Origin of the sequence: Paracoccus zhouxuedongae (assembly GCF_041927815.1) — a bacterium.
Classification (GTDB): Bacteria; Pseudomonadota; Alphaproteobacteria; order Rhodobacterales; family Rhodobacteraceae; genus Paracoccus.
Genome location: NZ_JBHFHM010000006.1, coordinates 168,117 through 222,611, shown reverse-complemented (window position 1 = coordinate 222,611; position 54,495 = coordinate 168,117). Strand labels below are relative to the sequence as shown.

At 67.8% G+C, this 54,495-nt stretch carries 55 protein-coding genes and 1 tRNA gene (2 of these 56 running past the window's edge); 29 read left to right on the top strand and 27 right to left on the bottom strand.

Translation table 11 applies throughout. The features are described from left to right. The 3 genes in view from ACEYYA_RS09525 to ACEYYA_RS09515 are tightly spaced (each overlapping or abutting the next) and all read right to left on the bottom strand, a layout consistent with a single transcriptional unit that may run on beyond the window. Positions 1 to 1,256, bottom strand: partial view of an MATE family efflux transporter gene (locus ACEYYA_RS09525; RefSeq protein ID WP_374799988.1) — the 5' portion only. 85 nt of this gene lie to the left of the window's left edge; the window shows 1,256 of its 1,341 coding nt (coding positions 1–1,256); its start codon is at positions 1,254 to 1,256; the stop codon falls past the left edge of the window. Beyond that, positions 1,240 to 1,770 (bottom strand): PaaI family thioesterase, encoded by a 531-nt coding sequence (locus ACEYYA_RS09520; RefSeq protein ID WP_374799986.1) that lies wholly within the window; start codon positions 1,768 to 1,770, stop codon positions 1,240 to 1,242. The genes ACEYYA_RS09525 and ACEYYA_RS09520 overlap by 17 nt, the downstream gene beginning before the upstream one ends. Further along, positions 1,767 to 2,240, bottom strand: coding sequence for a PaaI family thioesterase (locus tag ACEYYA_RS09515; protein WP_374799984.1), 474 nt, complete (start codon positions 2,238 to 2,240; stop codon positions 1,767 to 1,769). The genes ACEYYA_RS09520 and ACEYYA_RS09515 overlap by 4 nt, the downstream gene beginning before the upstream one ends. Before the next feature lie 131 nt (positions 2,241 to 2,371). Between ACEYYA_RS09515 and ACEYYA_RS09510 the strand changes: the two genes are divergently transcribed. The 5 genes from ACEYYA_RS09510 to ACEYYA_RS09490 all read left to right on the top strand — a co-directional run bounded on the left by ACEYYA_RS09510 (position 2,372) and on the right by ACEYYA_RS09490 (position 8,788). Continuing rightward, positions 2,372 to 2,746, top strand: a complete 375-nt coding sequence (locus tag ACEYYA_RS09510; RefSeq protein ID WP_374799982.1) for a MerR family transcriptional regulator — start codon at positions 2,372 to 2,374, stop codon at positions 2,744 to 2,746. A 127-nt stretch (positions 2,747 to 2,873) separates the two neighbouring features. Further along, positions 2,874 to 3,257 carry a MerR family transcriptional regulator gene (locus tag ACEYYA_RS09505; protein WP_374799980.1) on the top strand — a complete coding sequence of 128 codons (384 nt, stop codon included), beginning with the start codon at positions 2,874 to 2,876 and terminating at the stop codon, positions 3,255 to 3,257. Positions 3,258 to 3,289: 32 nt separating this feature from the next. Next, positions 3,290 to 5,068 (top strand): acyl-CoA dehydrogenase C-terminal domain-containing protein, encoded by a 1,779-nt coding sequence (locus ACEYYA_RS09500; RefSeq protein WP_374799978.1) that lies wholly within the window; start codon positions 3,290 to 3,292, stop codon positions 5,066 to 5,068. A 312-nt stretch (positions 5,069 to 5,380) separates the two neighbouring features. Next, the gene (locus ACEYYA_RS09495) at positions 5,381 to 6,592 is read left to right on the top strand and encodes an acetyl-CoA C-acetyltransferase (protein WP_374799976.1); all 1,212 of its coding nucleotides are present in this window, start codon (positions 5,381 to 5,383) and stop codon (positions 6,590 to 6,592) included. 12 nt (positions 6,593 to 6,604) lie between these two features. Further along, positions 6,605 to 8,788 (top strand): 3-hydroxyacyl-CoA dehydrogenase NAD-binding domain-containing protein, encoded by a 2,184-nt coding sequence (locus ACEYYA_RS09490; RefSeq protein ID WP_374799974.1) that lies wholly within the window; start codon positions 6,605 to 6,607, stop codon positions 8,786 to 8,788. 130 nt (positions 8,789 to 8,918) lie between these two features. Here ACEYYA_RS09490 and ACEYYA_RS09485 read toward each other — a convergent pair whose 3' ends face one another. Next, positions 8,919 to 9,842 (bottom strand): DMT family transporter, encoded by a 924-nt coding sequence (locus ACEYYA_RS09485; RefSeq protein WP_374799972.1) that lies wholly within the window; start codon positions 9,840 to 9,842, stop codon positions 8,919 to 8,921. Positions 9,843 to 9,959: 117 nt separating this feature from the next. Here ACEYYA_RS09485 and ACEYYA_RS09480 point away from each other — a divergent pair, with 117 nt between their 5' ends. Beyond that, positions 9,960 to 10,976 carry a hypothetical protein gene (locus ACEYYA_RS09480; protein WP_374799970.1) on the top strand — a complete coding sequence of 339 codons (1,017 nt, stop codon included), beginning with the start codon at positions 9,960 to 9,962 and terminating at the stop codon, positions 10,974 to 10,976. On the opposite strand, the gene ACEYYA_RS09475 is transcribed toward ACEYYA_RS09480, so the two are convergent. The 5 genes from ACEYYA_RS09475 to ACEYYA_RS09455 form a co-directional block, all read right to left on the bottom strand. Next, on the bottom strand, positions 10,973 to 11,854 hold the full coding sequence (locus ACEYYA_RS09475; RefSeq protein ID WP_374799968.1) for an SPOR domain-containing protein: 882 nt from the start codon (positions 11,852 to 11,854) through the stop codon (positions 10,973 to 10,975). The two genes, ACEYYA_RS09480 and ACEYYA_RS09475, sit on opposite strands and share 4 nt — an antisense overlap. Further along, positions 11,851 to 12,483, bottom strand: a complete 633-nt coding sequence (upp, locus tag ACEYYA_RS09470; protein WP_374799966.1) for a uracil phosphoribosyltransferase — start codon at positions 12,481 to 12,483, stop codon at positions 11,851 to 11,853. Before upp ends, ACEYYA_RS09475 begins: the two co-directional genes overlap by 4 nt. A 101-nt stretch (positions 12,484 to 12,584) precedes the next feature. Then, entirely contained in the window at positions 12,585 to 13,805 is a 1,221-nt protein-coding gene (locus ACEYYA_RS09465; RefSeq protein ID WP_374799964.1) for a phosphopentomutase, read from the bottom strand. A gap of 9 nt (positions 13,806 to 13,814) precedes the next feature. Beyond that, a complete protein-coding gene (locus tag ACEYYA_RS09460; protein ID WP_374799962.1) occupies positions 13,815 to 15,119 on the bottom strand; it encodes a thymidine phosphorylase in 1,305 nt (434 codons plus the stop codon). A gap of 2 nt (positions 15,120 to 15,121) precedes the next feature. Then, complete coding sequence (locus tag ACEYYA_RS09455; protein ID WP_374799960.1) at positions 15,122 to 15,511, bottom strand: cytidine deaminase; 390 nt, start codon at positions 15,509 to 15,511, stop codon at positions 15,122 to 15,124. Between the two features lie 132 nt (positions 15,512 to 15,643). On the opposite strand from ACEYYA_RS09455, the gene ACEYYA_RS09450 reads away from it, so the two are divergent. Further along, the gene (locus tag ACEYYA_RS09450) at positions 15,644 to 17,923 is read left to right on the top strand and encodes an NADP-dependent malic enzyme (protein WP_374799958.1); all 2,280 of its coding nucleotides are present in this window, start codon (positions 15,644 to 15,646) and stop codon (positions 17,921 to 17,923) included. Positions 17,924 to 18,098: 175 nt separating this feature from the next. Next, positions 18,099 to 19,994 (top strand): propionyl-CoA synthetase, encoded by a 1,896-nt coding sequence (locus tag ACEYYA_RS09445; RefSeq protein WP_374799956.1) that lies wholly within the window; start codon positions 18,099 to 18,101, stop codon positions 19,992 to 19,994. A gap of 11 nt (positions 19,995 to 20,005) precedes the next feature. On the opposite strand, the gene ACEYYA_RS09440 is transcribed toward ACEYYA_RS09445, so the two are convergent. Further along, positions 20,006 to 20,473 (bottom strand): YbaK/EbsC family protein, encoded by a 468-nt coding sequence (locus tag ACEYYA_RS09440; RefSeq protein ID WP_374799954.1) that lies wholly within the window; start codon positions 20,471 to 20,473, stop codon positions 20,006 to 20,008. Positions 20,474 to 20,608: 135 nt separating this feature from the next. Here ACEYYA_RS09440 and ACEYYA_RS09435 point away from each other — a divergent pair, with 135 nt between their 5' ends. Both ACEYYA_RS09435 and ACEYYA_RS09430 read left to right on the top strand, forming a co-directional pair. Next, on the top strand, positions 20,609 to 23,404 hold the full coding sequence (locus tag ACEYYA_RS09435) for a [protein-PII] uridylyltransferase family protein (protein WP_374799952.1): 2,796 nt from the start codon (positions 20,609 to 20,611) through the stop codon (positions 23,402 to 23,404). Beyond that, positions 23,388 to 23,672 carry a hypothetical protein gene (locus tag ACEYYA_RS09430; RefSeq protein WP_374799950.1) on the top strand — a complete coding sequence of 95 codons (285 nt, stop codon included), beginning with the start codon at positions 23,388 to 23,390 and terminating at the stop codon, positions 23,670 to 23,672. Before ACEYYA_RS09435 ends, ACEYYA_RS09430 begins: the two co-directional genes overlap by 17 nt. Here the strand turns inward: ACEYYA_RS09430 and ACEYYA_RS09425 are convergent. The 4 genes from ACEYYA_RS09425 to ACEYYA_RS09410 all read right to left on the bottom strand — a co-directional run bounded on the left by ACEYYA_RS09425 (position 23,669) and on the right by ACEYYA_RS09410 (position 26,318). Then, positions 23,669 to 24,079 (bottom strand): hypothetical protein, encoded by a 411-nt coding sequence (locus tag ACEYYA_RS09425; RefSeq protein ID WP_374799948.1) that lies wholly within the window; start codon positions 24,077 to 24,079, stop codon positions 23,669 to 23,671. The two genes, ACEYYA_RS09430 and ACEYYA_RS09425, sit on opposite strands and share 4 nt — an antisense overlap. A gap of 126 nt (positions 24,080 to 24,205) precedes the next feature. Next, positions 24,206 to 24,844 (bottom strand): bifunctional 4-hydroxy-2-oxoglutarate aldolase/2-dehydro-3-deoxy-phosphogluconate aldolase, encoded by a 639-nt coding sequence (gene eda / locus ACEYYA_RS09420; protein ID WP_374799946.1) that lies wholly within the window; start codon positions 24,842 to 24,844, stop codon positions 24,206 to 24,208. A 22-nt stretch (positions 24,845 to 24,866) separates the two neighbouring features. After that, entirely contained in the window at positions 24,867 to 25,883 is a 1,017-nt protein-coding gene (bmt, locus tag ACEYYA_RS09415; RefSeq protein ID WP_374799944.1) for a betaine--homocysteine S-methyltransferase, read from the bottom strand. A 120-nt stretch (positions 25,884 to 26,003) separates the two neighbouring features. Beyond that, positions 26,004 to 26,318 carry a DUF1476 domain-containing protein gene (locus ACEYYA_RS09410; RefSeq protein WP_374799942.1) on the bottom strand — a complete coding sequence of 105 codons (315 nt, stop codon included), beginning with the start codon at positions 26,316 to 26,318 and terminating at the stop codon, positions 26,004 to 26,006. Between the two features lie 241 nt (positions 26,319 to 26,559). Here ACEYYA_RS09410 and purC point away from each other — a divergent pair, with 241 nt between their 5' ends. Both purC and purS read left to right on the top strand, forming a co-directional pair. Continuing rightward, complete coding sequence (gene purC, locus ACEYYA_RS09405; protein WP_374799940.1) at positions 26,560 to 27,321, top strand: phosphoribosylaminoimidazolesuccinocarboxamide synthase; 762 nt, start codon at positions 26,560 to 26,562, stop codon at positions 27,319 to 27,321. A gap of 11 nt (positions 27,322 to 27,332) precedes the next feature. After that, a complete protein-coding gene (gene purS, locus ACEYYA_RS09400) occupies positions 27,333 to 27,572 on the top strand; it encodes a phosphoribosylformylglycinamidine synthase subunit PurS (protein WP_374799938.1) in 240 nt (79 codons plus the stop codon). 56 nt (positions 27,573 to 27,628) lie between these two features. On the opposite strand, the gene ACEYYA_RS09395 is transcribed toward purS, so the two are convergent. Continuing rightward, entirely contained in the window at positions 27,629 to 28,594 is a 966-nt protein-coding gene (locus ACEYYA_RS09395; RefSeq protein ID WP_374799936.1) for an alpha/beta fold hydrolase, read from the bottom strand. A 5-nt stretch (positions 28,595 to 28,599) separates the two neighbouring features. After that, complete coding sequence (locus ACEYYA_RS09390; RefSeq protein ID WP_374799934.1) at positions 28,600 to 28,887, bottom strand: SCP2 sterol-binding domain-containing protein; 288 nt, start codon at positions 28,885 to 28,887, stop codon at positions 28,600 to 28,602. Positions 28,888 to 29,003: 116 nt separating this feature from the next. Here ACEYYA_RS09390 and ACEYYA_RS09385 point away from each other — a divergent pair, with 116 nt between their 5' ends. From ACEYYA_RS09385 to ACEYYA_RS09365, 5 genes are all read left to right on the top strand, one after another. Next, complete coding sequence (locus tag ACEYYA_RS09385; RefSeq protein ID WP_374799932.1) at positions 29,004 to 29,513, top strand: tetratricopeptide repeat protein; 510 nt, start codon at positions 29,004 to 29,006, stop codon at positions 29,511 to 29,513. A gap of 12 nt (positions 29,514 to 29,525) precedes the next feature. After that, complete coding sequence (locus tag ACEYYA_RS09380) at positions 29,526 to 32,480, top strand: helicase-related protein (RefSeq protein WP_374799930.1); 2,955 nt, start codon at positions 29,526 to 29,528, stop codon at positions 32,478 to 32,480. A 4-nt stretch (positions 32,481 to 32,484) separates the two neighbouring features. Continuing rightward, complete coding sequence (locus ACEYYA_RS09375) at positions 32,485 to 32,769, top strand: RNA-binding S4 domain-containing protein (protein ID WP_374799928.1); 285 nt, start codon at positions 32,485 to 32,487, stop codon at positions 32,767 to 32,769. A gap of 55 nt (positions 32,770 to 32,824) precedes the next feature. Then, positions 32,825 to 33,163, top strand: coding sequence for a ferredoxin FdxA (fdxA, locus tag ACEYYA_RS09370; RefSeq protein ID WP_374799926.1), 339 nt, complete (start codon positions 32,825 to 32,827; stop codon positions 33,161 to 33,163). 297 nt (positions 33,164 to 33,460) lie between these two features. Further along, entirely contained in the window at positions 33,461 to 33,970 is a 510-nt protein-coding gene (locus ACEYYA_RS09365; RefSeq protein ID WP_374799924.1) for a CarD family transcriptional regulator, read from the top strand. 48 nt (positions 33,971 to 34,018) lie between these two features. Here ACEYYA_RS09365 and ACEYYA_RS09360 read toward each other — a convergent pair whose 3' ends face one another. Beyond that, positions 34,019 to 36,577 carry a hypothetical protein gene (locus ACEYYA_RS09360; RefSeq protein ID WP_374799922.1) on the bottom strand — a complete coding sequence of 853 codons (2,559 nt, stop codon included), beginning with the start codon at positions 36,575 to 36,577 and terminating at the stop codon, positions 34,019 to 34,021. A gap of 205 nt (positions 36,578 to 36,782) precedes the next feature. Between ACEYYA_RS09360 and ACEYYA_RS09355 the strand changes: the two genes are divergently transcribed. Further along, complete coding sequence (locus ACEYYA_RS09355) at positions 36,783 to 37,532, top strand: SIMPL domain-containing protein (protein WP_374799920.1); 750 nt, start codon at positions 36,783 to 36,785, stop codon at positions 37,530 to 37,532. 36 nt (positions 37,533 to 37,568) lie between these two features. Here the strand turns inward: ACEYYA_RS09355 and ACEYYA_RS09350 are convergent, their stop codons facing one another. The 3 genes from ACEYYA_RS09350 to ACEYYA_RS09340 form a co-directional block, all read right to left on the bottom strand. Further along, on the bottom strand, positions 37,569 to 38,852 hold the full coding sequence (locus tag ACEYYA_RS09350) for an O-acetylhomoserine aminocarboxypropyltransferase/cysteine synthase family protein (protein ID WP_374799918.1): 1,284 nt from the start codon (positions 38,850 to 38,852) through the stop codon (positions 37,569 to 37,571). A 68-nt stretch (positions 38,853 to 38,920) separates the two neighbouring features. Continuing rightward, the gene (locus ACEYYA_RS09345) at positions 38,921 to 39,979 is read right to left on the bottom strand and encodes a hypothetical protein (protein ID WP_374799916.1); all 1,059 of its coding nucleotides are present in this window, start codon (positions 39,977 to 39,979) and stop codon (positions 38,921 to 38,923) included. A gap of 73 nt (positions 39,980 to 40,052) precedes the next feature. Then, a tRNA-Tyr gene (locus ACEYYA_RS09340) sits at positions 40,053 to 40,136 on the bottom strand. 172 nt (positions 40,137 to 40,308) lie between these two features. Here ACEYYA_RS09340 and rlmB point away from each other — a divergent pair. The 3 genes from rlmB (at position 40,309) to ACEYYA_RS09325 (ending at position 42,430) form a co-directional block, all read left to right on the top strand. Next, a complete protein-coding gene (rlmB, locus tag ACEYYA_RS09335) occupies positions 40,309 to 41,187 on the top strand; it encodes a 23S rRNA (guanosine(2251)-2'-O)-methyltransferase RlmB (RefSeq protein ID WP_374799914.1) in 879 nt (292 codons plus the stop codon). A gap of 253 nt (positions 41,188 to 41,440) precedes the next feature. Beyond that, entirely contained in the window at positions 41,441 to 41,824 is a 384-nt protein-coding gene (locus ACEYYA_RS09330; protein ID WP_374800025.1) for a YHS domain-containing (seleno)protein, read from the top strand. 177 nt (positions 41,825 to 42,001) lie between these two features. Next, positions 42,002 to 42,430, top strand: a complete 429-nt coding sequence (locus ACEYYA_RS09325) for a CoA-binding protein (protein ID WP_374799912.1) — start codon at positions 42,002 to 42,004, stop codon at positions 42,428 to 42,430. Between the two features lie 68 nt (positions 42,431 to 42,498). Here ACEYYA_RS09325 and ACEYYA_RS09320 read toward each other — a convergent pair whose 3' ends face one another. The 6 genes from ACEYYA_RS09320 to ACEYYA_RS09295 all read right to left on the bottom strand — a co-directional run bounded on the left by ACEYYA_RS09320 (position 42,499) and on the right by ACEYYA_RS09295 (position 47,887). After that, positions 42,499 to 43,809, bottom strand: a complete 1,311-nt coding sequence (locus tag ACEYYA_RS09320) for an NAD(P)/FAD-dependent oxidoreductase (RefSeq protein WP_374799910.1) — start codon at positions 43,807 to 43,809, stop codon at positions 42,499 to 42,501. After that, complete coding sequence (locus ACEYYA_RS09315; RefSeq protein WP_374799908.1) at positions 43,809 to 45,176, bottom strand: glutamine synthetase family protein; 1,368 nt, start codon at positions 45,174 to 45,176, stop codon at positions 43,809 to 43,811. Before ACEYYA_RS09315 ends, ACEYYA_RS09320 begins: the two co-directional genes overlap by 1 nt. Positions 45,177 to 45,213: 37 nt before the next feature. Further along, positions 45,214 to 45,837 (bottom strand): FMN-binding negative transcriptional regulator, encoded by a 624-nt coding sequence (locus tag ACEYYA_RS09310; RefSeq protein ID WP_374799906.1) that lies wholly within the window; start codon positions 45,835 to 45,837, stop codon positions 45,214 to 45,216. After that, positions 45,837 to 46,520: a type 1 glutamine amidotransferase gene (locus ACEYYA_RS09305; protein WP_374799904.1), complete on the bottom strand. Its 684-nt coding sequence runs from the start codon at positions 46,518 to 46,520 to the stop codon at positions 45,837 to 45,839. The genes ACEYYA_RS09310 and ACEYYA_RS09305 overlap by 1 nt, the downstream gene beginning before the upstream one ends. A 70-nt stretch (positions 46,521 to 46,590) precedes the next feature. Continuing rightward, the gene (locus ACEYYA_RS09300; RefSeq protein WP_374799902.1) at positions 46,591 to 47,169 is read right to left on the bottom strand and encodes a retropepsin-like aspartic protease family protein; all 579 of its coding nucleotides are present in this window, start codon (positions 47,167 to 47,169) and stop codon (positions 46,591 to 46,593) included. A 97-nt stretch (positions 47,170 to 47,266) separates the two neighbouring features. Next, positions 47,267 to 47,887, bottom strand: coding sequence for a MarC family protein (locus ACEYYA_RS09295; protein WP_374799900.1), 621 nt, complete (start codon positions 47,885 to 47,887; stop codon positions 47,267 to 47,269). A gap of 183 nt (positions 47,888 to 48,070) precedes the next feature. On the opposite strand from ACEYYA_RS09295, the gene ACEYYA_RS09290 reads away from it, so the two are divergent. The 5 genes from ACEYYA_RS09290 (at position 48,071) to ACEYYA_RS09270 (ending at position 51,183) form a co-directional block, all read left to right on the top strand. Next, positions 48,071 to 48,325: a twin-arginine translocase TatA/TatE family subunit gene (locus ACEYYA_RS09290; protein WP_374799898.1), complete on the top strand. Its 255-nt coding sequence runs from the start codon at positions 48,071 to 48,073 to the stop codon at positions 48,323 to 48,325. Between the two features lie 15 nt (positions 48,326 to 48,340). After that, entirely contained in the window at positions 48,341 to 48,883 is a 543-nt protein-coding gene (gene tatB, locus ACEYYA_RS09285; RefSeq protein WP_374799896.1) for a Sec-independent protein translocase protein TatB, read from the top strand. Beyond that, a complete protein-coding gene (tatC, locus tag ACEYYA_RS09280) occupies positions 48,880 to 49,776 on the top strand; it encodes a twin-arginine translocase subunit TatC (protein ID WP_374799894.1) in 897 nt (298 codons plus the stop codon). Before tatB ends, tatC begins: the two co-directional genes overlap by 4 nt. Next, entirely contained in the window at positions 49,773 to 50,627 is an 855-nt protein-coding gene (locus tag ACEYYA_RS09275; RefSeq protein ID WP_374799892.1) for an ATP-binding protein, read from the top strand. Before tatC ends, ACEYYA_RS09275 begins: the two co-directional genes overlap by 4 nt. Positions 50,628 to 50,982: 355 nt before the next feature. Beyond that, positions 50,983 to 51,183, top strand: a complete 201-nt coding sequence (locus tag ACEYYA_RS09270) for a hypothetical protein (RefSeq protein WP_374799890.1) — start codon at positions 50,983 to 50,985, stop codon at positions 51,181 to 51,183. Positions 51,184 to 51,256: 73 nt separating this feature from the next. Here ACEYYA_RS09270 and ACEYYA_RS09265 read toward each other — a convergent pair whose 3' ends face one another. Next, complete coding sequence (locus ACEYYA_RS09265; protein WP_374799888.1) at positions 51,257 to 52,318, bottom strand: dipeptidase; 1,062 nt, start codon at positions 52,316 to 52,318, stop codon at positions 51,257 to 51,259. Between the two features lie 170 nt (positions 52,319 to 52,488). On the opposite strand from ACEYYA_RS09265, the gene ACEYYA_RS09260 reads away from it, so the two are divergent. The 3 genes in view from ACEYYA_RS09260 to ACEYYA_RS09250 are tightly spaced (each overlapping or abutting the next) and all read left to right on the top strand, a layout consistent with a single transcriptional unit that may run on beyond the window. After that, positions 52,489 to 53,541 (top strand): TRAP transporter substrate-binding protein, encoded by a 1,053-nt coding sequence (locus ACEYYA_RS09260; protein WP_374799886.1) that lies wholly within the window; start codon positions 52,489 to 52,491, stop codon positions 53,539 to 53,541. Beyond that, positions 53,541 to 54,032, top strand: a complete 492-nt coding sequence (locus ACEYYA_RS09255) for a TRAP transporter small permease (protein WP_374799884.1) — start codon at positions 53,541 to 53,543, stop codon at positions 54,030 to 54,032. The genes ACEYYA_RS09260 and ACEYYA_RS09255 overlap by 1 nt, the downstream gene beginning before the upstream one ends. Next, positions 54,029 to 54,495, top strand: partial view of a TRAP transporter large permease gene (locus tag ACEYYA_RS09250; protein ID WP_374799882.1) — the 5' portion only. 844 nt of this gene lie beyond the right edge of the window; only the first 467 of its 1,311 coding nucleotides appear in the window; the start codon lies at positions 54,029 to 54,031; its stop codon lies beyond the right edge, outside the window. The genes ACEYYA_RS09255 and ACEYYA_RS09250 overlap by 4 nt, the downstream gene beginning before the upstream one ends.

Here is a 54,495-nt window from a genome sequence, read left to right as displayed (position 1 = left end):
ATCAGCGCCGCCCACAGCCCGGCATTGCCCAGCGTGGGCAGCAGCACCGCCAGGGCGATCAGATAGACCGCGACCGAAGCCAGCATGGCGTTGCGCATCTCGCGCGTCAGGGTGGCGCCGATGAAGATGCCGTCCAGCATCCAGGCGGCAATGCCGATCACCGGCGCGACTGCGACAAAAGGCAGCAGCGCGCCCGCGGCGGCGCGCACCTGCGGCTCGGTCGTCATCACCGCGATCAGCGACGGGCCAAGGATCAGGAAGGCGAGGCCCAGCACCGCCGCGCCCCCCGCACCCCATTGCCCGGTCAGGATCGCGGCGCGGCGCAGCCGGTCGGGGCGGCGCGCGCCGACGGCCTGGCCGACCAGCGTCTCGGCGGCAAAGGCAAAGCCATCCAGCGCATAGGCGGTGATTTCCAGAAATTGCAGCAGCACCTGATTGGCGGCCAGTTGCACATCGCCATGCCCCGCGCCCAGGAACAGAAAGGTGGTGAAGCTGGCCTGCAACAGCACCGACCGGATCATGATGTCGCTGTTGACCGACCAGATCTCGCGCAGGCGGTCACGGTCGAACAGCCGCGCTGCATGGCGCAGGGCGGGCTGCATCAGCACGCCGCGCGCCAGCCACAGGCCAAGCGCCAGCCCCGCGATCTCGGCGATCAGGGTGGCGGTGGCGACGCCCTTGACGCCCCAGCCCAGACCCAGAACGAACCACAGATCCAGCGCCACATTCAGCCCGTTCATCAGCAGTTGCAGGGCCAGCACGGCGCGGGCGCGCTCGGTCGCGATCAGCCAGCCGGTCAGCGCATAAAGGGCGATGGTCGCGGGCGCACCCCAGATGCGGATCGCCAGATAGTCGCGCACAAGCCCGGTGACCTGATCGCTGGCGGGCGCGAGGGCAAAGGCCGCGGCAAACAGCGGGCCTTGCAGCGCGATCAGGGCCAGCCCCGCCGCGCCTGCGATCATCAGCGCGCGCGCCAGATGGGCGCCGACCTCGGCCTGATCGCCCGCGCCATGGGCCTGCGCGACCAGCCCCGATGTGCCCATGCGCAGAAAGCCGAACACCCAATAGATCGTCGCCAGAATGACCGCGCCAATGCCGACCGCACCGATCGGCGCGGCCTGACCCATCTGCCCGACCACGGCGGTATCGACCGCCCCCAGGATCGGCACGGTGACATTGGCGATGACAATGGGCAGCGCGATCGCCAGCACGCGCCGGTGGCTCAGCGGGCGGCTGTCGTCAACTGCGGGGGGCATCGGACTGAGGCATCACGAAATGCCCCGTCGCCTGGGCGAACAGGCGGGTGCGGTTGTCCTGCCAGGCCTCGACATGAACGCTGGCATAGCGCCGACCCGACCGGTTCACCCGCGCCCGCGCATAGGCATCGCGCGGCAGACCGGAACGCAGGTAATCGACGGTGAAATCAATCGTCTTGGGCAGGCGCGGCAGATGCAGCGGGTCCAGCCCACCGGCATCGACACGGCCGGCCTCGACATCCTCCCACAGCATCGACCAGGACAATTCGATGATCGCCGTGGTTTCCAGAAACGCCGCCGTCACTCCGCCATGGATCGCGGGCAGCAAGGGGTTGCCGATCAGCTTGTCGTCAAAGGGCAGGATCGCTGTCAGCTCATCGCCGCGGCGGTCGAACTGGATGCCCAGGAACTGAATATAGGGCACGCCCGACACAAGCGCACGCAGCGCGGCATCGCGGCGCTGCTTGATCTGATGCAGGGGTTCGTTGCGGCTGCCTTGGCTGGTGTCGGTCATGCTGTTGCCTTGGGCTTGCGGCTGCGTTCGATGGTGAAGGCGCCGGTGGCCATGGCGACCGGCGTTTCGGTGTCGGTGTCGTCATGGGCGGTGGCGCGCACGAAGGCGACCGACCGGGTGACGTGATAGCATTCGGCCCGCGCGGTGATCGCCGATCCGGGCCGCGCGGCGCGCATGTAGTCAATGCGCAGATCAATGGTCGCCGTCGCCGCCGGGCTTTCGGGATGGCTCAGCACCGCCGCGCCGCAGCAGGTATCCATCAGCGCCGACACCGCACCGCCATGGATCACCCCGCTGCGCGGATCGCCCACCAGCCGCAGATCGTAGGGCATGGTGATCGTGGCGCGCCCGGCGGCGATCTCCTGGATCTCCATGCCCAGGGCGCGCGAATGCGGGATCGCCTCGATGAATTGGCGGGCCATCTGCAAAAGCCCCTCGCCGCTGGGGGGGTGTTCGGTGATCTCGCTCATCTTCGGCCTTTCGGGTGGCGGTGCGTGGCGCAGTATCGGCCCGGCCCCGGCCCGGCGCAACCCCGCCCCACATCCAAGGCGGTTGTCATGGCCGCCCGCATCCGGCTAAGGTTGCGCAAAGGATGACCGCGATGGCCGAACAGCAGCTGACCTTCAAGGAAATGTGCGCGCGTTTCGACGTGACGCCGCGCACCTTGCGTTACTACGAATATATCGAACTGCTCAGCCCGCAGAAACAAGGCCGGTCGCGGTTCTATGGCCCGCGTGAGGTGGCGCGGATGACGCTGATCCTGCGCGGCCGCCGCTGGGGCTTCAGCCTTGAGGAAATCCGCCAGTGGCTGCTGATCTACGACAAGAAGGGGTCGTCGGAACAGAACCAGGTCTGGGTCGATCTGGCCGACCGACAGCTTGCCGTGCTTGAGGCGCAGCGCGCCGAGATGGACAAGACCATCGCCGAACTGCGCGCCACCCGTGATGAGGTCGCCCGCCAGTTGCACCGCGCCTGATCGCGGCTTTCCGTGACGACAGCCGCCCCCGTGACGTGACGTTTCGTTTACGCGCGCGTCAACTTGGCACTACATTCATGGCAGGGATCGCCCCCGGCAGCGGGTGGCGGTGAAAGGGGGCCTGCCGATGTCAGACGATCTGATGACCATTCGCCAGATGTGCGACGCCTTCGACGTCACCGCGCGCACCCTTCGCTTTTACGAGGCGCGCGAATTGCTGGCGCCGATCCGGCAGGGTCAGAAACGCCTGTATACCCGCCGCGACCGGGGTCGGCTGACGCTGATCCTGCGCGGCAAGCGCTTCGGCTTCAGCCTTGAGGAGATCCGGCAATTGCTGGACCTTTATGAACCCGGTGAGGGCAGCCGCGACCAGATTGCGCGCACCGCCGATGCCGCCCGCGCCCGGCTGGGCATCCTGACCGCCCAGCAGGCTGAACTGACCACCGCCATTGACGAGCTGCGCGGCGAGATCGCGCGGCTGGATACCATGCTGGCGGGCCAGCAAGCCTGACCCGCCCCACCACGACAACAGGGAGAACCGACATGCCCAGCTATACGCCCCCCACCCGCGACATGCAGTTCCTGCTGCACGACGTGCTGAACGTCGCGCAATCCGGCATTCCGGGTTACGAGGATCTGGATGCGGATACCACCGGCGCCATCCTCGAGGCCGCGGGCCAGCTTGCCTCTGAAGTGCTGGCGCCTCTGAACAGCGTCGGTGACACCGAGGGCTGCGTGCTGGAAAACGGCGTGGTGCGCACCCCGAAAGGCTTCAAGGAGGCGTTCGAGGCGGTGAAGGAGGGCGGCTGGACCGCGCTGGATTGCGACCCCGAATATGGCGGGCAGGGCATGCCCTATGTGATGGGGCTGGCCACCGGCGAATTGTTCGTCAGCGCCAACATGGCCTTCAACATGTATCAGGGTCTGACCCATGGCGCCTATTCGGCGATACATGTCCACGGCACGGACGAGCAGAAGGCGACCTATCTGCCCAAGATGGTCTCCTGCGACTGGACGGGCACGATGAACCTGACCGAGCCGCATTGCGGCACCGATCTGGGCCTCTTGCGCACCAAGGCCGAACCGCAGGATGACGGCAGCTATCTGATCACCGGGCAGAAGATCTTCATCTCGGCGGGCGATCACGATCTGTCGGAAAACGTCATCCATCTGGTGCTGGCCAAGGCGCCGGGCGGCGGCGAGGGCACCAAGGGCATTTCGCTGTTCATCGTGCCGAAGTTCCTGGTGAACGAGGACGGATCCCTGGGCGATCGCAACGCCGTCTCGGTCGGCAAGGTCGAGGAGAAGATGGGCATCCACGGCAATTCGACCTGCGTCATGAACTATGACGCGGCAAAGGGCTGGCTGCTGGGCGACCTGCACAAGGGGATGCGGGCGATGTTCACGATGATGAACGAAGCCCGCCTGGGCGTCGGCCTGCAAGGCTATGCGGTGGCCGAAGCCGCCTATCAGAACGCCGTCGCCTATGCCAAGGACCGCCTGCAAGGCCGCGCCGTGACCGGGGCCGAAAACCCCAGTGGCCCCGCCGATCCGCTGATCGTGCATCCCGACATCCGCCGCAATCTGATGGACCAGAAATCCACCATCGAGGGCGCGCGGGCACTGGCCTTCTGGGGGGCCGAGCTGATCGACCGCGGCCACAAGCTGGGCGACAAGAAGGCCGAGGGGCTGATCAGCCTGCTGACCCCGGTCATCAAGGGCTTCCTGACCGACAAGGGCTTCGAGATCGCGGTGAACGCCCAGCAGGTCTATGGCGGGCACGGCTATATCGAGGAATGGGGCATGTCGCAATTCGCCCGCGACGCCCGCATCACCATGATCTACGAAGGCGCCAACGGCGTGCAGGCGCTGGACCTGGTGGGCCGCAAGCTGGCCGCCGAGGGCGGCGCGCCGCTGATGGGCTTTTTCGAGATGGTCAAGGGCTTCATCAAGGAGCACGGCAGCGATGAGGCCCTGAAGGCCGACTTTCTGGAACCGCTGAAAGCCGCCTCGAAAGACCTTCAGGATGCCGCGATGTATTTCATGGCCGAAGGGATGAAGAACCCGAACAACGCGCTGGCCGGGTCTTACGACTTCATGCACCTGTTCGGCCATACCGTGCTGGGCCTGATGTGGGCGCGCATGGCGGTGGCGGCGAAAGCCGCGCTGGCCGCGGGCGCGGCGGACGCCGGTTTCTACGAAACCAAGCTGGCAACCGGGCGCTATTACATGGCGCGCCAATTGCCGATGACGGCGACACATCTGGCGCGCATCAAGACCGGCGCCGCCACGGTGATGGCGCTGGACGCCGACCAGTTCTGAGATCAACCGCAGGGCCGCGCCACAGCGGCCCTGCCATAGGATTGCCGCGCGGCTGGATGGAAAGGTTTTTTGAGTATTTGGACAAAGAGGAAGGGCAAAGGACGCGCCCCGGCCACCCCCACCACTACAGCGGGCCTGGCTATTCACCGGCAACCGGGGCGACTTCCCCTTTGACGGTCATCGGCTCTCCAGCCTGTACCGTGGGATTGGCTTAGCAGCGGAAAGTTAAGAAACTGCCAATGCCATTTCCTCTTTGCAAAAATACTCACTTGCCACCCCATCCACCCGCGCCCCGCCAAAACGGAGGAACCCATGTCTGACGCCTATATCTATGATGCCTGCCGCACCCCTCGCGGCAAGGGCCGCCCGGATGGCAGCCTGCACGAAGTCACCTCGCTGGCGCTGTCGGCGCGGCTGCTGAACGCGGTCAAGGATCGCAACGGGCTGGAAGGCCATGCGGTCGAGGATGTGATCTGGGGCAACGTCACCCAGGTCAAGGAACAGGGCGGCTGCCTGGCGCGCAGCGCCGTGCTGGCGTCCAATCTGGATGAGCGTATCCCCGGCCTGTCGATCAACCGCTTCTGCGCAAGCGGGATGGAGGCCGTGAACCTGGCCGCCAACCAGGTCAAGGGCGGCGCGGGTCAGGCCTATATCGCGGGCGGGGTCGAGATGATGGGCCGCGTGGCCATGGGCAGCGACGGCGCGGCGATTGCCGTCGATCCCAGCCTGGCAATGAAGACCTATTTCGTGCCGCAGGGCATTTCCGCCGACATCATCGCCACTGAATACGGCTTTACCCGCGAACAGGCCGATGCCCTGGCCGTTGAAAGCCAGCGTCGCGCCGCCGAGGCCTGGGCCGACAACCGCTTCGGCAAGTCCATCGTTCCGGTCGTCGACCAGAATGGCATCGTCATCCTGGACCGCGACGAATACATGCGCCCCGGCACCACGATCGAGGATCTGGCGAAGCTGAAGGCCAGCTTCAAGGACATGGGCGAGGTGATGCCCGGCTTCGACAAGGTTGCGATGCTGAAATACCCGCATCTGTCGGCGATCAACCACATCCACCATGCCGGGAACTCCTCGGGCATCGTGGATGGCGCCGCCGCCGTGCTGATCGGCAACAAGGCCTTTGGCGAGCAATTCGGTCTGAAGCCCCGCGCCCGCATCCGTGCTACCGCCAAGATCGGCACCGACCCGACGATCATGCTGACCGGCCCGGTGCCCGTGACCGAAAAGATCCTCAAGGACAGCGGCATGTCGATCAGCGACATCGACCTGTTCGAGGTGAACGAGGCCTTCGCGGCGGTCGTGCTGCGCTTCATGCAGGCCTTCGACGTCAGCCCCGACAAAGTGAACGTGAACGGCGGCGCGATGGCCATGGGGCACCCCCTGGGCGCGACCGGTGCGATCATCATCGGCACCCTGCTGGACGAGCTTGAGCGGCGTGACCTGTCGACCGGCCTTGCGACCCTTTGCATCGCGTCCGGCATGGGCGCGGCCACCATCATCGAGCGCGTGTAAGGAGCCCCTGACATGACCGATTTCTCCATGAAAACCGGCGACAACGGCGTCGCCATCATCACCTGGGACGTCCCCGGCAAATCGATGAACGTGCTCTCGATGACTGGCGCGTCCGAGCTGAACGACCTGATCGACGCGGCCCTGGCCGATGAGGCGGTCAAGGGCATCGTCATCACGAGCGGAAAGAAAGACTTCGCCGCCGGGATGGATCTGAATGTCATCGCCGGGATGAAAGAGGGCGGCGCGCAGGGCGTGTTCGACGGCGTGATGGGCCTGCACCATCTGCTGCGCAAGATCGAACGCGCAGGCATGGACCCCAAGACGCTGAAGGGTGGCAAGCCGATCGCCGCCGCGCTGCCTGGCACCGCGCTTGGCATCGGGCTGGAACTGCCGCTGTCCACCCACCGCATCTTTGCCGCCGACAACCCGAAGGCCAAGATCGGCCTGCCGGAAATCATGGTCGGCATCTTCCCCGGCGCCGGTGGCACCACGCGCCTGGCCCGCAAGCTGGGCGCGATGATGGCCGCGCCCTTCCTGCTGGAAGGCAAGCTCAGCGACCCCAAGGCCGCCAAATCCTCGGGCCTGATCGATGAGGTTGTGGCCGATCCCGTCGCCGCCGCGACCGACTGGGTGCTGGCCGCGAAAGACGCCGACCTGGTCAAGCCGTGGGATGCCAAGGGCTACAAGATGCCCGGCGGTGAGCCGTTCCATCCGGCGGGCTTCATGACCTTTGTCGGTGCCTCTGCGATGGTGCACGGCAAGACCATGGGCGTCTATCCGGCGGCCAAGGCGCTGCTGAGCGCGGTTTACGAAGGCGCGATGGTGCCCTTTGACCAGGCGCTGAAGATCGAGGCCCGCTGGTTCACCAACGTCATCATGAACCCCTCGTCCGGTGCGATGATCCGGTCGCTGTTCATCAACAAGGAGGCGCTGGAAAAAGGCGCGAACCGCCCGGCTGTCGGGGATGAAACGGTGAAAAAGGTCGGCATCCTGGGGGCCGGGATGATGGGTGCGGGCATCGCATATGTGTCGGCCATGGCCGGCATCGAGGTGGTGCTGATCGACGCCAAGCAAGAGGCCGCCGACAAGGGCAAGGCCTATTCGACCGGCCTTCTGGACAAGGCCATCGCCCGCAAGAAATCGACCGAGGAGAAAAAGGCCGAAGTGCTGGCCCGCATCACCGCCACCACCGATTACGCCGCGCTGGAAGGCTGCGACCTGATCGTGGAAGCGGTGTTCGAGGACGTCGGCGTCAAGGCCGATGTCACCGCCAAGGCCGAAGCCGTGATCCCCAAGGACGCGATCTTCGCCACCAACACCTCGACCCTGCCGATCAGCGAGCTGGCCAAGGCCAGTGCGCGCCCCGATCAGTTCATCGGCATCCACTTCTTTTCGCCCGTCGACAAGATGCTGCTGGTCGAGATCATCAAGGGCAAACAGACCGGCGATCGCGCGGTGGCCAAGGCGCTGGATTTCGTGCGCCAGATCCGCAAGACGCCGATCGTGGTCAATGACGCGCGCTTCTTCTACGCCAACCGCTGCATCATCCCCTATATCAACGAAGGCATCCGCATGGTGGCCGAAGGCGTGAACCCCACGCTGATCGAAAACGCCGCCAAGATGATGGGCATGCCGCTGGGGCCGCTGCAACTGGTCGATGAAACCTCGATCGACCTGGGCGTCAAGATCGCCAAGGCGACCAAGGCCGCGATGGGCGACGCCTATCCCGACAGCGCGGTGGATGAGGTGCTGTTCTGGATGGCCGATCAGGGGCGTTTGGGCAAAAAGGCCAGTGCGGGCTTCTACGCCTATGACGATGCCGGCAAGCGCGGCGGTCTGTGGGACGGTCTGGCCGACCAATACCCCGAGGCCGAGACCCAGCCCGAACTGACCACCGTCCAGCACCGCCTGATGATGGCACAGACGCTTGAGGCCGTGCGCGCGCTGGAGGAAGGCGTGCTCGAGGACATCCGCGAAGGCGATGTCGGCGCGATCCTTGGCTGGGGCTATGCGCCCTGGTCGGGTGGCCCCTTCGGCTGGCTCGACATGCTGGGCGCGCCCCGCGCGGTCGAGATCACCGAAAGCCTGACCCGCGACTTCGGCGACCGCTTCGCCACCCCCGCGCTGCTGCGCGAGATGGCGGACAAGGGCCAGACCTTCTATGGCCGCTTCGGGGCTGACAAGAAAGCGGCCTAAGCCCTTTCTTCTGTGCGAAAATACTCCGGGGGGGTGAGGAAGGTCAGGAAAAGGTCCGGTGGACCTTTTCCCCGACGAACGCCCTCGCCCCCCTGGGGCGAGGGCTGGGGGGCAGCGCCCCCCGGACCTCTCAACCCTCGGACCGGCTGACGATCAGCGCACCGGCCAGCACGATCAGCCCCATCCCAGCCACGGCCACCAGCCCCGGCACCTCGCCCCACAGGACGGAGCCCCAGGCCGCCGTCACCGGCAGCAGGATGTATTCAAAGACCGATGCCCGGCTGGCCGCCGTCGCCTGATAGCCCTTGACCATCATCGTCACCGCAAACAGCGACCCCGCCGCCTGCACGAAGGTCCACCACAGCGTCACGCCATTCGGTGCCTGCACGCCGCGCAGCAGAAAGCCCGGATCGCTGCCGCCGCCCTGTGGCCACAGGGTAAAGACGATCGTGCCCAGCAGACCCATCAGCCCGATCGCCACGAAAAATCCCGCCGTCATCACCTCGGCGCTTTCGCCCGCGCACCATTCGCGCGTCGCCAGATTGCCAAGCGCGTAAAAGAACCCCGCCGCGACTGGCAGCGCCGCGACCCAACTGATCGGCGCCTGCGATCCGGGGCGCAGCACCAGCAGGATGCCCAGAAAGCCGATCGCCACCGCCGCCACCGACAGCCAGCCGATGCGGTGGCCATAGATCAGGCGCGACAACAGCAGCACAAAGATCGGCGCGGTGAACAGCCCGGCGGCCACCTGCGGCACCGGCAGAAACCCAAGGCCGGCAAAATACAAAAGCATCGCGGTGGCATGAACCACTGACCGTGCCGCCACCGCGCGGGGCCGGAGCGGCCGCAGGCCCAGCCCGGTGATCGCGCCATACGCCGCCACCAGAGCAAGTGCCATCACGCTGCGCATCGCGTGGAACTGCCACAGCCCGACATCGGCGGCGATCACCCGCACGAAATTGTCGGTGAAGCCGATCACGACGGCATAGATCAGGATGAACAGCGCCGCCGCCCGCGCGCCCGTCAGCTTGTGTTGCACCACGCCGGACCCCATGTTGCCAAGACGCGCATCATGACGCGGCAAACGCCATCCGCAAGGGGGCCGTGCATTGACGCGCGCGGCAATTCTCCTATCCTTGGATCACGACAAAAACGCAGGCGGATCAGCCAAGTGACGGCGCTTCACCAATATCAGCGGCTGGAATCGCCGGGCCTGTGGCGGCCCGCCCCCGACGCCCAGCGGCGCGAGGTCGTGGTGATGTTCCGCGATGCGACCCTGGTGCTGGTCGATCCGGCCAGCGAACGCCCGCTGGCGCACTGGTCGATGCCGGCCATGCTGCGCGCCAATCCGGGGCGGATGCCCGCGATCTATGCCCCCGGCAGCGGTCCCGACGAAAGCCTTGAGATCGAGGACGAGATCATGGTGGCGGCCATCGACAAGCTGCACCGGATCATCGCGGCGCGCCGCCCGCGCCCCGGACGGTTGCGCGGCCTGCTGGCGATTGCGGCGGCCATTGCCATCGCAGCGGGGGCGGTGTTCTGGCTGCCCGGTGCCCTTGTTCGCCACGCGGCCCTTGTCGCCCCCGAGGCCAAGCGGGTCGAGATCGGCCGCGCCGTCCTGGCCGAGGTCGAGACCCTGACCGGCCCCGCCTGCCGCCATCCGGCGGGCGAACAGGCGCTGTCGCGTCTATCGCGCCGCCTGCTGGATCGCCCGGTCCGCATCGCCATCCTGCCGACGGCCGTGCAGGGCACCCGCGCGCTGCCGGGCGGCATCATCATCGCCAGCCACGACCTGATCGCCGGTCACCCCGGACCCGAGGCCCTGGCGGGCGGCGTGCTGTCCGCCGACCTGGCCGCGCGGGCCGATACCGGCGGGCATGATCCGCTGCTGGACGTGCTGCACTGGGCGGGGATGCGCGCGGCCTTTCGGCTGCTGACCACCGGCAACCTGCCCGAGGACGCCCTTCGCGGCTATGGCACGGCGCTGCTGAACGCAGATCCCGCGCCGGCCGACCGCCCGGCGCTGCTGGCGGCGATGAAGGATCGCGGCGTGCCCTCGACCCCCTTTGCCACCAGTCTTGATCCGGTCGATGCCGCCCTGGCCGAGGGCGATCCGTTCAAGGGCACGATGCCCGACCCGGTGCTGAGCGATGCGGAATGGTCGGCCCTGGCGGCGATCTGCGATTAGCGCGCAAAGGCGTCGGCATAACCCGCCTGCCGCAGCCGGATCAGCGCGCGCGCCAGCCGGGCGCTGTCGTCGAACGGCCCGGCATAGATCACCTCGACCGACTGGCCCCGGATCCGGCCCTTGCCGCGCGCGGCGGGCAGGCCAAGCGTGATGATGCGCGCGATGGCGCGGGCGCTGTTGGCCGGATCGGCATAGGAACCGACCTGCACGAAGCGGTGCCCGGCCTGCGCGGGCGGCGGCGGCGGTAGCGCGTGGCGGCCCGCCCTGGGCGCGCCCTGCGGCGTGCTGGCGCGCGGCGTGCCGGCAGCGCGGTTGCGGGGTGGCTTGTTGGCCCGACCCTTGGCGGTAAAGTCATCGGCGGCGGGCGCGGCGGAGCAGGCGCGCAGCGGCGGCGCGATGCCGCCAAATCCCAGCGATGGATCGCCCGCGACCCGACCCTGCGCGCCCAGTCCGATCAACGCGCAGTGACCCATGACCTGCGCGTGACCGGCTTCGGGCGGTTGCGGCGCGGCGGGCAAAGGGTCGGGCATCTGCACCTGCGGTGGCAGGAGGCCGGGTTGCGCCAAGGTGGGTTGCGCCAAGGTCGGACCCGCGGGCGGGGTGGGCGCCTTTGCCATCGACGTGTCGGGCGCCTCTGAGGGCGCCTTTGCGGGCGGGTCTGCGGCGATCACTGTTGGCGGATAACCGCACAGGGGCGCGCCGTCGCGGCCCCGGCGCGGCTGCCAGTCGTTGCCCTGCCGCTGATAGGCGCAGCCCTGCGCATCGACGAACTGATGGCCGGGAAAGTCGTCGGGCACCTGCGGGATCTGGGCCATGGCGGGCAGGGCGGTCAGCACCGCCCCCAGCATCCCCGCCCAGATGTCCCCGCGCGCCGTCATTTCGTGCCGAACATCCGGTCGCCGGCATCGCCCAGACCCGGCACGATATAGCCGTGTTCGTCCAGCCGTTCATCCAGCGCGGCGGTGATGATCGGCACATCGGGATGGGCCGCCTGCATCCGCGCCACGCCCTCAGGCGCGGCCAGCAGGCAGAGCATCCGGATATTGCGCGCCCCCTGCTTTTTCAGCAGGTCAATCGCCGCAACCGAGGAATTGCCGGTGGCCAGCATCGGATCGACGGCAATCGTCAGGCGGTCCTCAAGCCCGGCGGGCAGCTTGCAGTAATATTGCACGGGTTGCAGCGTCTCGGGGTCGCGGTAAAGGCCGATGAAACCCACGCGCGCCGCCGGGATCAGCTCCAGAATGCCGTCCAGAAGGCCGTTGCCTGCGCGCAGGATCGACACCAGGGCCAGCTTCTTGCCGTCGAGGATCGGCGCCTGCATCGGTTGCAGCGGCGTCTCGATCGTCTGGGTGGTCAGCTCCAGATCGCGGGTGACTTCATAGGCCAGAAGCAGGCTGATTTCGCGCAACAGCTTGCGGAAACCGGCGGTCGAGGTGGACTTGTCGCGCATCAGCGTCAGCTTGTGCGCGACAAGCGGATGGCGGACGATGGTCAGGTGTTCGGTCATGACGGTCCCGGTCTGTGCGCCGGTGGGGCGCGGATTTTTCACCTGTTTCCCGGCCCCTGCGCCCCGCGTCAAGCCAGATCGCGCGGCCAAGGCAAAAACCGTTACAGCCGGTTTCGCCCGGCGGCGGGGGCGGGCAGGCCCAGCCAGGTGGCAATGCTGGCCCCCACATCGGCGTAATCGATGATCCCGCCTGACTTGGCACCGACGCCCCAGCCCAGCACCGGCACCCGTTCGCGGGTGTGGTCGGTGCCGGTGAATGTCGGGTCATTGCCGTGATCGGCGGTGAAGATCGCCAGATCGCCGGGGCGAAGCGTGGCAAGGAACCGCCCGGCCAAGGCGTCGAACCATTCCAGCGCCTCGGCATAGCCCATCACGTCGCGGCGGTGGCCATAAAGGCTGTCGAACTCGACGAAATTGGCGAAGGTCAGGCTGCCGGGTTCGGCGTCGCGTCCCAGCCGGATCAGGTGACCGCCCAGATCGGCATCGGATTTGCCCTTGTGCAGATGGGTGATGCCGCGATGGCTGAAGATGTCGCCGATCTTGCCGATCGCATGGGTGGTGCGCCCCGCCGCCTGCGCGAGGTCAAGGATCGTGTCGCCGGGCGGCGCGATGGCCAGATCGCGGCGGTTCGGGGTGCGGTGGAAATCGCCGGGCTGGCCGACAAAGGGGCGGGCGATGACGCGACCCACGCGCATTGCGTGCAGATGGGGGGCAAGCGCCGCGCACATGTCGTAAAGCCGCTGAAGGCCAAAGGCCTCTTCATGCGCGGCGATCTGGAACACGCTGTCGGCCGAGGTATAACAGATCGGCCAGCCGCTGCGCAGATGATCCGCACCCAGCCGGTCGATGATCGCGGTGCCGGGGGCATGGACGTTGCCCAGCGTGCCCGCCGTGCCCGCCGCCTGCGCGGCAAGGGCCATCAGGTCGGGCGGAAAGGCGGGGTCGGCATCGGGGAAATAATGCCAGTCCCAGGGCACCGGCACGCCCGACAGCTCCCAGTGACCCGAGGGGGTGTCCTTGCCGCGCGAGGCTTCGGTCGCAGCGGCGTGAAAGCCTTGGGGTGTGGCGCCCAGGCCCGGCATGTCAGCGCCCGAGGCGATGCGCACCGCCGCCGACAGGCCCAAGCCATCCAGCACCGGCATCGCCAGCGGCCGACCCGCGCGGGCGCGCGCCTGGGCGATATGGGCCAGCGTATTCGCGCCGCTGTCGGGGGTGGCGCCGTTGAAAAAGCGGTCGGCATCCGGCGCGCCGCCCGCGCCCACGCTGTCCATCACGATCAGGAAGGCGCGGGTGTCGGCGGGGTTTTGTGCGTATTTGGACAAGGAAGAAGCCTATCGGATGCGATCAAGGATCAGCGGGCGGTCGGGGGCCTGATCGCCCAAGCTGTAGGCGGCGGCGACGGTTGCGGCGGCGCGTTCGGCGGCGGCAGGGTCGCGGGCGTGGATCATGGCCATCGGCTGCCCGGCCTCAAGCCTGTCGCCGACGCGGGCCAGCCCGGTCAGGCCGACCGCCGGATCGACCGGATCGCCATTCTTCAGCCGCCCGCCGCCCAGCCGGACCACGGCGCGGCCCAGATCGGCGCTGGCGATGCGGGTTACGGTGCCGCCTGACGGCGCGGGCACCGGGATCACCACCGGCGCGCGGGGCAGGTGCTGGCCCGCGCGTTCGATCAGGTCGGTGGGGCCGCCCTGCGCGGCGATCATCCGGGCGAAATGTTCGGCCGCGGTGCCATCGTCGATCAGTTGCGCGACGCGGGTACGGGCGGCATCGGGGTCGGGCGTCAGGCCGGTCAGGATCAGCGCCTCGGCACAAAGGGCCTCGGTCACGGCGCGCAGCGCGGGCGAGGGGGCGGCGCCGGTCAGCACGCCGATCACCTCGGCCACCTCGACGGCGTTGCCGGCGGTGCGGCCAAGCGGTTGGCTCATGTCAGTCAGCAGCGCACTCGTGGTGCAGCCCGCGCCGGTTGCAGTGTCCACCAGCGACCGGGCAAGGGCGCGGGCGTCCTCATCCCGCGCCATGAACGCGCCGGACCCTGCCTTGACGTCCAGCACCAGGAAATCCAGCCCCGCCGCCAGTTTCTTCGACAGGATCGAGGCGGTGATCAGGTCGATCGATTCCACAGTGCCGGTCACATCGCGGATCGCGTAAAGCCGCCGGTCGGCAGGCGCGAGATCGCCCGAGGCCGCGACGATCGCGCAGCCGTTATCGGCAACCAACTGCCGCAACCGCGCGATGCCGGTATCGGTCACGAAACCGGGGATCGCCTCAAGTTTGTCCAGCGTACCGCCGGTATGGCCAAGCCCGCGCCCCGAGATCATCGGCACGCAGGCCCCGCAGGCCGCCAGCACCGGCGCCAGGATCAGCGAGGTGGAATCGCCGATCCCGCCGGTGGAATGCTTGTCGACCACCGGCCCGTTCAGCGACCAATCCAGCACCTGCCCGCTGTCACGCATGGCGCGGGTCAGCGCCACGCGGCCCGCGTCGCCGGTGCCCTTCAGGAACACGGCCATCGCAAAGGCCCCGGCCTGGGCATCGGTCACGCTGCCATCGGCAAGGCCCCGCGCGATGAAGGCGGCGCCGTCATCGGACAGGCCGTGGCCGTCGCGGATGGCGGCGATCAGGGTGGCGGCCTCCATCGTCAACCCGCCATGTGGTCGGCGGAAAACCGGCCGGGCAGCAATTCGCCCACGGTCGTCGCCAGCACCGCGCCGCTGGTGGTGGCCAGCGTGACCGGCGTGTCGGGGCGGGCGAACTCGGCCAGCTTCTGGCGGCAGCCGCCGCACGGGGGCACAGGGGCGGGGCTGTCGGCGATCACGCAGACTTCGATGATCTCGGTCTCGCCTGCGGCGATCATCGCGGCGATGGCGCCGGCTTCGGCGCAGGTGCCCTCGGGGTAGGCGACGTTTTCGACATTGCAGCCGCGGTGGATGCGCCCCGACGGCCCGCGCACCGCCGCGCCGACCTTGAACCGGGAATAGGGCGCATAGGCCATTTCGCGCACTTCGGTGGCGGCTTGCAGCAGGGACATGGGCGACCTCTCTTTCCTGGTGGCGATTCTGCGCCTGCCCGCGCGATCATGCAAGCCGCCATGACGCGGGCCAATCTTCCCCTGCGTCACGAAATGGTTTAAGGCTGAACTATCGCAGCAGACGAGGTTCCCATGGACGAGGCACGGCAGGATACGGCACGGCAGGCGGCACTGGATTATCACGCATATCCGCGCCCCGGTAAGCTGGAAATCCGCGCGACCAAGCCGCTGGCCAATGGCCGTGATCTGTCGCGCGCCTATTCGCCCGGCGTGGCCGAAGCCTGTCTTGAGATCAAGGCCGACCCCGAAACTGCCGCGCTGTATACCGCGCGGCAGAACCTTGTGGCGGTGGTGACCAATGGCACCGCCGTTCTGGGTCTGGGCAATATCGGCCCGCTGGCCGCCAAGCCGGTGATGGAGGGCAAGGCCGTCCTGTTCAAGAAATTCGCCAATATCGACTGTTTCGATATCGAGCTGAACCAGCCCGACCCCGAAAAGCTGGCCGATCTGATCTGCGCGCTGGAACCCAGTTTCGGCGCCATCAACCTTGAGGATATCAAGGCTCCCGATTGTTTCATCGTCGAAAAGCTGTGCCGCGAACGCATGGGCATCCCGGTCTTTCACGACGACCAGCACGGCACCGCCATCGTGGTCGGCGCGGCGGCGACCAATGCGCTGCATGTCGCGGGCAAGCGGTTTGAGGATATCAAGCTGGTCTCGACCGGTGGCGGTGCGGCGGGGATCGCCTGCCTGAACATGCTGGTCAAGCTGGGTCTGCGGCGTGAAAACATCTGGCTGTGCGACATTCACGGTCTGGTCTACGAAGGTCGCGAGGTCGACATGAACCCGCAAAAGGCGGCCTTCGCACAAAGAACCGACCTGCGGACGCTGGATCAGGTCATCGCGGGGGCGGACATGTTCCTTGGCCTCAGCGGGCCGGGGGTGCTGACGGCCGAACATGTCGCGCAGATGACGCCGCGCCCGATCATCTTTGCTTTGGCCAACCCCACGCCCGAGATTTTGCCCGATCAGGTGCGCGCCATCGCCCCGGATGCGATCATCGCCACCGGGCGCAGCGATTTTCCCAATCAGGTCAACAACGTCCTGTGTTTTCCCTTCATCTTCCGTGGCGCGCTGGATGTCGGCGCGACAGAGATTAACGACGCCATGCAGATCGGCTGTGTCGAAGGGATCGCGGCGCTTGCCCGCGCCACTACGGCGGCCGAGGCGGCGGCGGCCTATCGCGGTGAAAAGCTGACCTTCGGGCCGGATTATCTGATCCCCAAGCCCTTTGATCCGCGGCTGATCGGGGTCGTGTCCTCGGCGGTGGCGCGCGCGGCGATGGAATCGGGCGTGGCCAAGCGCCCGCTGGCCGATCTGGACGCCTACAAGCGCAAGCTGGATCATTCGGTGTTCAAATCCGCGCTGCTGATGCGCCCGGTGTTCGAGGCCGCGGCGACCGCGCAGCGCCGCATCGTCTTTGCTGAGGGCGAGGACGAGCGCGTCCTGCGCTGCGCCAACGCGATGATCGAGGAAATGACCGACGCGCCGGTGCTGATCGGCCGCCCCGAGGTGATCGAGCGGCGCTGCGAACGCGCCGGCCTGCCGATCCGTCCGGGCCGCGATTTCGACGTGGTGAACCCCGAAAACGACGCCCGCTATCGTGATTATTGGGAGGCCTATCACGGTCTGATGGCCCGGCGCGGCGTCAGCCCCGACATCGCCCGCGCCATCATGCGCACCAACACCACCGCCATCGGCGCGATCATGGTGCATCGGGGCGAGGCCGACAGCCTGATCTGCGGCACCTTCGGCCAATATCTGTGGCATCTGAACTATGTCCGGCAGATCCTGGCGCGCGACGGCCTGCATCCGGTCGGCGCGCTGTCGCTGATGATTCTTGAGGATGGCCCGCTGTTCATCGCCGACACCCAGGTTCATGCCGAGCCGACCCCCGACCAGATCCGCGAAGTCGTGTTCGGCGCCGCCCGCCATGCCCGCCGGTTTGGCGTGACGCCGCGGGTCGCTTTGTGCAGCGCCTCGCAATTCGGCAATGTCGATACCGAGGCCGCCCGCCGGATGCGCGCCGCCATCGAGGTGATCGCCGCCCATGAACCCGATTTCGTCTATGAGGGCGAAATGAATGTCGACAGCGCGCTGGACCCCGATCTGCGCGCCCGCCTGCTGCCCGGATCGCGGATGGAGGGGGCGGCCAATATCCTGGTGTTTGCCTCGACCGATGCGGCATCGGCGGTGCGCAACGTCGTCAAGATGAAGGCCGGCGGGCTGGAGGTGGGGCCGATCCTGATGGGCCTGGGCAACAAGGCGCATATCGTCACCCCCTCGATCACCGCGCGCGGCCTGCTGAACGTCACCGCCATCGCAGGCACGCCGGTCAAGCATTACGGCTGAGGGCGGCTTTGCATAAGGTGCGGCGGTTCGCACCGCGCCTTTGCAGTCCGCCCGGCTTTGCAAATATTTTCGCGCCGCCGCGCGGGAATCTGCAAAGTTTTCACCGCTGCGGGCGGTAACATCCTTGCGCGACTCGCCCCCCAATCGTTACGAAACGGTAACGGAGGAGGATTGCATGGGTTACACCGACGTTTACGGCGGCTGGAAGGCCGATCCCGAAGGCTTCTGGATGCAGGCGGCGCAGGCGATTGACTGGGTGCAACCGCCCAGCAAGGCGTTTTTCGATCAAGGCCCGGCGGGCGAATGGTTCGCCGATGCGCGCGTCAACACCTGCTGGAACGCGGTTGATCGCCATGTCGAGGCCGGGCGGGGCGACCAGATCGCCATCATGCACGAAAGCCCGATCACCCTGTCGACCAAGGGCATCACCTATCGCCAGTTGCGCGACCGCGTGGCCAGCCTCGCCGGTGCGCTGCGGATGCGCGGCGTGGAAAAGGGCGATCGCGTCATCATCTATATGCCGATGATCCCCGAAGCGGTCGAGGCGATGCTGGCCTGCGCGCGTCTGGGCGCGATCCACTCGGTCGTGTTCGGCGGGTTCGCCGCGAACGAACTGGCGGTGCGCATCGACGATGCCAAGCCCAAGGCGATCATCGCGGCCTCGTGCGGGTTGGAGCCGGGCCGCGTCGTGCATTACAAGCCGCTTCTGGACGCCGCCATCGACTTGGCCGACCACAAACCCGAGTTCTGCGTGGTCTTTCAGCGCGAACAAGAGGTCGCCAAACTGGTCGAAGGGCGCGACTTTTCCTGGCACGGCTTCCAATACGGGGTGAAGCCCGCCGAATGCGTCCCGGTCGAGGGCAACCACCCTGCCTATGTTCTGTATACGTCGGGCACCACCGGCCAGCCCAAGGGCGTCGTGCGGCACACCGCTGGCCATCTGGTCGCGCTGTCCTGGACGATGAAGAACATCTACAAGATCGAGGCGGGCGACCGCTTCTGGGCGGCCTCGGATGTGGGCTGGGTCGTCGGCCACAGCTATATCTGCTATGGCCCGCTGATCGCCGGGGCGACCACCGTGATTTTCGAGGGCAAGCCGGTCGGCACCCCGCATCCGGGCGTGTTCTGGCGCATCATCCAGAACCACCGCATCAAGTCCTTCTTCACCGCCCCCACGGCACTGCGCGCGATCCGGCGTGAGGATCCGAATGGCGAATGGATCCGCCGCTACAAGCTGCACGATCTGCAAGCCCTGTTCCTGGCCGGTGAACGCGCCGATCCCGACACGGTGAAATGGGCGCAGGATCACCTGGGCGTGCCGGTGGTCGATCACTGGTGGCAGACCGAAACCGGCTGGGCGATCGCCGCCAACCCGATCGGGGTCGAGGAACTGCCGACGAAGCTCGGCAGCCCCTCGGTGCCGATGCCGGGCTATGATGTGCAGGTGCTGGATGAGGGTGGCCACCCCGTCAGCCCCGGCACCCTGGGCGCGATCACCATCAAGCTGCCGCTGCCGCCCGGCACCCTGCCGACGCTTTGGGGCGCCGAGGACCGCTTCAAGAAGTCCTATCTGACGCATTTCCCCGGTTACTATGAAACCGGCGATGCGGGTTACATGGACGAGGACGGCTATCTGTACATCATGGCGCGCACCGATGACGTGATCAACGTCGCCGGCCACCGCCTGTCGACCGGCGCGATGGAGGAGGTGCTGGCCAGCCATCCCGACGTTGCCGAATGCGCCGTGATCGGTGTCGCCGACGCGCTGAAGGGCCAGTCGCCGCTAGGCTTTGTGTGCCTGAAGAAAGGCGTGACCACCTCGCCCGAGAAAGTGGCGAAGGATGTCGTGAAACTGGTGCGCGAGCGGATCGGCCCGGTCGCGGCCTTCAAGACGGCTGTGGTCGTCGATCGGCTGCCCAAGACCCGTTCGGGCAAGATCCTGCGGGCCACCATGGTCAAGATCGCGGATGGTGAGACCTACAAGATGCCCGCGACCATCGAGGATCCGGTGGTGCTGGATGAAATCACCGAGGCGCTGAAAACCGTGGGCTACCCCGGCGCGGGGGGCTGAGGCGCGCCCCGCTAGATGGTGAAATCCGCCAAAGTCGCGCCGGTGCGTTCCAGAAGACGCGCCGGCGCCATCGAAAAGATGTGGCGCGGCGTGCCCGCCGCCGCCCAGATCTGATCGAAGGCCATCAGATGCGGGTCGAAAAACGTCGGGATCGGGCCGGGATGACCCAGCGGCGACACGCCGCCGATCGCAAAGCCCGTTTCGGCACGCACCAGATCGGCATCGGCGCGCGACAGCGTCTGGCCCGCAAGCGCGGTTGCCTTGTCGGCGCAGACCCGCTGACCGCCTGCGGTCAGGAACAGCACCACATGGCCGCTGTCCTCGCCGCGAAAGATGATCGACTTGACGATCTGATCGACGCCGCAACCAGCCGCCGCTGCGGCCTCGGCGGCAGTGCGGGCTTGGCCTGCCTCGACAATCGTATCGGCATCACCACCCGCGATCAGGGCGGCGCGCACCCGTTCCAGACTTTTGCTCATGGGGGCCTCGTGGTTTGAGTATTTGAACAAAGCGGAAGTTGCCATTTCCTCTTTGTAAAAATACTCATAGCGGCCTTGCTATCCTGCGCAACCGCCGTCGTTGACCCCTGCTGCGGCCTGCGCCACTGTCCGGCCATGTCGTTTGCATCCCGCCTGACCCGCTGCCCGATTCCCCTTGACCCCGACCGCGCCGCCGAGGCCGTGGTGCTGTTTCCCGACGCCGCGCCCGAGCTGCGCGATCTGATCGCGGGCACCGCCGGGTGCAGCCCCTATCTGGCCGGGCTGATGGCGCGCGAACAGGATTGGGCGCAGGCCGCCCTGGCTGGCGCCCCCGAAGATGCGCTGTCGGATGCGCTGTCGGGCATGGCCGATCTGGGGGCCGAGGATTTGGGCATCGCCCTGCGTCAGGCCAAGCGGCGGGTGGCGCTGCTGGCGGCCTTGGCCGATCTGGGGGGCGTGTGGCCACTGATGCAGGTCACCGGCGCGCTGACCCGGCTGGCCGATACAGCCGTCGATCTGGCGCTGAAGCGGCTGGTCGCGGATGAGATCCGCCGCGGCAAGCTGCCCGGCGCCACGCCCGAGGATGCGGCGACTGCAGGCGGCATGGTCGCGCTTGCGATGGGCAAGCATGGCGCGGGTGAGCTGAACTATTCATCCGACATCGACCTGATCTGTCTGTATGATGAGACCCGCTTCGACCCTGCCGACCAGCCCGAAGCCCGCGCCGCCTTCATCCGCGCCACCCGCAAGATGGCCGCGATGCTGTCGGACCTGACCGGCGAGGGCTATGTCTTTCGCACCGATCTGCGCCTGCGCCCCGATGCCAGCGTCACGCCGGTCTGCATCTCGATGGCGGCGGCGGAACTTTATTATGAATCCGAGGGCCGCACCTGGGAACGCGCCGCCTATATCAAGGCGCGGGCCTGCGCGGGCGATCTGGCCGCCGGGCAGCGGTTCCTGAAGACGCTGACCCCCTTCGTCTGGCGCAAGCATCTGGATTTCGCGGCCATCCAGGACGCCCACGACATGCGCCTGCGCATCCGCGATCACAAGGGGCTGCACGGGCCGCTGACCATCCCCGGCCACAACATGAAGTTGGGCCAGGGCGGCATCCGCGAGATCGAGTTCTTCACCCAGACCCGGCAGTTGATCGCCGGTGGCCGCGACCCCAGCCTGCGCGATCCGACCACCATGGGCGGCCTTTCGGCGCTTGCCGCGCAGGGATGGGTGCCGCCCGAGGTCGCCGCCGAGCTGACCGACCACTATATCCGCCACCGCGACATCGAACATCGCATCCAGATGGTGCATGACCAGCAGACCCATCTGATGCCGACCAGCCCGGACGGGATCGACCGCATCGCCCGGCTGTCGGGCGTGGCCGATACGGCTGCCTTCTGCGCCGATCTGAAGGCCCGGCTGGAACGGGTCGAGACGCTGACCGGCGCGTTTTTCGCCCCGGGTGAGGGCGCCGACCGCCCCGATCTGTCGGACACCGCGCGCCAGATGGTCGAGGGCTGGCGCAGCTATCCCGCGCTGAAATCCGCCCGCGCCCAGGGCATCTTTCGCCGCGTCGAACCCGAGATCCTGCGACGGATGCAGGCCGCCGCCAACCCCGATGAGGCGCTGACCCAGTTCGACGGGTTCCTGCGCGGCCTGCCCGCCGGCGTGCAACTGTTTTCCCTGTTCGAAGCCAACCCCACGCTGATCGACCTGATCGTCGACATCTGCGGCACCGCGCCGGGCCTCGCTGCGCATCTGTCGCGCCATTCCGGCGTGCTGGACGCGGTGATCGGCGGGTCGTTCTTTGCGCCCTGGCCGGGCCTGGCGGGGCTGACCGACAGCCTGGCTGCGACGATGGCCGCCGCCCCCGATTACGAGGCGCGCCTGGTCGCCGCCCGCCGTTGGGCGAAGGAATGGCACTTTCGCATCGGCGTGCATCACCTGCGCGGGCTGATCGACGCGGCCGAGGCCGCGAAACATTACGCCGATCTGGCGGGCGCGGTGATCGCGGCGATCTGGCCCGAAACCTGTGCCGATTTCGCCGCCAAGCATGGGCCGCTGCCGGGGCAGGGCGCGGTCGTCCTGGGCATGGGCAGCCTGGGGGCCGAACGGCTGAATGCCCAGTCCGACCTTGACCTTCTGGTGATCTATGATGCCGAGGGCGTCGAGATGTCGGATGGCCGCCGTCCGCTGGCCACCCGCACCTATTACGCCCGGCTGACGCAGGCCCTGGTGACCGCACTGTCGGCGCCCATGTCCGAGGGGCGGCTTTATGAGGTCGACATGCGCCTGCGGCCCTCGGGCCGGGCCGGGCCGGTCGCGGTCAGCGTGCAGGCCTTCCGCAGCTATCAGATGGACGAGGCCTGGACATGGGAGCATCTGGCACTGACCCGCGCCCGCCCCGTGGCGGGCAATCCCGCCATCGCCGATGCGATCGAGGCGATCCGGCGTGAGGTTCTGGCCGCCAAGGGGCAGGGCGCGCAGGTCATGGCCGACCTTGCCGACATGCGCGCCCGCATCTTTGCCGCCAAGGCCCCCGATGGCGCATGGGAGGCGAAGATCGGCCCCGGTCGTCTGCAAGACATTGAACTGCTTGCGCAAAGTTTCGCGCTTCGCGCCGGTGATCCGGCCCGCCGGGTTGAGCCGCAACTGCGCGCAGGCCCGCGCGCCGGGCTGATCGACAAGGCCCAGGCCGACCGGCTGGCCAGTGCCTATCGGCTGCTGTGGCGGCTGCAAGCGGGGGGGCGGCTGCTGACCGACCGGCCGCTGGACATGGATGCCATCGGCCAGGGCGGGCGCGATTTCCTGCTGCGCGAAGCGGGCGCGGCCAGCCTTGATGCGCTTGCCGCCCAGCTTGATCAGATCACCGCCGATGTCGCCGCCATCGTCGAGACCCATTTGCCAAAGGTGCAAGATGTCCCTGCCGCCTGACTTGATCGAGGCCGACCCCAAGGGGCTGATCCGCGAAAGCTACCGGATCGAGGGTATCAGCGACGCCGAATGCCGGTCGATCTTTCTGGATTGGGCGCTGTCGCTGCCCGCCGGACTGCCGCCGCAGCGCGCGCTGTCGCGGCTGATCATGGCATATGGTCTTGGCCCGGATCATCCGATGACGGCTATCCTCTATGAGGGGCTGGCCGATCCTGCGCCTGCGACCCCGCCCAAACGTCGGGGCGGGGCGCGGGCGCGGCGCGACTAGCGCGTGACGGTGCCCTTGATGCGCACCGTCACCGGGCCTTGGCGGGTCGTATGGACCAGCTTGCCCTTGCCCAGCTTCGGCGCCGTGCCCAACCCGTCCCAGGCGCGCACCACACCCTTTGGCCCTGACAGAAACAGGGTCAGCCCGCAGCCGCCCGACCCGCAACTGACGGTCGCGCCGTTGCAGCCGACCTCGCCCCTGTCGATCACATAGTCGGGCTGGCCATCGCCATTGGCATCGCCTGCAAGCACCGCCGCTGGACCCGGCCCTTGCGGCCCACCACCCATGTCGCGGCACAGTGCCGCCTCCTTCTTGAGCGCGTCGCGCACCGGCGCAGGCAACGCCTCGGCCCATGCCGCGCCCGCCCCGCCCAGAGCAAGCAGCCCCGCCATGATCCATGTTTTCATGCTGAAATCCCCGGATGATAAAACGCGATCATCATGAGGACCGCCGGGCCAAGCCGCAACTCTGCCCCTTCTTTCTTGCCCAAATACGCCGGGGGGCGCGGGGGGCAGCGCTCCCCGTCTGCGGGCTTAACCCAGGGCTGCCGCCGCCTTGGCGCGGGCGGCGATCGCGTCCCAGTTTCCGGCCGCGACATCGGCATCCGGGGCAATCCAGCTTCCGCCGACACAGGCGACATTGCTCAGCGCCAGATAGTCGGGGGCGGTCGCCTCGGTGATGCCGCCGGTCGGGCAGAAGCTGATCTGCGGCAACGGGCCGCCCAGGGATTTCAACAGGTTGCGCCCACCCACGGCCTCGGCCGGGAACAGCTTCAGCATGTCGAACCCCTGTTCCAGCAGCGCCATCGCCTCGGATGCGGTGGCGGCACCCGGCAACAGCGGCAGGCCGAACTCGACACAGGCGCCGATCAGCGCGGGCGTCGCGCCGGGGCTGACGCCAAAGCGCGCCCCGGCATTCTTGGCGGCACGCACATCGGCGGGGGTCAGTAGCGTTCCCGCCCCGACGACACCGCCCGGCACGGCGGCCATGGCGCGGATCGCGTCCAGCGCGGCGGGGGTGCGCAGGGTTACCTCCAGCGCGGGCAGGCCGCCTGCGACCAAAGCGCGGGCCAGACCTTCGGCGCGACCCGCGTCCTTGACCACCAGCACCGGCACCACCGGGGCCAGGGCGCAGATGCGGCGGGTTTCCTGGGATTGCTGGGCAGGGGTCATCGTCATCTCCTGTTCTGTCAGACTAGCCGCGACGGCGGCCACGGCGTTCGCGCGCAGGCCCCGCGGGATCGTCGCCGGTCCCGTCCGAGGCGCTGCTGAACCCGCCCAGACGTTCGGAGATATCCTCAAGGCTGGGGCGCGGCCCGCGCGGGCGGGTCTCCAGCGCCTCGCGCATGGCGCGCAGATGCACCGGCATGGTGCCGCAGCAGCCGCCGATGATCCGCACCCCGGCATCACGCGCGAGGCACGCATAATCGCCCATCAGTTCGGGCGTGCCGTCATAATGGATCGCGCCGTCCTGATATTTGGGGATCCCGGCATTGCCCTTGGCGATGATCGGGCGTTCGGTCCCGGCCGCGACAAAGCCCAGAACGGTGCGCATCAGATCGGATGCGCCGACGCCGCAATTCGCGCCAAAGGCGATCGGCGGGTTCGGCAGCTTTTCCACCAAGGCCGCCAGATCGGCCGAGGTCACGCCCATCATGGTGCGCCCGGCAGTGTCAAAGCTCATGGTGCCGCACCAGGGCAGACCGGCGCGGGCAAAGGCTTCGGCGGCGGCGCGGTATTCCTCGGGGGCGCTGATGGTCTCGACCCAGGCAACATCGACGCCGCCCGCCTTCAGCCCCTCGGCCTGTTCGTGAAACATCTCGACCGCGATTTCATGGGTCAGGCTGCCCATCGGGGCCATGATCTCGCCGGTCGGGCCGACCGATCCGGCGACGATCACCGGGCGACCGGCGGCGTCCGCCACTTCGCGCGCCAGTTCCGCACCGACCCGGTTCAGCTCATGCACGCGGGACTGGGCGTTGTGCAGCTTCAACCGGCTGGCATTGCCGCCAAAGGTGTTGGTCAGAAACAGGTCCGACCCGGCATCGACCGCGCCGCGATAGAGGGCGCGAATGTTGTCGGGCTGATCGGTGTTCCACAGCTCTGGCGGCTCGCCCGAGGACAGGCCCATGTTGAACAGGTTGGTGCCGGTGGCGCCATCGGCCAGCAGCCAGTCGCGTTCAGCCAGAAGGCGGGTCAGGGCGTCGGACATCGCAGAATCCTTTTTGCGGCAAATCGGCCATTCCCCGGCCATTTCGCATGATGCGCGCGCCGCCGCAAAGGAAAAGCGCCCGGTGGGTGGCCGGGCGCCGGTCGTTCACCTGTGCCCTGATCAGACTTCCGCGATGATCTGCTGGCGCGCCGTTGCGCGCAGTTCGGCCATCTTGGCGCGGATCGTGGCCGCGTCGGCCTTGCCCTCCAGATCGAAGGACACCTTGCGGAACACGTCCTCATCCCCGGCTTCCTCGAAATCCGAGGCGACGACCGCCTTGGCGTATTCCGCCCGCGCATCGCCCGTCTTGCCCAAGAGATCGGCCGCCCATTCGCCCAGCAGGCGGTTGCGGCGTGCCTCGGCCTTGAAGCGCAGTTCCTCATCATGGGCAAACTTGGCTTCGTATGCGTGTTCGCGTTCGTCGAAGGTGGTCATCTGGGCCCCCTGAATTGATCCCGTGGCGCGGTGCGCCTGTCCCCGATATGCCCCCGGCTTGGGCGCAGGGCAAGGCTTTGGCAGCGCAATCAGCGCCGTTAACCATGAAAAAAGCCGCGCCCGCCCCGGCGCGGGCGGGGTGCGCCGCCTTGCCCGGCGCGTGTTCCTGGCCTATAGGGGCGGAAAAGGCCTTTGGGTGCGGCGCAGGTCCGGCCCAGGCCCACGGCCGAAAGGGAAACGCATGGCACCGCGGCGCAAGAAGGTCTACGAAGGCAAGGCCAAGATCCTGTATGAGGGCACCGAACCGGGCACCCTGATCCAGTATTTCAAGGATGACGCGACCGCCGGCAACGGCGCGAAAAAGGAAGTGTTCGAGGGCAAGGGCGTCCTGAACAACCGCCTGTCCGAGTTCTTCATGACCGGCCTTGGCCATGTCGGCATCCCCACCCATTTCGTGCGGCGCCTGAACATGCGCGAGCAGCTGATCCGCCAGGTCGAGATCATCCCGCTTGAGGTGATCGTGCGCAACTTTGCCGCGGGCAGCATCGCCAAGCGCCTGGGGCTTGAGGAAGGCACACCGCTGCCGCGCCCGATCGTCGAATACAGCTTCAAGAACGACGAACTGGGCGACCCTTTCGTGTCCGAGGAATACATCATCGCCTTCGGCTGGGCCGCCCAGCAGGATCTGGATGACATCGTGGCCCTGGCCTTGCGCGTCAACGACTTCCTGTCCGGCGTGTTCTATGGCGCGGGGATCAAGCTGATCGATTTCAAGATCGAGATCGGCCGCATCTGGGATGGTGATTTCATGCGCCTTATCGTCGCGGACGAAATCAGCCCCGACAGCTGCCGGCTGTGGGATCTGAAAACCGGGCAGAAGCTGGACAAGGACGTGTTCCGCCGCGATCTGGGCAGCCTGACCGACGCCTATACCGAGGTCGCCCGCCGCCTGGGGCTGATGCCCGAAAACCCGGCCCCGACCAAGCCGACCTTGATCAATTGAAAGGACGCCCGATGAAAGCCCGTGTCACCGTGATGCTGAAAGATGGCGTGCTGGACCCCCAGGGCGAAGCCGTGCGCCATGCGCTTGGCACCCTGGGTTTTGCCGGGGTTGGCGGCGTGCGTCAGGGCAAGCTGATCGAGCTGGACCTGGCCGGCGACGACCGCGCCCGGGCCGAAGCCGATGTGAAGGCGATGTGCGAAAAGCTGCTGGCCAATACAGTGATCGAGAAATACCAGGTCGAGATCATTTAGGGATCAGGCCCGATGCCGATGCGCGCCGCCCCCACCGGGCGGCGTTCGCGTATCTGTCAGCCGCGCGCGCCGCGAAACAGCGCATCGACCGCATCCAGAAAGCGGCGGCGGATGTCGGGCGTTTCCATCAGCAATTCATGCCGCGCGCCTTGATAGGGGACCAGCCGCCCCTCGGGCCAGTTGCGCATCCGGTCGCGGATCGCCTGCGGGGCGATCACCGCCTCATCGGTGCCAAGGCCGGTCAGGGCGGGCAGGTCCGGGCTGGGCAGGGCGGCAAGCGCGCGGCATTCAGCCAGGGCTTCGGCCACCCAGGTCAGGGTCGGGCCGCCCAGCACCAGATCGGGGCGGGCGGTGGCGTGATCGCGAAGCCGTTGGAACTGCGCTTGGTCGCTGGTCAGCGGGTTGGCGGCGTAATCGGTGGTCAGCACCAGCGTCTGCCGTGACGATCCCGGCACGATCGCCCCACCCATTCGCAGCAGCCGCCCGGTTCCGGCGATGGCGCGGGCCGCAACCTGTGGCAGCGCGCCCAGGTCGATCCCCCACATCGGCGCCGAAAACGCCGCCGCCTGCACCGGCAGCCCGTTCAGCAGCGCCCGCAGCGCAATCGCGCCGCCCATCGAATGCGCCAGCACGAACCACGGGCGCGGCAGGTCGCGGGCGCGGGCATGGCCGATCAGCGCCGCCACATCGCGCTGATAATCGGCAAAGCGGGTGACATGGCCGGGTTCGGGCCGCGCCAGCAGCCGGTCCGACAGGCCCTGGCCGCGCCAGTCGATTACCGCCACATGATAGCCGCGTTCGGCCAGATCGGCGGCGGTGGGGCCGTATTTCTCGATGTATTCGGTGCGGCCGGGGAACAGCAGCACGGTGCCGCGCGCCCCCCGGCCAAGCCATTCGGCGACGCGCAGCCGCACCCCGTCATCGGCGCGCAGCCAAGCCGCGCGCCCGGTCGGGGCCGCATCCGACGCCGCCAGATCCAGATCCAGCGGCGCCGCCTGATGGCTGTCGCCCGGCCTCGTCATCGGCGTTACGACAGCGCCGCGCCCAGTTTCATCGCCAGCCCCATCGAGCCGTCGATCTTCAGCCGCCCGGTCATGAAGGCCATGGTCGGGTTGATGTCGCCGTCCAGGATGCCTTTGAACGTGTCGGCATCGGCGGTCATGGTCACGTCGGCTTCCTCATCGCCGGCGCGCACACCGGTCGAATCGGCCATGATCGCGCCCTCGCCGGGGATGACGAACTTGGCGCGGTCGGAAAAGCTGGTGCCCAGTTTGGCGTTCAGGGCCGTCACGGCCTGGTCGATCACGTCGCTCATGTGTTTCCTCCACGGGAATGCTGTCAGGATGCTGGCGGTGGGCCGGCATCCGGGTTACGCTGTCGAATATGGGCAGGCGGGCGCGAAATCTCAAACGGATCGTTGCGGCAATTTTCGTGATTGGCGCGTTTTCGGCTGCTGCGCGGGCGGATGACCAACTGGCCGCGCTTTATGCCGAACTGGCCGATCCGGCCAACCCCGGGTGGTCGCGCGCCGAATCCGACATTCTGCGGGCCTGGTCGCAATCGGGGTCGGCCGCGATGGACCTGCTGCTGAAACGCGGTGAGGCCGCGCTGGATCAGGGCGACACCGCCCAGGCGATCCAGCACCTGACCGCGCTGACCGATCACGCCCCCGATTTCGCGGGCGGCTGGGCGGCGCGGGCGGCGGCCTTTTATCTGGCGGGCCAGCCCGGCCCGGCGATTGACGATGCCGCCCAGGCGCTGCGGCTGGAACCCCATCACTTTGCCGTCCTGACCCTGCTGGGCACGATATTCGACGAGATGGGCGAAACCGACCGGGCGGTGGCCGCGTTTGATGCCAGTCTGGCGATCCATCCGCACCAGCAAGAGGCCATTGACGCCCGTGCCCGCCTGCGCCAAGTCCGCGACGGGATCGCGCTGTAAGAAGGTTCCCCCATGTCCCGCATCGCGGCCGTTCTTGGCCCGACCAATACCGGCAAGACCCATTACGCCATCGACCGGATGCTGGGCCATCGCACCGGTGTCATCGGCCTGCCCCTGCGCCTGCTTGCGCGTGAGGTCTATGACCGCATCGTCAAGGCGCGTGGCCCCTCGGTCGTGGCACTTGTGACGGGCGAGGAACGCATCATCCCCGACCGCGTGCAATACTGGGTCGCCACGACTGAGGCGATGCCCGCCGACATCGGCGCCGATTTCGTCGCGGTGGACGAGATCCAGTTATGCGGCGACCCCGACCGGGGCCATGTCTTCACCGACCGCCTGCTGCGGGCGCGGGGCCGGGTGGAAACCCTGTTCATGGGCTCCGAGGTGATGCGCGGCGCGATTGCCGCCCTGATCCCCGGCGTGCAGTTCATCCGGCGCGAGCGGTTCTCGACCCTGACCTATACCGGGTCGAAAAAGACCAGCCGGATGCCCGCGCGGTCGGCCATCGTCGGCTTCAGCGTTGATAACGTCTATGCCAATGCCGAACTGATCCGCCGTCAACGCGGCGGCTGCGCGGTGGTGATGGGCGCCTTGTCGCCCCGCACCCGCAACGCGCAGGTGGCGCTTTACCAGAATGGCGATGTGGACTTTCTGGTGGCGACCGACGCGATCGGCATGGGGCTGAATCTGGACATCAACCATGTCGCCTTTTCGGCGCTGGAGAAGTTCGACGGCCGCCGGATGCGCCCGCTGTTCCCGCATGAGATGGGCCAGATCGCGGGCCGGGCCGGGCGGCATCTGGACAACGGCACCTTCGGCGTGACCGGTGAGGCCCCGCCTCTGGATCCCGAACTGGCCGAGGCGCTGGAAAACCACCGCTTCGCGCCGATCCGGCGCCTGATGTGGCGCAACCCCGATCTGGATTTCGGCAATCCCGAACGGCTGATCGCCAGCCTGGAACTGCCGCCGCAATCCGAATGGCTGACCCGTGGGCGCGAGGCCGACGATCTGGCCGCGCTCAAGGCGCTTGCCGCCGACCCCGAGACGCGCGACCGCATCCACGGGCCGCGCGATGTGCGGCTTTTGTGGGATGTCTGTCAGGTGCCGGACTTCCGGTCGATCAGCGCGGGCGAACATTCCAGCCTGCTGCGGCGGCTGTTCGACTTTCTGCATGGCGGCGGACGGGTGCCCGATGACTGGCTGGCCGCGCAGATCGCCCGCATCGACCGCACCGAGGGCGACATCGACACCCTGTCCAAGCGATTGGCGTTTATCCGCACATGGACCTATGTCGCGCAGCGCACCGGCTGGGTCAGCGATGAAAGCCATTGGCGCGGAGAGACTCGCGCGGTAGAAGACCGCCTGTCGGATGCGCTTCATGCCGCGCTGACCCAACGATTTGTCGACCGGCGCACCTCGGTGCTGTTGCGCCGGCTGAAACAGAAGGAGACCCTCGTGGCCGAGGTGAACGATAAGGGCGAAGTCAGCGTCGAGGGCGAATTCGCCGGACGGCTGGAGGGGTTCCGCTTCCGTCAGGACGCGACGCAGACCGCAGATGAAAGCCGCACCCTGGCGCGCGCCGCCTATGAGGCGCTGCGCCCCGAGTTCAGCCTGCGGGCGGACCGGTTCTATAACGCGCCCGACACGGAAATGGATTTCACCGAACAGGGCGGCCTGATGTGGGGCAGCGCGGCGGTCGGCAAGCTGGTCAAGGGCGCCGACCCGATGCGCCCCCAGGTCGAGGCGTTCGTGGATGAGGAAGCCGGCGCCGACGTGGCCGAAAAGGTCAAGCGCCGCTTGCAGCATTTCATCGACCGCAAGGTGGCGACCCTGTTTGAGCCGCTGACCAAGATGGGCGCCGATGAGGCGCTGACCGGTCTGGCGCGCGGCTTTGCCTTCCGGCTGACCGAGGCCTTGGGGATCATCCCCCGCGCCGAGGTCGCCGCCGAGGTCAAGGATCTGGATCAGGAGGCCCGCGGCGCGCTGCGCAAGCATGGCGTGCGGTTCGGCCAATACACGATCTTCCTGCCTGCGCTGCTGAAGCCCGCGCCGACCCGGCTGCGACTGGTGCTGGCCTCGCTGTTTGCGGGGGCCGACGTGTTCCCCGAAAGCCCGCCGCCCGGTCTGGTGACGATCCCCAATGTCGCTGATGCCGACCGGCGCGCCTATACCTTGTCGGGCTATTTCCCGGCCGGCGCGCGCGCGATCCGCATCGACATGCTGGAACGGCTGGCCGATCAGCTGCGCCTGCAAGACAGCCGCGCCGGGTTCGAGGCGACGGCGGACATGCTGTCGATCACTGGCATGACGCATGAGCAGTTCGCGGACCTGATGGAGGGTCTGGGCTACCGCGCCGAACAGGGCGAGCGCGACAAGGTCGTGCGCGCCCCCGAGGCCAAGGACGCGCCCAAGGTCGAGGAAACCGCCGAAGCCATTGCCGAGGCTGCGCAGCGCGAAGCCGAGGAAAAGGCCCGCGCCTTTGCCGAATCCATCGAAAAGCCCGCCGATGACGCGGCCGAGGGTGCCGCACCCGCTGCCGATCCCGCTGCCGAGGCGCCCGAGGTGGGACAGGCCGCGCCGGAACGCGAAACCTTCTGGACCTTTACCTGGGCCCCCAAGCCCCGCCACGCGCCGCGCGGCGATAACGCCGGTCGCGGCCCACGCGGCCCGCGCCGCGACACGGCCCCCGCCGAGGGCGAGCGCCCGGCGCGCGAGGGTGGCAAGCCCCGCCGTGAAGGTGGACATCGTGAGAGCGGCGACCGTGAGGGTGGCAAGCCGCGCCGTGATGGCGAGGGCAAGCCCGCGCGCAAGGGTGGCAAGCCCGGCGGCAAGTTCGACGGCAAGGGCGGCAAGCCCGCGCGCGAGGATCGCCCCCGCGCCTTCGAGGCCCATCCGCCGCGCAAGGAAAAGGCCATCGATCCCGACAGCCCCTTTGCGGTGCTGGCGGCGCTGAAAGGCAAGTCCTAGGCCCTTGAGCGACGACACGATCCGGCTGGACAAGTGGCTGTGGCAGGCGCGGTTCGCCAAGACCCGCAGCCTGGCGCAGGCCCTGATCGAGGGCGGCAAGGCGCGCGTCAATGGCGCGCCCTGCCTGAAGCCGGGGCGCGCCATCCGCCCCGGCGACGTCCTGACCCTGCGGCTGGACGGCGGCGTGCAGGTGCTGACCGTGATCGCATCGGGCAGCCGACGCGGCCCCGCCACCGAGGCAGCGACGCTTTACCGCATCCATGATGACCCATTGGGCGGGGTTGAATGATCCGCCCCGTCGGAATAGGTAGGTCGGCGGAACATCAATCCAGCGGACACGTGCCATGACCTATGTCGTCACCGAAAACTGCATCGCCTGCAAATACACCGATTGTGTCGAGGTGTGCCCGGTCGATTGCTTTTATGAAGGCGAAAACACGCTGGTGATCCATCCCGACGAATGCATCGACTGCGGCGTCTGCGAACCCGAATGCCCCGCCGATGCGATCCGCCCGGATACCGAACCCGACATGGAAAAATGGGTCGAGTTCAACCGCAAATATGCCGAGCTTTGGCCGGTCATCACCCGCAAGAAAGACCCGCTGCCGGGCTATGAGGCCCGCGACGGTGAAGCCGGGAAGATGGAGAAATACTTCAGCCCGAACCCCGGCGAGGGCGATTGATCCGCCCCCGGTGCGGTGATTCGCAGCCCTGAAGGCGCGTGCTTGCGCGCTTTCATGCGCGGTTGTCCGGCATAACCCATTGATCTGACAGGATCACAGCATCGTGCCGCGGCGCGGCGCTTTGAATGGGTGTAATTTTGTGCTACAGTCATGTGACAAAGAATGGGCCGCTGCCCGCGTGGCCTGCCCGCCACGCCGCCACATTGCTGAACAGATCCGCCCGCGGCGTCACAACCGCGACGGGTTTTTTCGGTCCCTGTGGCAAGGTCAGACCCGGTAACGAGGATGTCTGAAAGCATGACCAAGACCAAGAAGACCGACTTTCGCCCGAACGATTTCGTGGTCTACCCGGCGCATGGCGTCGGCCGCATCGTCTCGATCGAGGAGCAGGAAGTCGTCGGCCACAAGCTTGAGCTGTTCGTGATCTCGTTTGAAAAGGACAAGATGACGCTGCGGGTGCCGACCGCCAAGGCGACCTCGATCGGGATGCGGCAATTGTCCTCGCCCGAGGTGGTGGACCGCGCCTTTGAAACGCTGAAGGGCAAGGCCCGCGTCAAGCGCGCGATGTGGTCGCGCCGGGCGCAGGAATATGAACAGAAGATCAATTCCGGCGATCTGGTGGCCATTGCCGAGGTGGTGCGCGACCTGCACCGCAATGACGATCAGCGCGAGCAATCCTATTCCGAACGCCAGCTGTATGAGGCCGCGCTGGACCGGCTGACCCGCGAAGTGGCCGCCGTTTCCGGCACCGATGAGGCCGGGGCGCAGCAGCGTGTCGACAGCGTGCTGACTGCGCGCGCCGCCTGAACTGGCGGACCGGGTGACGCGAACAGGGGGGCCTTGGCCCCCCTTTTGCTATCGTCCGCCCAGCAGGCGCAGCGCCACCAGTTGCCCCCGGCGCTGATACAGCATTTCGCCATCGCTGATCTGTACCACCGTGCCGCCGTCAAAGCGGTCGCCCAGCTTGACCTTGCTGATCCGCCCGTTCGAGGCGCGGATCAGCGCGCGCTTGCTGTTGCCCGCGCCGAAGGTGCCGATCAGCGTGGTGCGGCGCATGTCCAGTTGCCGCGACTGCGTGGCCTGTCGCGCGACACCTGCGGCCGTCGGGCCGGCGGCGACGGGGCCGACCGGCTCTGGCTCGTTATCCTGGAAATTGTCCAGACCCAGCGATGAGCGACCGCCGTGCTGGAACCGGGGCTGGGCGGCGCTTGCCGTCCGCTGCGCCTCGCGCGCGGCGGCGGCTTCGGCCTCGGCCTGCGCCCGTGCGGCGGCCTGCGCCTGTGCCTGTGCCTGGGCCTGTGCCTGCGCCTGGGCGCGGGCCTGTGCCTCGGCCTGGGCCTGGGCGGCGGCGGCGGCCGCGGCGGCCTGTGCCTGTGCCTGGGCTGCGGCTTGCGCCTGGGCTGCCGCCTGGGCCTGGGCTGCGGCCTGCGCTGCCGCCTGCGTTTGCGCCGCGGCGGCCTGCGCCTGCGATGCGGCCTGTTCGGCGGCCTGCGCTTCGGCCAGGGCCTGATTGACGGCGCTGCTGGCCACGGCGGATGTCGTGGCTGCCGCCGCCACGGCCAGGCTGCCGGGCCGCTTGCGGGGGCGGGGCGAGGGCGCGCCAGGCGTGGGCGCAGGATTGCCGGCCATCGCCTCGCTCAGCGCGGCGGTGACATCGGCGGCGGGGGCGGCGGCCGGGGCGGTCGCGGCCATGTTGCCGGGGCGTTTGCGCGGGCGCGGGCCGGGGCCGGCCTGCGGTGCCGCCTGCGCGGTGCTGGCACGGGCCGGCGGCGCGGGATCGGCGCTTGCCGCAGAGGCCGCTGCACCGGGCCGATGCCGGGGCCGGGGCGAGGCCCCCGCCGGTTCGTCCGACCCTTCTGATTGCGGCAGCGCCTCGGGCACAACATCCACAGGCGGCGAGACCAGCGGCCAGGGCAGTTCTTGCGGCGCGGGTTCGACCCCGGCGGCCTCGGCAGCCGCGCGGATCACCGAATCCGGGCGCGAGGGCGGGGCGTTTTCGGGCCGCCCGGCGATCAGCAGATAGCCATCGGGCGTCATCACGCCTTCGGGCGTCGGCACGATCTGGCCGCTGGCGTCCAGCCGCCCGATCTGGCTGGGCGGGATCGCGGCGGGCAATTGGCTGGGCGGCGCATCGGCCTGCGGCTGGGCGGCGGGGGCGGGTGTCGCGGGCGTCGGCTCGTCACTCGGGCGCGCACCGGGGGGCAGCGCAGGGGCCGGGGCCGAGTCCGGTCGCGCCTCGGCCGCTTCGGGGGGCGCGGCTGTGACCGGCGCAGCCATCGGGGCCGCTGTTGGGGCCGTCGTCGGGGGGGCGGGTGCGGCGCTCGCCTCATCCGGCTGGATCGGGGCGGGGTCCGGGTCGCGCAGATACAGCGCCCACAGCGCCGCAAGCACCAGCAGCAGCGCGCCGATCACCCCCAGCGTCAGCGCATTGCGCTGGCGCGGCGCGCGGGCGCGGGCCTGCGGCACGTCAAGATCAGCCGAAACCGGCCGCGCCGCGCGCGGGCGGGCGACCTCATGAAAGCGCGCGCTATCGCCCAGGTCTGTCTCGGATTCGGGCAGCGCCGCGCGCGGCAGATCGGGCGGCGGCAGATCCCCGGGGATCGCCAGGCCGGGCGCGTTCACGCCGGTCGGCGCGGGCGGATGCGGCAGGGCGATGACCTGCGCCGAGGCTTGCGGCGCGACAGGTGCAGCGACGGGTGCAGCGACGGGCGCCTCGGCAGACAAGTCCGCAGGCGGGGGCGCACCTGCCGTCTGATCGGCAGCATCGCGATCTTCGGCAGGCGCGGGGTCGGGATCCACCGGCGACGGGGCAGGATCATCCTGAGGTGCGGGCGGCGCGGCCTCGGCTTCGGCAAAGTCGAAGGCGGCTTGGGATGTCGGCACCGGCTCGGTGGCTGCGGGCGCGCCCTCGGTGGCCTCGGTCAGATTGCCGCCGCCGAAATCGGGCAGGCGAGGAAAGGCGGTGCCCTGCGGCAAGGCGGCGAAACCGGCGACGCCAAAGCCATTGGCGCGGGCAAAGGATGCGGCCTCGGCCAGGGTCTCGCGCGCGACGGCGGCCAGCACCAGGCTTCCGTCATCCAGCGCCGTCCAGTCATGGGCCAGGTCGTCCGGTTCATAGACGGTCATGCCGATCAGCGCCTGCGCCGCCCGCGCCGCCGGATCGGCGGGCAGATCGCGGGCCGCCCCGCGCGGCAGATCACCCGGCGCGGGCAGGTGGCGATAGGCGACATGGCTGGCGGGCAGCATCAACAGGCAGGGCGCACCGGCCAGCCGGTCGCGCATCCGCGCAAGGCCGGGGCCAAGCGCCGCCTCATCGGCCAGCGGCACACTGTCCAGCACGTCCCAATCCAAGGCCCCGCCCTGCAACAGCACGATGGCATCCTCGGTGAAATGCAGGGCATGGGTCGTTGTCATCACGCGGCCTTGATCGGGGTGAATCGGCCGGGGCCGATCCATCTATGGGGGGTGCATAGCGGGGGATACCGCAGATTTGGGGTCAGTAAAAGCCTTGCCCGCCCGCTTTGGCGGATCGTGATCGGCGCTGCGGCCACGACAACGTGTGTTGCGCCCGGACCCGCCCGCGCCATGATCGGGGCGCGCACCACTGATGAGGACCACCATGACCCGAACCCAGACCAAGCGCCGCCTGTCCGGCCTGACCCCGCTGGCCGCGCTGCTGGCCGCGCTGAGCGCCGCCCCCGCGATGGCCCAGGACCAGCCCACGGCCGCAGCGCCCGCCCCCGCCCATGTGATCGTCACCGGCACCGGCCGCGCCGATCTGAACCCCGACATGGCCCAGATGATGCTGGGCGTGACCGAACGCGGCGAGACGGCGCAGGCCGCGCTGACCGCCAATTCCGACCGCATGGCCCGCGTGCTGGAGGCGCTGCGTGCCGCCGGGGTCGAGGATCGCGACCTTCAGACCTCGGGTCTGACGGTGGGGCCGCAGTTCGATTACTCGACCGAGAACGCGCCGCCAACACTGGTCGGCTATATCGCGCAGAACATGGTCAGCGTGCGACTGCGCGATCTGGATAACCTTGGCGCGGTGCTGGACGGGGTGATGGCCGCCGGGGCCACCGATTTCAACGGCCTGACCTATGGCCTGCAAGACATGCGCCCGGCCGAGGATGCCGCGCGCCGCGATGCCGTGGCCCAGGCCCGCGCGAGCGCGACACTTTATGCCGCCGAACTGGGCATGACCCTTGGCCCGGTGCGCACGATCAGCGAGATGCCGATCGCCGCCGCGCCGCAGCCGGTCGAGATGCGCGCCTATGGCGCGGCCAAGGGCGGGGCCGATGCGGCGCTGCAACCGGGTGAGGTCTCGGTCACGACCCAGGTGACGGTCGAATATCAGCTTCTGCCCTGAACGGATGGGCGGCGGGGTCGCCCGCCGCCCGTTCGCTTATCCCGCCGCCTTCAGCGCCTGATCCAGGTCGGCGATCAGATCGGCGGGATCCTCGATCCCGATCGACAGGCGCACGACATCGGGGCTGGCACCGGCCGCGCGCTGCTGGTCGGGGGACAACTGGCGGTGCGTCGTCGATGCCGAATGGATCACCAGCGACCGCGTATCGCCCAGGTTCGCCACATGGCTGAACAGCTTCAGCGCGCCGACGAACCTGACGCAGCCCTCATACCCGGCCTTCAGGCCAAAGGTGAACAGCGCCCCCGCGCCCTTGGGGCAATACCGGGTCGCGCGCGCGTGCCAGGCCGAGCCGGGCAGCCCGGCCCAGGTGACATGGCTGACGGCGGGATGCTTTTCCAGCCATTCCGCCACCACCTTGGCATTGGCGATGTGCTTGTCCATCCGCAGCGACAGCGTTTCGACCCCCATCAGCGTGTAATGCGCCGCCTGCGGGTTCATCGTCATGCCCAGATCGCGCAGGCCGATGGCGATGCCGTGGAAGGTGAAGGCAAGGGCGCCGAAGGTCTCGTGAAAGCGCAGGCCGTGATAGGCGGGTTCGGGGGCCGACAGGCTGGGGAACTTGTCGCTGGCCGACCAGTCGAACCGGCCGCTGTCGATCACCACGCCGCCGGTGACCGTGCCATTGCCGGTCAGGTATTTGGTCAGCGAATGCACCACCAGCGTCGCGCCATGGTCGATCGGGCGGCACAGATAGGGGGTGGCCAGCGTGTTGTCGACGATCAGCGGGATGCCCGCGCCATCGGCAATCGCGGCAATCGCCTGAAGATCGGTGACATAGCCGCCGGGATTGCTGATCGATTCACAGAAGATCGCGCGGGTGTCGTCGTCGATGGCCGCCTTGACCGCATCCAGATCGTCGAAATCGACAAAGGTGCAGCCCCAGCCGAAGCGCTTGATGGTCTGGCTGAACTGGGTGATCGTGCCGCCATAAAGCCGGGTCGAGGCGACGATATTGCGTCCCGGTGCCATCAGCGGGAACAGCGCCATGATCTGCGCCGCGTGACCCGAGGAACAGCAGACCGCACCCGCGCCGCCCTCAAGCGCCGCCAGCCGCGATTGCAGCGCGGCGACGGTCGGGTTGGTCAGTCGCGAATAGATATAGCCGACCTCTTGCAGGTTGAACAAAGCCGCAGCGTGATCGGCATCGCGGAACACATAGGCGGTGGTCTGATAGATCGGCACCTGGCGCGCGCCGGTTGCCGGATCGGGCGCCGCCCCGGCATGGATCAGTTGCGTGTCGAAATGCAGGTCATTGGTCATGGCACGTCCCCTTTGGTCGCGCCCAGACTAGGCCCGCGCCCTGCGCCACGCAATCGCCTTGGCGCGCCTCAGCGCAGCCAAAGCCCCTTGTCCTTCAGCGCATTGCGGATCGCGCGTTCCTTGCGCGGCAGATTGGCGCGGTCGAACATCGGGCGGATCTTCTTCTGGCCCTGACCTTGCAGGACCAGACGGCGGATTGGCTCGAACTCGCGCAGGATGCGGCGGGCGGGCTGGGCGGTGGCGACCTGTTCCAGCACCGCGACCGCGCGGTCGCTTTCGCGGGCGTAAAGCAGCGGGAACAGCCGGTAATGGCAGGTGACATCGCCGTCCAGCCCGTCCAGCTCCGGCCCCGGACGCCCGCCGCCGAAGCTGGCGATGACCAAGGGCAGCGCGATCTGATCCAGCCAGGGCCACAGCGACTGGCTGGCCAGTTCATCCGGCGTGTCGTCGCGGATCGAGGTGGCGTAATCGGTGAAGCGGCGATGAAAGGCGGGCGCATCATTGCCGAAGAACCAGCCGGCATTGAAGTAAAGGAAGCGTTCCCAATGATCCTCGGGCTGGCTGCGATCCAGCGTCGCCTCGATATCCAGGCCGAAGCGGTCATACAGCGATTTCCAGATGCCGTGATGATCGGGGCCGTAAAGCGGCGGATCGGGCCAGGTCGCCTCGCGCCGCATCGAGGCGGCGGGGCGCGTGAAATCGAACGGCACCGCGCCCAGATCGCCGGTCACCAGCGTGTCGGTATCGAAGAACACGAACGGCCGGTCGGCATCCAGCACCGACAGCGCGGTGATCTTGTTGGCCTGCGGATAGGCATGGGAAAAGGCGCGCTGCACAAAGGGGCGGATCTCGCCGCCCAGATCTTGCAGAAAGCTGCGCACCTCGGGGCGGATCAGCGTGTCGTGGCCTGCCCAGCCAGCTTCGGGCTGCGGTTCGGCGACGATCAGCCGCCCGGCGAAATCGGGCGATGATTGGCGCAGCGAGGCGGCGAACAGCATCGCCTCATATTCCAGGCGGCCGGATTGGGCGACGATCAGGATGTCGAAGGGCTGCGGCGCAGGGGTTGCCCCCGCGAGCTTGGCCTTGGCAGGCTTTTTGCGCTTGGGCTGTGTCGTGTCGTCATCCATGCAGCCCACCATACGCGTACCCCTTGCTGCGGCGCGCAGCGCCGGGCGGGATGCGGCCGGTCCTGTCGGAAGATGGTGGGCGACCCTGGAATCGAACCAGGCATGAGTCGCCTCGGCGGAGTTACAGTCCGCTGCCGCACCTTGCAGCACGTCGCCCACTGGCGGCGGATGTAGCCAAGGGGCGGGGGGGCGTCAAGACGCAAAGGGGTATTTTTGCGCCCCGCGCGCGGTGGCTTTTTGCGCGCCCTGCACGGTGTCGGGGCCGCGCGGCGCTGGACATCGCGGGGCAGGGGCGGCAATCAGGGCGAAAGCCAACAGAAAGACCCGCCATGACCCGCCCCACGACCCCCAGCGACCGCCCCTTTGCGCGCAAATCCGCCCCCGGCCCGCGTGGCGCGGCGAAAAAGGGTGGCAAACCGGGCACCCGCAAGCCCGAATGGGTGATCGACAAGGAGCGCGACCGGCGCGCTGCGGCGGCGGAAACAGTCTGGCTGTTCGGCCTGCATGCGGTGCGCGATGCGTTGATGAACCCGGCGCGCGAAAAGCTGCGGCTGGTGGTCACGCGAAATGCCGCCGACAAGCTGGCCGAGGCGATCGCCGCCGCCGGCATCGAGGCCGAGATGGTCGAGCCGCGCCAGTTCGACCGCGCCGTGCCGCTTGGCCCCGATCAGGTCCACCAGGGCGCCGCGCTTGAGGTGAAGCCGCTGAACTGGGGCCGTCTGGATGATGTCGCCACCGCAGAAGGGCTGCCCTTGATGGTGGCGCTGGACCGGGTGACCGATCCGCATAACGTCGGCGCGGTGCTGCGCTCGGCCGAGGTGTTCGGCGCGCGCGCCGTGATCGCGCCCCTGCGCCACTCCGCGCCCGAAACCGGGGCCTTGGCCAAGACCGCATCCGGGGCGCTGGAGCGCCAGCCCTATCTGCGCGTCACCAATCTGGCCGAGGCACTGACGAAGCTGCAAGCGATGGGCTATGTCTGCATCGGCCTGGCCGGTGAGGCCGAGGAAACGCTGGAACAGGCGCTTGAGGCGACGGGCACCGCGCCCGTGGTGCTGGTGCTGGGCGCCGAAGGGCCGGGCCTGCGCGACAAGACCCGCACCACCTGCGACCGGCTGGCGCGCATCCCCTTTGCCGGGGCCTTCGGGTCGCTGAACGTGTCGAACGCGGCGGCGGTGTCGCTGTATGCCGCGCAAAAGCGGTTTGCCTGACACAAGACTGCGACAAATCTGCATCATTCCTTTTGATGTGATCGGCACGGGGCCGCCCCTAACCGAGACGTGAAAGGCCGGGGGCTTTATGAATGCCCCGGCTTTTGCCATCTGATGAGACATGGCCCGATGGCCTGCCGCCCTGCCAGGCGGTGTCGATTCTGCCCCGCCCCTGCCCAAGTTCCTCTGCTCAAGATCGCTGAAAGTGACCCATTCCCAACGTTCCCTGTTTCCCGCTGTCGCCGCCGTGGCGATGACTGCTTTGCCGCTGCCCGCCGCCGCGCAGCATTACGGCAATTGGGCCTTGTCCGGTAACGACCCGGTCGCCTATTTCGACGAGGGCGAGGCGACCTCCGGGCGGTCTGACATCTCGCTGGAGTGGCGCGGCAAGGTGTATCACTTCACATCCGAAGACAACCTGTTCCAGTTCGAATCGAACCCGCATGGCTATAGTCCGCAGTTCGGGGGCCTGTGCGTTCGGGCGCTGTCGCAGGGCAGGCGCGTGCAGGGCGATCCGCAGGTTTTCGTGATGTATCAGGGCAAGCTGTATCTGATGGCTGACGAGGCCGCGCGCCAGGTTTTCATGGCCGACCCCGAGGCGGTGATCGCCGGTGCGCGCGATCACGCCAAGCGCTGATCCGATCACGTTCCGGTCAGCCGCCATGGACTTGGGGCTGTTACATTCCCAGATCAGACTTGGGAACGGCACCGGAACTGCCGAATCTCTGATCACTGTCCCTCGTTCCGTGACTGGACGCCCGGCCCTTGGCGCGGGCGTCTTTTTCTGCCAGCCTCACCGCGCAGGAGGATGACCATGACCGACACCAACACCCCCGCCGATCTGCGCCGGATTCTGACCATGGCCCGGACCATCGCCGTGGTCGGCCTGTCGCCCAAGTCCGAGCGACCGAGCCACGGCGTCGCGGCGTTCTTGCAGGCCAAGGGGCATCGGATCATTCCGGTCAATCCCGGCCATGCGGGCCAAGTGATCCTGGGCGAAACAGTCTATGCCAGCCTGTCGGACATTCCCCCCGATGTGACCGTCGACATGATCGACATCTTCCGCACCCCGGATGCGGTGCCCGGCATCGTCGATGAGGCGATCGCTGTGCTGCCCCGGCTGCGGTCGGTCTGGATGCAACTGGGCGTCAGCCACCACGAGGCGGCTGTGCGCGCCATGGATGCGGGGCTGGACGTGGTGCAGGACCGCTGCCCAAAGATCGAATATCCGCGCGTCATGTAGTTACCCGGCGCTGCACCCGGTGGCGGGTGCGGATGGGTATTTGGGCAAGAAAGAAGGGCAGGGTCGTTTCAGCGGCCCAGCCGGTCGCGCAACGCATACCAGCCCATGCCCGCCACCAGCAGCGGCCACCGCAGCATCCCGCCGCCGGGAAAGGCGCGGGCGGGCAGGGCGGCCATGGTGTCGAACCCCTCGGACTGGCCCTGCACGGCCTCGGCCATCATCTTGCCGGCCAGCGTGGCCATGGCGACGCCGTGGCCGGAAAAGCCGCTGGCTGACAGCGCATTCGGGGCCGGGCGGTCGAAGAATGGCATCCGGTTCAGGGTGATCGCCAGCGTGCCGCCCCAGGCATGGGTGATTTTCACATCGGCGAGGTGGGGATAGACCTGCGCCAGCGGCTTGCGGACCTTGGCGGCGATGTCGCGCGGGAAGCGGTAGCTGACGGTCTCGCCGCCGCCGAAGATCAGCCGGTCGTCATCGGAAAGACGCCAGTAATTCACCACGAACTTGGTATCTGCTACCGCGATGCGGTCGCGCAGGACGGATGCGGCGCGCTCCCCAAGCGGTTCGGTCGCCACGATATAATTGTTGATCGGCATCACGCGGGCGGCGATGCGGGTGTTCAGGCTGCCCAGATAGCCATTGGCGGCCAGGATCACCTGATCGCAGATCACCCGGCCACGATCGGTCATCACCACCGTCTGCTGATCGGCGCGTCTGGCATGGGTGATGGCGTGGACCGGCGACATCTCATGCAGGATCGCACCGGCATCCAGCGCCTGCCGGGCGATGGCAAGTGCGTAATTCAGCGGGTGCAGATGGCCCGCGCCCCGGTCCAGATCGCCGCCGACATAGGCAGGTGAGGGCACGAGGTCGCGGAAGGCTGCGCGGTCCAGCGGTGTGATCTGGTCATAGCCATAATCGCGCGCCAGCCGTTCGGCCATCACACGGGCATGGGCGACTTCGGCATCGCTGCGGCAGGCATGGGCGATGCCGGGGTGAAAGGCCACGCCGCCTGCCGCCGCCAGATCGCGGACCAAGGCCTTGGCGGCCTCGGCCATGTCCCACAGGCGGCGGGCGGTGCCCTGCCCGGCCATCTGTTCCAGATCATCGACCTCAAGCCGTTGGCCCGACCCGACCTGGCCGCCATTGCGCCCCGAGGCGCCAAACCCCGCGCGATGCGCATCCAGCACCAGCACCCGGCGGCCGGCGCGGGCCAGATGCAGCGCGGCTGAGAGGCCGGTATAGCCCGCGCCGATCACGCAGACATCGGCCCGCGCCTGCCCACGCAAGGGCGGCTGCGGTGCCAGAAGATCGGCGGTGGCCGCGTAATAGCTGGCCGGATAGGCGCCGGGCCGGTCGTTGGCGTAAAGCAGGTTCATCACACGTTCAGCAGCAGATGCTCGCGCTCCCACGGGCTGATGACCTGCAGGAACTCTTTGTATTCATTGCGTTTCACCGAATCGTAGACCAGGCAAAAGTCCGGCCCCAGCACCTCGCGCATGGCCGCGTTTTCTTCCAGCAGGTCAAGCGCGTCGCCCAGGGTCAGCGGCAGTTCATCTTCCGACATATAGGCGTCACCCAGGCATTCGGCGCGCGGCAGTTGCGCCTGCTTCAGGCCCAGATAGCCGCAGGCCAGGCTTGCGGCGAGGCCCAGATAGGGGTTGCAATCCATCCCCGCCAGCCGGTTTTCCACCCGCCGCGCGGCGGGCGAGGAGATCGGCACCCGAAGCCCGGTGGTGCGGTTGTCGCGGCCCCATTCCAGATTGATGGGGGCGGCGAAATCCGGGACGTAGCGGCGATAGCTGTTCACATAGGGCGCCAGCAGCGCCACTGCGGCGGGCAGGTGGTTCTGCATCCCGGCGATGAAATGCAGAAACTCGGGCGTTTCCGCGCCCTTGTCGTCGGAAAAGATGTTGCGCCCGGTCTTGATGTCGACGACCGAATGGTGAATGTGCATCGCCGATCCCGGTTCGCCCTCGATCGGCTTGGCCATGAAGGTGGCAAAGCAGTCGTGGCGCAGCGCGGCCTCGCGGATCAAGCGTTTGAAGAAGAAGATCTGATCGGCCAGACCCACCGGGTCGCCGTGGTTCAGGTTGATTTCCACCTGACCCGCGCCGCCCTCTTGCAGGATGCCGTCGATTTCAAAGCCCTGCGCCTCGGCGAAATCATAGATGTCGTCGATCACCTTGCCGTATTCATCGACCGCTGACATGGAATAGGCCTGTTTGGCGGCGGCGCGGCGGCCCGACCGGCCCATCGGTGGCATCACCGGCATGTTCGGGTCGATGTTGCGGGCGACCAGAAAGAACTCCATCTCTGGGGCGACGATCGGTGCCCAGCCTTCGGCGGCATAAAGATCGACGATGCGTTTCAAGACGTTGCGCGGCGCGGTGCCGACAGGGCGGCCCTGCTGGTCCATCGCGTCATGGATGACCTGCAGCGTCACATCGGCGGTCCAGGGGGCGGCGGTGGCGGTGGTGAAATCCGGCACCAGGATCATGTCGGGTTCGGTGAACGCGCCCTGCGGATTGTCGGCCCATTCGCCGGTGATGGTCTGCAAAAAGATCGAGTTGGGCAGGTAGAAACTGTCCTGATGGGCGAACTTGCTGGCGGGCATGGCCTTGCCACGCGCGACACCGGCGATGTCGGCGACGATACATTCGACCTCATCCAGGCGGCGTCCGGCGATATAGTCGCGGGCGGCGGCGGGGATGCGGGAAATCCAGTCGGGTTGACGGGGGGACATGGGGTTGCCTTTCGGGCAGGGTCGAGGGGGCAGGTGCTCAGGCGTCGGGCGTTGACGCGGCCGGGTCGGGCATCAGCCGGGCCAGCGGGTCGCCCTCGGCCATCAGGCCGGCGCGCACGCCCGCGCGGTCGGCGGGGCTGCGGTTCTGCGACAGTTTCAACTTGCCCTGCATCTGGGTGATCCCGATTTCAAGGCCGATGATGCCCCGCATCTGCGCGGCGATAAAGGGGGAAGGTGCGTCGCTGACCGCCCAGGGGTCGGGGCGGCCCTGTTCCTGCGCCTCGGTCAGGGCGGTGATCTGCGGCATCAGGAAATCGGCACTGTCATCCAGCCGGGCGCGGCCGCGAACCTGCACCATGGCATAGTTCCAGGTCGGCACCACCCGGCCGTGGTCCGCCTTGGACGGATACCAGCCCGGATGCACATAGGCGTCGCCCGCCTGAAACACCACCAGCACGTCGGGCTGGGCGGCGATCTGGGCGATCTGCGGATTGGCCCGCGCCAGATGCGCGCGCAACACGCCATCCGTCAGTTGAAACGGCAGCGGCCCCGCCATCACGCCGTCAGGGCCATGGGTGATCAACAGGCCCAGCGGATGCGCGGCGATCAGCGCCGCCAGCACCTCCGGGTCATCCTCGGCAAAGGCGGGCGGGCGATACATCAGCCGGCGCGGTTCTGGCGGAAGAAATCACCGATGCGCCGCGCGATCACGCCAGATGAGGTCGCCTGCCCCAGCCGCCCAAGTGCTGCGTCCAGCACCGTATCGGGAACCTTGCCGCGGCCGCGCTTGTGGACCAGCCCCTCAATGAAGTCGTCTTGAAACTCGGGGTGGGCCTGCACGGTATAAGCGCGGCCGGGATAGATCAGCGCGGCATGGGCGCAGAAATCGTTGCGGGCGACGGTCTGCGCCATCGGCGGCGGCGCGATCACCTGATCCTGATGCCAGGCGTTCAGGCTGATCTTTTCGCCATCGAAGTCATAATGCTGGGTGCCGACCGCCCAGCCGCCGTCGAACTTTTCGACGGTCCCGCCAAGCGCCTGCGCGATGATCTGATGGCCAAAGCAGATGCCGACCATCGGCACGCCCGCATCGAAGGCGCGGCGGATGAAATCTTCCAGCGGCGCGATGAAGGCGTGATCCTCATAGACGCCGTGGCGCGATCCGGTCAGCAGCCAGCCCTCGGCATCATGGATGCTGTCGGGAAAGGCCATGTCCTCGACATGCCAGGTGCGGAAGGTGAAGCCCTGATCGGCCAGCAGACGCTGGAACATGTCGGGGTAATCGCCCGTTTCGGGGCGCAGGTCGTCGGGCGCGGTGCCGCATTGCAGGATGCCGATCTGCATGTCTGATCCGTGAGCAGGTGGATGGGTTTGCCGCACCCTAGGCCCGCGCGCGGCAGGCCCGCAAGGGGGGCTAGCGTTCCAGCACCAGCGTCTGCCCGCGAAAGGTGACGCTGGCAAAGCTGGAGAGATAAGACATGCCCAAAAGCGATCCGCGCATCTCGCCGTCATTGACCACGGCGCGCACGCCGCGATCGTCGAACGGGCCGATCACCACCCGGTCCAGCGTGACAGGCGCGGTGCGCACCGTGCCATTGGCGGTGCGCGCCTGGCCGAAATAGGCCAGTTGATCGGGGTTCAGCCCGACCTTGGCGGCATCCGCGCGGCTCAGCACCATCGAGGTCGCGCCGGTATCGACGACAAAGCGGATCGGGGTGCCGTTTACCTCGGCGCGCAGGTGGAAATGGCCGTCGGGGCCAAGCGGCACCTCGATCCGGCCGGGGCCGGTGGTGGCCTGGGTGGGCGCGATGGTCGAACGGATGTCGCCCCACAGCCCCGCCACCGCGATGGCGCCCAGAAAGATCAGCGTCCACAAGGCGCCCAGTCGCAGCGACTGGCCCAGATCGCGCCGCGCCGCCGCCACCGCATAGCCGCCGACCGCCGCCAGCAGCAGCGCCAGATAGGCCAGACGTCCAAGTTCATCGCCGGTCATGTATTGTCCTTTCGCCTGCGATCTGGGGGCGGGGCAGGGGCTTGTCACCGATCCAGCCGATCACATGGCCGTGGGTCGGCTCAGCCCCGCGCCCAGATCATGCCCGGCCGATGACGCCCGCGCCGATCAGCCCGTCCAGCATGAACTGGATCGCAAGCGCCGCCAGCAGCATCCCCAGCAGCCGCGTCACCACCATCGTGCCGGTCCGCCCCAGGGCGCGCTCCAGCGATCCGGCGATCAGAAACAGCGCAAAGCAGCAGCCCAGAACCGCCAGCATCACCAGATGCACGCCGATCAGATGGCCGAAGCCGTCGCCCTGGCCGACCAGCAGGATCATCGTCGCCATCGCCCCCGGCCCGGCGATCAGGGGCGTGGCCAGCGGAAAGACCGAAGGGTCATGCGTGGCCTCGGCCTGCTGCCCCTCGCGCCGCTGGGTGCGGCGTTCAAACAGCATGTCCAGCGCGGTCAGAAACAGCATTACCCCGCCCGCAATCCGAAAGGCCGGCATCGAAATCCCGATCGAGGCCAGCAGCGCATCCCCGAAAAAGCCGAAGGCAGTCAGCAGCACGGCGGCGATGGCCACGGCGCGCAGGCCCATGCGGCGGCGCTGCGCCGCCGTCGCGCCCGGCGTCAGCGCGATGAACAGCGGCGCCAGACCGATCGGGTCGACAACCACGAACAGCGTGACAAAGGCGGTCAGGGCAAAGGTCAGTTCCATGCCGCGTCATAGCCCCGCGCGCGCGCCCGCGCCAGCCGTCAATTCCGCGTGCGTCACAGGCCGGTGGCGGGCTGCGGCGGGGTGACGCTGCCGATAAGGGCTTTATCTGCCGCCCCGCAGGCCATAAATGGGGGTATCACAGTCAGGGGGCCGCACGCCGGCCCCGAAACAGGGAGATCCGCCATGGGTCGTTTCGGTGTCACCGAGATTCTGGTCATTGCCGTTGTGTTGCTGGTGTTGTTCGGGCGCGGCAAGGTGTCTGCGCTGATGGGCGAAGTCGGCAAGGGCATCACCGCCTTCAAGCGCGGCGTCCGCGACAGCAGCGCCGAGATCGAGGACGCGGCCAGCGACAAGCCGCGAGATGTCACGCCGCCGCAGGTTCCGGCCCCGCCGGCGGTCGATCCGGTTGTGGATCCCGCCGACAAGACCAAGCTCTAAGGTCCGGCACCCGCGATGTTCGACATCGGCTGGAGCGAACTTCTGCTGATCGGCGTTGCCGCGCTGGTCATCATCGGTCCCGAGGAACTGCCCCGGCTGTTTCACAGCCTGGGGCGGATGACGGGCCGCGCCCGTGCCATGGCGCGCGAGTTCAGCTCGGCCATGGAGGATGCGGCGAAATCGGCGGGACTGGATGACGTCAAGAAAGACCTGGACGGGTTGCGCAACATGACCTCGGCCAAGAACCTGGGGCTGGATGCGCTGGATCGCGCCGCCGACCGGTTCGAGAAATGGGAGCCCAAGATCCCGGCCAAGGCCAGCGACAAGCCCAGCCCCCAGCCCGATCCGGCGATGCCGCGCCCGGTTGCCCCGGTGGCCACGCCTGCGACGGATGAGGTCGTGACCTTCCGCACAGCACCCGCACCGGAACCGCCCGCAGCCGCCGCCCCCTCGGTCGCCTCACCGGCCAGTGCGCCCGCGCAGCCGGTGCGGCGCACCGGATCGAAAACCCGCCGCGCCGCCACGCGCGAAGCCAGCCCCCCACGGAACGACGAATGACCGCGCGCGAGAACGACCAGATCGACGACAGTTCGGCGCCGCTGATCGAACATCTGCGTGAATTGCGCAAACGGTTGATGTGGTCGGCAGCGGCCTTTGTCGCCGCGATGCTGATCGTGTTCATGGTCTGGAACCCGGTCTTCAACTTTCTGGCGCGGCCGATGTGCGATGCACTGGCCGACCGCAGCCAGGATTGCGGCCTGGTGCTGATCAAGCTGCAAGAAGGGCTGTTCGTCGCCATCAACATCTCGCTGTTCGGCGGGCTGGTGCTGGCCTTTCCGGTGATCGCCTATCAATTGTGGCGCTTCGTGGCCCCGGGCCTTTACCGGTCGGAAAAGCAGGCTTTCCTGCCGTTTCTGATCGCCTCGCCGGTGATGTTCTTTCTGGGCGCGGCCTTCACCTATTACGTCGTGCTGCCGACCGCTTTCAGCTTTTTCCTCAGCTTCCAGCAAGGCCCGCTGGCCGGCACCAGCACCGAGGCGCAGGCCGCCGCGCAGGCCGCGGGCCAGGTGCTGAATACCGCGCCGACCGGCGTCGTGTTCCAAGGCTCGATGCAGGAATACCTTAGCCTGACCATGAAGTTCATCCTGGCCTTCGGCCTGTGCTTCCAGTTGCCGGTGCTGCTGACCTTGATGGGCAAGGCCGGGCTGATCAGTTCGGCCGCGCTGGTCAGCACCCGCAAATATGCCTTCGTCGCCATCCTGTTGCTGTCGGCGGTGGTCACGCCGCCCGATGTCATCAGCCAGATGATCCTGTTTTCGGCGGTCTATCCGCTGTATGAAATCTCGATCTTCATCATCCGCCGCATGGAAAAGACGCGCGAGGCGCAGTTGCGCGCCGAAGGCCTGTGGGTCGATGACGTCGAGGAAGAAGCCGATGAGGGCCGGGCATGAGCGACGGCCCGGCGCTGGACCGCATCGCGGCGGCGCTGGAACGGCTGTCGCCCGCGCCGGTTCCGCTGCCCGATTTCGCTGCAGCCGACGCGGCCCCGGCCTATGTCTGGCATGTCGCGCCCGACCGATTGCAGCCGGTGCCGCAGGTGGCGCATGTCGATCTGGACCTGTTGCAGGGGATCGACCGCGCGCGCGACACGCTGCTGGCCAATACACGGCAGTTCGCCGAAGGGGCGGCGGCCAACAACGCGCTGCTGTGGGGCGCGCGCGGCATGGGCAAGTCGTCGCTGGTCAAGGCCGTCCATGCGCGCCTGCGGGCCGAAGGTCTGCCCCTGGTTCTGGTCGAACTTGCGCGCGAGGATCTCCCCTCGGTCGCCCGCCTGCTGGCCGTGCTGGCGACAGCGCCCGACACCCGCTTTGTGCTGTTTTGCGACGATCTGTCGTTTTCCCATGACGATCAGCATTACAAAAGCCTCAAGGCGGTGCTGGATGGCGGCGTCGCGGGGCGGCCTGCGAATGTGATTCTGTATGCGACCTCGAACCGGCGGCACCTGATGCCGCGCGACATGATCGAAAACGAGCGATCGACCGCCATCAATCCCGCCGAAGCGGTCGAGGAAAAGGTCTCGCTGTCGGATCGATTCGGTCTGTGGCTGGGGTTCCATCCCTGCGGCCAGGATGAATATCTGTCGATGATCGCGGGCTATTGCGCGGCCTATGGGCTGGCGGTCGACCCGCAGGCCCTGCGCGCCGAGGCGATCGAATGGCAGGCCACGCGCGGCGCGCGGTCGGGGCGGGTGGCTTGGCAGTTCTTCACCGATTATGCCGGGCGCCGAGGAATCGCGCTTTAGGCGCGGCCTGCGCGCGCGGGAAGGGCGCATAACCAGCCGGTCAGGGGCAATTCACCCTTGTCTTGTCGGATTTGTGATGAGCGGTGACCAACCCCGCCGGCGCCACAAAGTTCCCATCCGCCCGGCAGATCATCGGCTGTGGCTTTTCAGGATGCGGCGGCGCAAATGATTTATCGTTGCAAATCATAAAGTTGACCGGTTCCGACCTGATGGGGATTGCTAATCTGCAACAGTCCTGGGGCATGTCGGTCGCGTGCCGGGGGATTCCCCCTTTGCAATCCCGGTAACTCGTGTAAATGTCGCTGCGATGCTGTCGAACACGGCGGCTTTCTACAGTGAAAAGACGGAGCATATCATGAAAAAGATCGCTACCACCGCCCTGGTTCTGGGTCTGACCGCTGGCACCGCTTTCGCCGGTGGCTACGTTGCGCCGGTCGTCGAGGCCGAGCCGGTCGTCGTCGAGCAGTCGGCTGCCTCGTCGGCCGCTGGCTGGGTTGTCCCGGCCCTGCTGGTCCTGGGCATCGCTGCTGCCCTGGCTTCGGACAGCAACTCGTAATCACGAGTCGCTTCCAAGCGAAGATCAGACCGGAAGGCGCAGCCTTCCGGTCTTTTCTTATGTTCGCGCCCGTTCAGGCGCGCGGCGGGTGCCAACTGCGATCCAGCGCCGCCAGCCAGTTGTCCAGCGCCAGTTTCCGCAACAGATCCGCGCCATAGCCGTGATCGGCCAAGGCCTGCCACAGGGCGGGCAGGGCGGCGGCATCGGGCAGGTTTTCCGGCGTCAGCGCGCCGTCGAAATCCGACCCAAGGCCGACGTGATCCTCGCCCAGAATCCCGATCAGGTGGTCCAGATGGCGCAGCACCGGATCCCATCCGGCAAAGGCGCGGCGGCGGCCCTCGGGATCCAGGAAGGCTGCGGCGAAGTTCAGCCCGACCATGCCGCCCGAGTCGCGGATCGCGGCCAGTTGCCGGTCGGTCAGGTTGCGGCTGGAGGGCGTCACCGCATGGGCGTTGGAATGGGTGGCGATCAGCGGCGCATCGCTGATCCGCGCCACATCCCAGAACCCCGCCTCATTCAGATGCGACAGGTCGATGGCGATGCCAAGCGCGTTGCAGGCCCGGATCAGGCGCTGGCCGGCCTCGGTCAGGCCCGGCCCGGTATCGGGGCTTGAGGGGCAGGCAAAGGGCACGCCATGGCCGAAGGCGGTCGGGCGCGACCAGACCGGACCCAGCGACCGCAGGCCCATGTCGTGAAACAGGTAAAGCGCATCCAGATCGGGGTCGATCGGTTCGGCCCCTTCGATATGCAGGACGGCGGCGGTGCGCCCGGCTGCGATGGCCGCGCGGATCGCGGCGGTGTCGGTGCAGATCGACAATTCGCCCGTCCGCTCAAGCGCCTTCAGATGGCCGATCATCGCCAGGGCGACAGCCTGGGAATGGGCCAGCTCGACAGGTTCATCCAGCGGCATGACAAAGGGCGGGTTCTCCATCGCCGCCTCAAGCGCGGGGTCGTCATGCGGGGTGGGCGAGGGGATATAGACCGCGAACATGCCGCCGACCATGCCGCCCGCCTGCATCTGGGCGCGCGAAATCTGCGTCGTCCCGTCGCCTGCCCACAGCGCCGCGCGCCGTTCGGGCTGGCGCAGGATCTTCAGCAGGAAATCGTTGTGGCCGTCAAAGCTGGGCAGGCGCATGGAAACCTCGGGGTTGTCGTTTGCGGCAGGCTGGCACGGCAGCGCCCAGCCGTCAAATGGCGCCCGTCAAATCGTGGCCGTCAAAGGCCGCGCCTTCCCCCCTGGTCGCACTTGCCCGGTCCCCGCCTTCTTGCGATAAGGCGGGCCGCAGCAGGGGATGGGAGAGTGCCATGCGCAAGACGCTGATCGCCGCGGTGATTGCCGTGACCGGCTGGGCAGGGCCCGCCCTGGCCGAGGCCGAGGTGGTGCTGAAGATGCACTATTTCCTGCCCGATCAAAGTTTTGTGCCGGCCGAGATCCTGAAGCCCTGGGCCGACGCGATCGAAGCCGACAGCCAGGGCCGCATCCGCATCGACCGCTTCCCCTCGATGCAGCTGGGCGGCAAGCCCGCCGATCTGATCGATCAGATGCAGGATGGCGTGGTCGATGTGGTCTGGACGCTGCCGGGCTATACGCCGGGCCGCTTTCCGCGCACCGAGGTGATGGAACTGCCCTTCATGGTGGCCGACGCCGGGACCGCCAGCCGCGCCCTGTGGCGCATCGCCGAAACCGACATGATCCCGACCGAGTTCAAGGACATCAAGCTCTTGGGCCTGTGGGTTCACGGCCCCGGCGTGATCCATTCGGCGAAGCCCGTGGCCCGGCTTGAGGATATGGCGGGGCAGAAACTGCGCAGCCCCTCACGCCTGACGGCGCAGCTTCTGGAAAAGCTGGGTGCGACGCCGGTCGGGATGCCCGCGCCCGCCGTGCCCGAGGCGGTCAGCAAGCGCGTCATCGACGGCGCGCTGCTGCCGTGGGAGGTGACGTCATCGGTGCGGATCGCCGAACTGGTCAGCCATCACACCCAGTTTCCGACCGAGGGCATCTATGTCTCGCCGCTGATGTTGGCGATGAACAAGGGCGTCTATGATGGCCTTGCCCCGGACTTGCGCGCCATCATCGACGCCCATTCGGGCGAGGCGTTTTCTGCCCATGCCGGCGCGATCCAGCAAGGCGCCGATGCCCCGATGCGCGATGAGGCCGCCGCGCGCGGCAATGACATCGTGACCCTGCCGCCCGAGGAGGCGATGCGTTGGCTGGATGCCGCGCTGCCGGTGATCGAGGCCTGGGTCGATGGATCAGCCGCACAGGGCTTTGACGGGGCGGATCTTTTGGCGCGCACCCGCGCGGGGATCGACGCGGCGATGGCCGAAGCCCCCGCCGCCGCGCCCGCCAAACCCTGATGATCGGGCGCATCGACCGGCTGGCTTTGGCCCTTGCGCGCGCCCTGGCGCTGATCGGCGGGGCGATCCTGATCGCCCTGATCGCGATGATCTGCATCAGCATCACCACGCGCGCCTTGGGCTTTGGCCCGGTCACCGGCGATTATGAACTGGTCGAACTGGGCACCGCACTGGCGGTCTTTGCCTTTCTGCCCTTCTGCCAGATCACCGGCGCCCATGCGCGGGTCGATGTGCTGACCCACCGGCTTGGCCCGCGCGGCTGGGCCTTGCTGGACGGGCTGTGGGCTGTCGCCTTGGCGGTGGTCATGGCGCTGATCGCCTGGAAATTGGCCGAGGGGATGGCGGGCAAGCGCATGGCGGCCGAGACGACGTTCCTGCGCCAGATCCCGGTCTGGTGGGCCTATGCGGGCGCGCTGCCGATGGCGGCGGTCGCGGCGCTGATCGCCGCCTGGTCGGCGCTGCGGGCGATCCTGCCGGGGGCGCGGGCATGACCACGCTTGAGATGGGCTTCTGGTCGCTTCCGGTCCTGCTAGGCCTGATCTTCGCCCGCGCGCCCATCGGCCTCGCCATGGCCCTTGTCGGCGCGGGCGGGCTGTGGCTGGTGACCGGCAGCCCGGCGATGATCCTGGCCCGGCTGAAGACCGAGGTGTTTTCCACCTATGCCAGCTATACCCTGTCGGTCGTGCCGATGTTCCTGTTGATGGGGCAGTTCGCGGCGCTTGGCGGCATGTCGCAGGCGCTGTTTCGTGCGGCCGAGGGGCTGGTCGGCCACCGGCGCGGCGGCGTCGGTATCGCCGCCATCGGTGCCTGCGCGGGCTTTGGCGCGATCTGCGGGTCGTCGATGGCGACAGCCGCCACCATGGGTCAGGCGGCGCTGCCCGAACTGAAACGCGCGGGCTATGCCGGTGGCTTTGCCGGGGCGATCCTGGCGGCGGGGGGGACGCTGGGCATCCT

Coding starts and splice junctions, on each gene's coding strand:
- ACEYYA_RS09305 (WP_374799904.1), bottom strand. CDS start 46,520: ATGCAGATCGGCATCCTGCAATGCGGCACCGCGCCCGACGACCTGCGC.
- ACEYYA_RS09490 (WP_374799974.1), top strand. CDS start 6,605: ATGACCGATTTCTCCATGAAAACCGGCGACAACGGCGTCGCCATCATC.
- ACEYYA_RS09510 (WP_374799982.1), top strand. CDS start 2,372: ATGGCCGAACAGCAGCTGACCTTCAAGGAAATGTGCGCGCGTTTCGAC.
- ACEYYA_RS09430 (WP_374799950.1), top strand. CDS start 23,388: ATGTCCCTGCCGCCTGACTTGATCGAGGCCGACCCCAAGGGGCTGATC.
- ACEYYA_RS09380 (WP_374799930.1), top strand. CDS start 29,526: ATGTCCCGCATCGCGGCCGTTCTTGGCCCGACCAATACCGGCAAGACC.
- ACEYYA_RS09325 (WP_374799912.1), top strand. CDS start 42,002: ATGACCGACACCAACACCCCCGCCGATCTGCGCCGGATTCTGACCATG.
- fdxA (WP_374799926.1), top strand. CDS start 32,825: ATGACCTATGTCGTCACCGAAAACTGCATCGCCTGCAAATACACCGAT.
- ACEYYA_RS09460 (WP_374799962.1), bottom strand. CDS start 15,119: ATGGAGGCCGCCACCCTGATCGCCGCCATCCGCGACGGCCACGGCCTG.
- ACEYYA_RS09355 (WP_374799920.1), top strand. CDS start 36,783: ATGACCCGAACCCAGACCAAGCGCCGCCTGTCCGGCCTGACCCCGCTG.
- ACEYYA_RS09315 (WP_374799908.1), bottom strand. CDS start 45,176: ATGTCCCCCCGTCAACCCGACTGGATTTCCCGCATCCCCGCCGCCGCC.
- rlmB (WP_374799914.1), top strand. CDS start 40,309: ATGACCCGCCCCACGACCCCCAGCGACCGCCCCTTTGCGCGCAAATCC.
- ACEYYA_RS09445 (WP_374799956.1), top strand. CDS start 18,099: ATGGGTTACACCGACGTTTACGGCGGCTGGAAGGCCGATCCCGAAGGC.
- ACEYYA_RS09500 (WP_374799978.1), top strand. CDS start 3,290: ATGCCCAGCTATACGCCCCCCACCCGCGACATGCAGTTCCTGCTGCAC.
- ACEYYA_RS09520 (WP_374799986.1), bottom strand. CDS start 1,770: ATGACCGACACCAGCCAAGGCAGCCGCAACGAACCCCTGCATCAGATC.
- ACEYYA_RS09440 (WP_374799954.1), bottom strand. CDS start 20,473: ATGAGCAAAAGTCTGGAACGGGTGCGCGCCGCCCTGATCGCGGGTGGT.
- ACEYYA_RS09390 (WP_374799934.1), bottom strand. CDS start 28,887: ATGAGCGACGTGATCGACCAGGCCGTGACGGCCCTGAACGCCAAACTG.
- ACEYYA_RS09300 (WP_374799902.1), bottom strand. CDS start 47,169: ATGACCGGCGATGAACTTGGACGTCTGGCCTATCTGGCGCTGCTGCTG.
- ACEYYA_RS09455 (WP_374799960.1), bottom strand. CDS start 15,511: ATGTCCCTGCTGCAAGCCGCCACCGAAGTGCGCGAAATGGCCTATGCG.
- ACEYYA_RS09330 (WP_374800025.1), top strand. CDS start 41,441: ATGACTGCTTTGCCGCTGCCCGCCGCCGCGCAGCATTACGGCAATTGG.
- ACEYYA_RS09505 (WP_374799980.1), top strand. CDS start 2,874: ATGTCAGACGATCTGATGACCATTCGCCAGATGTGCGACGCCTTCGAC.
- ACEYYA_RS09275 (WP_374799892.1), top strand. CDS start 49,773: ATGAGCGACGGCCCGGCGCTGGACCGCATCGCGGCGGCGCTGGAACGG.
- tatB (WP_374799896.1), top strand. CDS start 48,341: ATGTTCGACATCGGCTGGAGCGAACTTCTGCTGATCGGCGTTGCCGCG.
- ACEYYA_RS09260 (WP_374799886.1), top strand. CDS start 52,489: ATGCGCAAGACGCTGATCGCCGCGGTGATTGCCGTGACCGGCTGGGCA.
- purC (WP_374799940.1), top strand. CDS start 26,560: ATGGCACCGCGGCGCAAGAAGGTCTACGAAGGCAAGGCCAAGATCCTG.
- ACEYYA_RS09290 (WP_374799898.1), top strand. CDS start 48,071: ATGGGTCGTTTCGGTGTCACCGAGATTCTGGTCATTGCCGTTGTGTTG.
- ACEYYA_RS09270 (WP_374799890.1), top strand. CDS start 50,983: ATGAAAAAGATCGCTACCACCGCCCTGGTTCTGGGTCTGACCGCTGGC.
- upp (WP_374799966.1), bottom strand. CDS start 12,483: ATGACCGAACACCTGACCATCGTCCGCCATCCGCTTGTCGCGCACAAG.
- eda (WP_374799946.1), bottom strand. CDS start 24,844: ATGACCCCTGCCCAGCAATCCCAGGAAACCCGCCGCATCTGCGCCCTG.
- ACEYYA_RS09265 (WP_374799888.1), bottom strand. CDS start 52,318: ATGCGCCTGCCCAGCTTTGACGGCCACAACGATTTCCTGCTGAAGATC.
- ACEYYA_RS09450 (WP_374799958.1), top strand. CDS start 15,644: ATGGACGAGGCACGGCAGGATACGGCACGGCAGGCGGCACTGGATTAT.
- tatC (WP_374799894.1), top strand. CDS start 48,880: ATGACCGCGCGCGAGAACGACCAGATCGACGACAGTTCGGCGCCGCTG.
- ACEYYA_RS09345 (WP_374799916.1), bottom strand. CDS start 39,979: ATGGATGACGACACGACACAGCCCAAGCGCAAAAAGCCTGCCAAGGCC.
- ACEYYA_RS09395 (WP_374799936.1), bottom strand. CDS start 28,594: ATGACGAGGCCGGGCGACAGCCATCAGGCGGCGCCGCTGGATCTGGAT.
- ACEYYA_RS09485 (WP_374799972.1), bottom strand. CDS start 9,842: ATGGGGTCCGGCGTGGTGCAACACAAGCTGACGGGCGCGCGGGCGGCG.
- purS (WP_374799938.1), top strand. CDS start 27,333: ATGAAAGCCCGTGTCACCGTGATGCTGAAAGATGGCGTGCTGGACCCC.
- ACEYYA_RS09495 (WP_374799976.1), top strand. CDS start 5,381: ATGTCTGACGCCTATATCTATGATGCCTGCCGCACCCCTCGCGGCAAG.
- ACEYYA_RS09365 (WP_374799924.1), top strand. CDS start 33,461: ATGACCAAGACCAAGAAGACCGACTTTCGCCCGAACGATTTCGTGGTC.
- ACEYYA_RS09360 (WP_374799922.1), bottom strand. CDS start 36,577: ATGACAACGACCCATGCCCTGCATTTCACCGAGGATGCCATCGTGCTG.
- ACEYYA_RS09475 (WP_374799968.1), bottom strand. CDS start 11,854: ATGACGGCGCGCGGGGACATCTGGGCGGGGATGCTGGGGGCGGTGCTG.
- ACEYYA_RS09310 (WP_374799906.1), bottom strand. CDS start 45,837: ATGTATCGCCCGCCCGCCTTTGCCGAGGATGACCCGGAGGTGCTGGCG.
- ACEYYA_RS09255 (WP_374799884.1), top strand. CDS start 53,541: ATGATCGGGCGCATCGACCGGCTGGCTTTGGCCCTTGCGCGCGCCCTG.
- ACEYYA_RS09320 (WP_374799910.1), bottom strand. CDS start 43,809: ATGAACCTGCTTTACGCCAACGACCGGCCCGGCGCCTATCCGGCCAGC.
- ACEYYA_RS09435 (WP_374799952.1), top strand. CDS start 20,609: ATGTCGTTTGCATCCCGCCTGACCCGCTGCCCGATTCCCCTTGACCCC.
- ACEYYA_RS09515 (WP_374799984.1), bottom strand. CDS start 2,240: ATGAGCGAGATCACCGAACACCCCCCCAGCGGCGAGGGGCTTTTGCAG.
- bmt (WP_374799944.1), bottom strand. CDS start 25,883: ATGTCCGACGCCCTGACCCGCCTTCTGGCTGAACGCGACTGGCTGCTG.
- ACEYYA_RS09410 (WP_374799942.1), bottom strand. CDS start 26,318: ATGACCACCTTCGACGAACGCGAACACGCATACGAAGCCAAGTTTGCC.
- ACEYYA_RS09425 (WP_374799948.1), bottom strand. CDS start 24,079: ATGAAAACATGGATCATGGCGGGGCTGCTTGCTCTGGGCGGGGCGGGC.
- ACEYYA_RS09295 (WP_374799900.1), bottom strand. CDS start 47,887: ATGGAACTGACCTTTGCCCTGACCGCCTTTGTCACGCTGTTCGTGGTT.
- ACEYYA_RS09350 (WP_374799918.1), bottom strand. CDS start 38,852: ATGACCAATGACCTGCATTTCGACACGCAACTGATCCATGCCGGGGCG.